The organism is Roseateles sp. P5_E8, assembly GCF_054177665.1.
In genome coordinates this window covers 1-57,671 of sequence record NZ_JBGCUM010000020.1, presented here as the reverse complement: position 1 = coordinate 57,671, position 57,671 = coordinate 1, and the positions used below count along the sequence as shown (strand labels likewise).

The window sequence follows — 57,671 nt, the reverse complement described above, 5'->3', positions numbered from 1 at the left end:
TCCGGGCTGAAGGGCAGCCAGCCCTCGGCCTTCAGCGCCTTGAAGAAATAGAGCAACAGGCTGACGACGTAGTAGGTGATGGCAGCGAGCGACAGCCCCTCGACGGTGGCCTGCATGCGCAGTTGAGTGCGCTGGCCGTCGCCGAGTTGGGCCAGCAGCTGCTGGTTCTGCGCCTCGGTGGCGATGTCCACGCGCGTGCGCAGCAGGGCGCTGGCGCGTGAGATGCGCTGCGACAGGCCGGCCAGGCGCTGCGCCGTGGCGCTCACCGTCGCGATGGCCGGCGACAGGCGCCGCTGCATGAACTCGCCAAGCGTCTGCGCGCCGGCGACCTTGCCCTCGTGCAGCTCGCCCAGCCGCGTCTCGACGATGGCGTGATAGGCCTGCGTCGCGCCGAAGCGGTACTGGTGCTCGGCCGTCGCATGTTCGATGCGGGCGGCCGTCGAGATCAGGTCGTCCAGCAGATCGGCCTCGGAGGCGCCGCGCAGCTCCAGCCGCGCGGTGATGGCGGCCAGCGTCGCCTCCACCTCTGTCAAGATCGAGCCCAGTGCCTTGGCGGCGGGCAGGCCGCGCAGCGCCATCAGGCGGTAGGTTTCCAGCTCCAGCAGGCGCTGGCAGATGCGGCCGGCGCGGGTCTCGGGCGTGCCGGGCTCGGCCAGCACGACGATGTGCTCGAAGCCGCTGGCGCGCAGGCAGAAGTCGGTCACCACCAGCGAATGCCCGCCCATGGTCGATGCGACCACGGCATGGGCGCCGAACCAGGCCTGTGCCTCGGCCAGCGCACTGGGCGCGAAGGTCAGCGGGCGCTCGATCATGACCAGCTTGATGGCTGCGAAGGTGCGCCCCGGGATGCGGCTCAGCCAGTCGCCCGGCACGCGCAGCGCCAGCGCATCCAGCGTCTGCGCGCTGGGCTCGGCGTCGGCAGGCAGCGGCTGCACGACCGAGTAGCGCGTGAACTCGGCATGGCGCTCCCACTTCATCGAGAACTCGCCGCAGCGCAGGCGCAGGAAGTTGGCGTGAAGCGCGTCCTCGGCCAGGTCGTGCTGGCCGGGCAGGCGCCGCAGGTGGGCGTGCTCGTCGGCGCGGCTGACGCCGTCGTTCAGCATGGCGATGTGGACGATGACGGCCGGCAGGCGGATGCGCGCCGGCGGGCGGGCATGCACCTCGTTGTGCAGCGTCAGGCGCAGGGCGTCGTCGGGAGGTAGCAGGCTGTCTTCGTTCATGGCCCCAGGCTAGTGCGTAGTGAAGTCATCCGGCCGGGTCGATAAGATTTCAGGCTTCGTACTTCAGCAGGCGGCGGCTTCCGTCATCCATATGCAAGCTTCATTCCCGCCCGTCGTCATCAGCGGCACCGGCCTGTATCGCCCGCCCCATGTCATCACCAACGCTGAGCTTGTCGAGGCCTTCAACGCCTATGCCGACCTGCAGAACGCCGAGCACGCCGAGGCGATAGCCGCTGGCGAGCGTGTCGCTTTGACGCACTCCAGCGTCGAGTTCATCGAAAAAGCCTCGGGCATCAAGCAGCGCTATGTCGTCGAGAAGGCCGGCGTGCTGGATCCGACCCGCATGTACCCGCGCTTCACGCCGCGTGGCGACAACGAGATCTCGCTGATGGCCGAGATCGCTGCCGACGCAGCGCGCCAGGCCTTGCAGCAGGCCGGCAAGACCGGCGCGGACATCGACGCCGTGCTCTGCTCCAGCGCCAACATGCAGCGTGCCTATCCGGCCATGGCGGTCGAGATCCAGCAGGCGCTGGGCGCCGGTGGCTACGGCTTCGACATGAACGTGGCCTGCTCGTCGGCCACCTTCGCACTGGAGCAGGCCTTCAATGCGGTGCGCTCGGGTGCGTCCAAATGCGTGCTGGTCGTGAATCCGGAGATCACGTCCGCCCATCTGGAATGGCGCGACCGCGACTGCCACTTCATCTTCGGCGACGTCTGCACGGCGGTCATCGTCGAGCGCGCTGAAACGGCGACCGGCGCCGACCAGTGGGAAATCCTCGGCACCCAGCTCGCCACGCAGTTCAGCAGCAACATTCGCAACAACTTCGGCTTCATGAACCGCGCCGAGGACCGCGACCCGAACGCGCGTGACTTGACCTTCTACCAGGAGGGCCGCAAGGTCTTCAAGGAGGTGGTGCCCATGGCCGCCGCCCATATCGAGACCCACCTCGGAAAGCTGGGACTGGAACCGACGCAAGTGCGCCGCTACTGGCTGCATCAGGCCAACCAGGGCATGAACCAGTTGGTCATCAAGAAGCTCGTGGGCGCCGACGCGGGCAGCGCGATCGCGCCGCTGATCCTGGACGAGTACGCCAATACCGCGTCGGCGGGGTCCATCATTGCCTTCCATCACCATCGCGGCGATTTGCAGGCCGGTGACACCGGTGTGATCTGCTCCTTCGGCGCGGGTTATTCCATCGGCAGCGTCGTCGTCAGGAAGCGCTAACGAGGAAGCCTGAACTGCGCCACCAGGTCGGACAGCCGCGCCGCCTGGTTCTTCAGGCTCTCGGCCGCCGCCGCGCTTTCTTCCACCAGTGCGGCGTTCTGCTGTGTCATGTGGTCCAGGATGGTGACCGCCGAGCCCACCTGGCCTATGCCCTGGCTCTGCTCGCTGCTGGCCGTGCTGATCTCGGCGATCAGGTCGCTGACCTTGCCAACCTCGACGACGATGCTGCGCACCGTCTCGCCGGCGCGGCCCACCTGCGCCGAGCCTGCCTCGACACGCTCCACACTGCTGCCGATCAGGCTCTTGATCTCCTTGGCCGCGTCGGCCGAGCGGCCGGCCAGCGAGCGCACCTCCGACGCGACGACGGCGAAGCCGCGCCCTTGCTCGCCCGCGCGCGCCGCCTCGACGGCAGCGTTCAGGGCCAGGATGTTGGTCTGGAAGGCAATGCCGTCAATGACGCCAATGATGTCGGCGATGCGTTTGGAGCTGGCCGAGATGTCGCCCATGGTGTGGATGACCTCGTCCACCGCCGCGCCACCGCGCTCGGCCACCACCGCCGCAGAGCGTGCCAGTTCGGTGGCGCGCTGGGCCGTGGCGGCGTTGTTCTTCACCGTCGCCGTCAGCTCTTCCATCGCCGAGGCCGTCTCTTCCAGGCTGCTGGCCTGCTCCTCGGTGCGCTGGCTGAGGTTGGCGCTGCCGGTGGCGATCTCGGCCGAGCCGGTGGCGATGGAGTCCGCGCTGGACCGCACCTGGCCGACGATGTGCGCGAGGTTGGTGCCCATCTGCTGCAAGGCCAGCAGCAGGTGGCCGGTCTCGTCGCGCGTGTGGCCCTCGATGTGATGGCTGAGGTCACCACCGGCCACCGTCTGCGTGTGGCTGACGGCGCGCTCCAGCGGCTGCGTGATGCTGCGTGCCGCCACGAGGTTGAAGCCCAACAGCAGCGCCGCGCCGACGACGGCCGCCGCGATCAGCAACAGCTTCGCTCGCGCCGCCGAAGCCGCGCCGGTGGCGTCGGTCTCCTTGGCGAAGGCCTGGATCAGGTCGCTCAAGCGCTCCATGTCCGTCTCCAGCGCCTTGAAGGCCTCGCCAAAGGCGGGCAGCCGCGCCTCGGCGGCGGGCAGGTCGCTGCCGGCGAGCTTGACCACCTCGTTGGCGCTGGTGATGTAGGCGTTGAGCCGCGTCTGCGTCTTGGCGATGGTGTCGGAGATGGCCGGGCTGAGGGACAGGGAGTTCAACTCCTCCATGTGCCCGCGGAAGTCCTTGGTGTGCTCGGCGATGTCCTTCTGCACGTCGGTCAGCTCCGACGCTTGGCCCTTGAGCCCGCCCAGCACCGCACGCAACACGTCGCCGCGCAGGGCGTCATGCATCATGTCCGCCTCCAGCTGCGAGCGCAGCGCCGCGTTGGTGCGTGCCACCGCCTCCGCCGTGCTCGACAGCGTGCCCAGCGCCAGGTAGCCCACCAGGCCAACCAGCAGCACGAAGGACAGGCCCATCAGGCTGAGCGCCATCAGGCGTTGGCGGATGTTGAGATTCATCGTCGCTCCTCTTCAGAAGCGGGCCGACAGGCCCACCGTCAAGCCCAGGTCGGGCGCGTTCTTGTTGATGCCGCGAGACACCGCCACGTCCACCTGCAGGTTGCGGTCCAGCAGGTAGGCCAGCCCCGCGTCCAGCGTGACGACGCTGCCGCCGTGGCGCCGCGATGCCAGCTGCTGGCCCGACAGCTCGACGAAGCCGCGCAGTTGTTCAGTCAGCGACTTGCCGACGACGCCGGCCAGGATGGCGCCGACGAAATGCCGGCCGTCCTCGTCACGGTCGCGGTAGATGCCCGGCATTACGCCGGCCGACCAGCCACCGGCGAACTCCCACTCCGCCACGAAGCGCAGCGAGGGCCGCAGCCCCTGGCCGCGAAACGCACCCGAGCCGCTGTCCATGTCGACGTGCAGCAGCCAGCCCATCCCCGGCGTGCCGGCCTCCTCGTCGCCATCGCGCTGGTGCCACTTGACGCCCACCGACAAGTCAGACCAGCCGCGCTCGCGCGCCGTGACGCCGGCCTCCTCGGAGCGCAGCCGCAGCCGGCCGTCGGTCTCGAAGCGCAGTTCCCAGGTTTCGCCAAGGCCGACGCGCAACAGCGTGGGTGTGCTGGCCAGCCGCGTCTTCACGCTGCCCACCCGGTCGCGTTCCCAGGCCAGGCTGGTCTCGATCTGCCATCGGCCCTTGCCGACCACGTCGCTGGACTCGACGAAGTCCGGGCGGTCGGTGGCGATGGGCTCGTCCTCGGCCCAGGCGGGGGCGGTGAGGGCGAGGGCCAACAATCCTTGCAGCAGCGCGGCATGGGTCTTCAAGGCGGACTCCCTCGTTGGCATCGGCTAGCGGCCCACTCTAGCGGAGCCTCCTCCGCTTGGCGACAGGCTTGCGCTATCGTGCCGGCCGTTCACCAGATCAAGCGCAGGGAGTGTGTCCATGTCATTTCATCTTGGCCGAGTGATGGCAGCCTGCCTGCTGGCGGCGTGCGTTCAAGTCGCTGCCGCTGCGGACCTGCCGCGCAAGCAGTTCGAGCTCCGAGTCGAGGAGACGGGTACCCGCTTCGGTCGCGCGGCGATGACGAGCCAGGGCTTGCCGCTCAACCGGCGCTACGCCGAGCTGGACGCGAAAGAAAAGGCCCTCGTGCGCGCGAACTACGAGGGCATGCCCGAGGCCGACGAGCCGCCGTTCCCGGCGGACGGCCTGCTGCCCGTCATGACGACGCTGCACATCGGCGCGGAGCGGGGCTTCCCCTTGGGCAAGCTCGCGGTCGTGGTTGATGTGGACAGCAGCGGCAAGGTGCAGCACGCCCAGACCTTCGGCAAGGTGGACGCCGACTTCGCCCGCTTCGCCGCCAGCGTGCTGGCACGCACGCCGTTCAAGCCCGCCGTCTGCGCTGGCAATCCCTGCGCCATGCAGTACGTGTTTCGCATCGAGTTCGGCGGCGTCTGAGGCCTGCGGGGCATCGGCTATCGTGGCGGCATGAGCGACCTGACCTTCTTCTGGCACGACTACGAGACCTTCGGCCGCGTGCCGCGCCGGGACCGGCCGGCCCAGTTTGCCGGCCTGCGCACCGACGCCGAACTCAACGAGATCGGCGAGCCGCTGATGCTGTATTGCCAGCCCGCGCCCGACTACCTGCCCGACCCCGAGTCCTGCCTGCTGACGGGCATCCTGCCCCAGCACTGCTTGCAGCGCGGCGTGCCCGAGCACGAGTTTGCCGCCAGCATCGAGACCGTGCTGGCGCTGCCCGGCACGGTGGGCGTGGGCTACAACAGCATCCGCTTCGATGATGAAGTCACGCGCCACCTGTTCTGGCGCAATCTCATCGACCCCTATGCCCGCGAGTGGCAGAACGGCTGTGGCCGTTGGGACCTGCTGGACGTCGTGCGCTGCGCCTATGCGCTGCGCCCCGACGGCTTCGAGTGGCCCAAACACGAGGATGGCCGCCCCAGCTTCAAGCTCGAACACCTGACCATCGCCAACGGCGTGGCCCACGAGGCGGCGCACGATGCGCTGTCCGACGTGCGCGCGACCGTCGCGTTGGCCCGCAAGCTGCGCCAGGCCCAACCCAAGCTGTGGGACTTCTGCGTCAAGCTGCGCAGCAAGCAGGCCGTGTGGGACGAAATCGGCATCGGCAAACCCTTTCTGCATATCTCCGGCATGTACGGCCCCGAGCGCGGCTGCATCGCGGTGGTGTGGCCGCTGGCGCCGCACCCGACGAACAAGAACGAGCTCATCGTCTGGGACTGCTCGGTGTCGCCCGAAGAGCTGCTGACGCTGAACGCCGAAGCCATCCGCGCGCGCATGTTCACCAAGCAGGACGCGCTGCCCGAAGGTGTCACGCGCCTGCCCATCAAGACCCTGCACGTCAACAAGAGCCCCATCGTCATCGGCAACCTGAAGACGCTCAGCCCGGCCATGGCCGAGCGCTGGGGGCACGACACCGAAGCCCAGCTCGCCAACGCAAGGCTGCTGGCCGAGAAGGGCCGGCTGCTGGACGGCCTGTGGGGTGATGTCTTCCAGCGCGAACCCTTCGAGGCGGCTGACGTGGACGAAGACCTTTACGGCGGCTTCATCGGCAACGAGGACCGCCGCGCGCTGAACCGCGTGCGCGCGACGACGCCCGTGCAACTGGCCGAGCGCGCGGCGCAGGGCAAGCTGGCGTTTCAGGATGGGCGGCTGGAGGAGCTGGTGTTCCGCTGGCGTGCGCGCAACTTCCCGGCGACTCTGTCGACGGAAGAGGCGGAGCGCTGGCAGGGTCATCTGGCGGCGCGGCTGCATGAAGGCGAGGGTGGGGCGCAGACGCTGGCGGCGTTCATGGAGCGCATTGACGTGCTCGGCGAGAACGCCGACGAGCGCGGCGAGGGCATCCTGTCGGCGCTGTACGACTACGCCGAGCAGATCGCGCCTTAGCGCTTCAGATATTTGTCCCGCAGCGCCGTCTGCCGATCGCTCAGCTCCACCTCACGCCCCTGCATGAACACCCGCTCGACGCGCGTGCTCGACTCCAACGGGTCGCCGTCCGCCACGAACAGGTTGGCCAGCTTGCCCACCTCCAGCGAGCCCAGCTTGTCGGCCACGCCGAGGATCTGCGCCGGGTAGAGCGTCACGGCCTTCAGTGCGTCGTCGTCGCTCAAACCGAAGGCGCGCGCATGCGCGGCCTCGAAGGGCAGGTTGCGCGCATTCGTCGAGTCGCGGCCGCCGTCGGTGATGCAGAAGCGCACGCCGGCCGCAGCCAGCTTGGCGGGCAGCGTGAAGAGGGCGTCCGGCGGGTCGTCGCGGCGCAGCGGCAGGCGCAGCAGGCCGCCGATGACGACGGGCACGTCGCGCTCGCGCAGCGTGTCGGCCACGCGCCAGGCGTCCGCCCCGCCGACGAGGATGAGCTTCAACCCATGCCGGGCCGCGAAGTCCAGCGCGAAGCGGATCTGCGCCAGGTCGTCGGCATGCATGAACACCGGCCGCGCCGGTGCCGCGCCGGGTGTGGCGGGCAGCACGGCGCGCATGGCCTCCCAGCGCGTGTCTATGGCCGTGCCTGGATCGGCGGCGCGGGCCAGCGCGTAGGCGCGGGCGTTGTCGAAGGCGTCGTCCAGCATCTTGAGCCTGGCCTCCGTGGAGCGCCGGATCTCGGCCAGCCGCGCCTCGGGCTGGCTCGGGAAGAGGGCGCCGTTCAAGCGCAGACGCGGCACGACGACATGCAGGCCCACCTCGGGCACCAGGGCCATGTCCTGCCAGTTCCAACCCTCCAGTTGCAGCAGGGCCGAGGTGCCGGCGATCAGCCCGGTGCGGCCGGCCTCGGGCACGCTCAAGGCGGCCAGCACGCCGCCGCCGCGGGTGACGGGCAGCAGCTCGCTGTCGGCGTTGAAGGCGACCAGCGCGCGGGCGTTGGGGTTGACGGCGCCGGTCTCGCTGGTGTCATAGGTCGCGCTGACCGAGCGGATCTCGGCCAGGCCCAGGCTGGTGTCGGCCGCCACCATGCCGGGGTAGACGTGGCGCCCGCCCAGGTCCACGGTCCTGGCGCCAGCCGGTGCGGCCAGCTTGGCGCCGCCGATCGCGCGGATCCTGCCGGCTTCGATCAGCAGGCTGCCGTTGGCGATGACGGGGCCGCTGACCGGATGCAGCGTGGCGTTGCGCAGCAGCAGGGGTTCACGTTGCGGCGGGGGTGGCGTGTTGGGCGATGCGAGAGCGGTGGTAGCGGCGGCCAGCAGGGCGGTGAAGAGGGTGCGCTTCATGTCAGAACCCCTCCGTCGTGCATTCATGCCATGCGTCGCCGTTGAAATAGCTGTGACGATCTCGGTTCATCTCGTGCAGCCAGCGTTGCAGCTGCAGCTGGTCCAGCGCGGCGGCAAGCGGGGTGGCCGGTCGCCCCTCGGGTGGCGCCGTGGCCTTGGTGCGTTCGGGCAAGGCCAGCGCCACCAGGCGGGCACGCTCGGCGTTGTCGCGCACGCGCAGTTGCGCATCCTCGCCACGGTCGAAGTAGCGGCTGCCGTTTATCCAGGTCTGCTCGGCCTTGGCGGCGCTGGACAGCGGATGCCCGCTCCAGACCACGAAGTCGGCATCCTTGCCTACCTCCAGCGAACCCACGCGGCCGGCGATGCCCAGTTGCCTGGCCGGGTTGATGGTGACGAACTTCAGCGCCTCGGCTTCGGTCATGCCCCAGGCCTTGCCGCCATAACGCAGCGCCTTGGCGGCCTCGGTGTTCAGGTGGCGGGCCAGCTCGTCACTGTCGGAGTTGAAGCTGGTCAGCACCCCGGCCCTGTGCGTCATCGCGCCGTTGTAGGGAATGGCGTCCTGCGCCTCCAGCTTGTAGCCCCACCAGTCGGCGAAGCCCGACGCACCCGCGCCCAGGGCCGCGATCTCCGGCGCGACCTTGTAGGCCTCCAGCACATGCTGGAAGGTCGCCACCTCCAGGCCGAACTCCCTGGCCAGCGCGATGAACATCAGGATCTCGTCGGCGCGGTAGCTGTGGATGTGGATGACGCGCTTCTTCTCCAGCAGCTCGACCAGGGTCTCCAGTTGCAGGTCGCGGCGCGTGCCCGGGTCGGCCTTGCGCTGCTCGCGGTAGGCCCGGGCGGCCAGCAAGGCGTCGCGCATGACCTGCTCGACGCCCATGCGGGTGGCCGGGTAGCGCGGGTCGTTGTCACTGGCGGGGAAGTTGGCGCGCTTGGCGTTCTCGCCCAGCGCGAACTTGATGCCCGGCCTGGCGCCTGCGAACTTCAGCGCCTCGGCGTCCTGCCCCCAGCGCAGCTTGATGACCTGGTTCTGCCCGCCGATGGCATTGGCCGAGCCGTGCAGCAGGTTGGCACTGGTCACGCCGCCGGCGAGCTGTCGGTAGAGGCTGATGTCGGTCGGGTCGAGCACATCGGCCACGCGCACTTCCGCCGTGACCGAGTGGGCCCGCTCGTTGATGCCGCGCTGAATGGCGGTGTGCGAATGGGCGTCGATGAGGCCGGGCGTCAGGTGCTTGCCAGTCGCATCGATGACGACGGCGCCGGCAGGTGCGGCCAGCCCCTTGCCGATGGCGGCGATGCGGCCGTCGCGCACCAGCAGGTCGCTGGCTTCCAGCGTGCCGGCGGCGGCGCTGGTCCAGACCGTCGCATTGCGCACCAGCACTGCGGCCGGCCGCTCGGGTGGCGCCACGCGGCCAAACACGCCGGCAGGGAAGGTGGCAGGCGAGGGCGCCCAAGCCATCGGCGGCCTGGCCGCGGGCGGCTCGAAGGCGGCGGCGCGCGTCGCCGTCCATGGCTGGGTGCGGCCATCGCCCAGCGTCAGCGCGCCGGCCAGCGTCTCGTCGTGCCCCTCCAGCCGCAGGCTGGTGCCGCCCTCGCAGGGCCAGCGCAACAGCAGCTCGCGGCCGCGCTGTTGCATATCGCAGCTGCGGCCATCCACCAGCAGCGTGGGCCTGGCGCGCGTCCCGGCGATCTGCCAGGTCTGCTCGGCGCCGCCGGCCGGCTTCACGGTCCAGCGGCCGCGTGCATCGAAGCGCTCCCAGGCCTCGGTCGTCAGCGGCTGACCGTCGACAAAGGCAATCTCGACCTCGGCCTGATCGTTGGTGAAGAGGTCGCCGCTCGCCACCACCACATGGGCCAGTTGCCCCGGTGCGGGCTGGCCCAGGCGGCCCTGGCCGAGCAGCCTGGCCGGCGTCGTCGTCAGCGCGGCCAGCGCGGCCTCGGGCTTGAGCCCGCGCTGCACAGCCTGGCGCAGCCGCGGCCAGAAGTCCTTGCGCAAGTCCTTCAGCCCCTGCGTCGAGATCGCGAACTCGACGCCCGCCGCCTGCAGCGCCGCCGCATTGGCCGGCGCTGCGGCCCAGTGCTGCAGCACGTCCAGCGGTACGTCGAGCGCGCTCTCGGGCTGCTCGACCTCCGGCGCGGCCGGGTAGGCCAGCGGCAGGATGACGGGCAGGCCCAGCGCCTTCAACTGCGCTACCCGGCGGTATTCGTGGCCCGTGCCCTGCGCGATCACCTGCAAGCCGAACTCGTCGCGCAGCCTGGCGATGCGGGCCAGGTCTTGCTCGTCCAGCGCCTCGTGCACGACGGGTTGCTTGCCGCCTGCGGCCGGCGCCAGCGCGACCAGCCCCGCGTTGAACTCGCGCCGCTCGCCCGACGGCTGCGGGCCGGCGGCCCAGCGCACGTTCAGCCAGGTCTGGCGCATCAGCGCGACGCTGCCCATCAGCGAGGTCGGGTAGCTGACGACGCCGACGCGGCCGCCACTCTCGAAGTCGACCGCCAGGTATTCGTGCGCCACATGCTGGGCCACGTCGGCCGCCAGCACCAGGCTGCGCGCGTCGCCGCCCTCGCGCAGGCTGATCAGCGCGCTCTGGCCGCGGAACACGGCACCCGTCGGCGGCAGCGACAGCGCCGCGGTGAAGCCCTGATCGCGCTCGGCGCGCAGATCGTCGGGCTTGATGTCCAGCGCCGTGGCTTGGTGGAAGTCGGCGCGCACCCAGCGCTGACCGGGCGTCAGCCCCTTGGCCTTTGAGACGTCGATGCGCCCCTGGCCCAGGCTGCTGGCCGCGTCGATGAAGCCAGCGTAGACCGTGCGCCCCGGCAGATGCCAGACCCGCGCGCCCGCCGGTGGCTTCACTTGGCCACCAGCGGCGACGATGACGCCATCCTTCATGACCAGCGTGCCGTTCTCGACCGCCTGGCCCGGTGCGAGCACCAGGCGGACGCCGGTGAGCGCATGCCAGCGCGGCGTGGTCTCGCGCAAGCCCTGAGGGATTTCACCGAGCTGCTGAGCCTGTGCGAGGCCGGCGAGCAGGGCAAGCAGGGAGACCGTGAGCAAGCGCATCGCACGGACTCTAACGGCGTGATCTGCCTCATGGCTGAAAGCCGGCAGTCCTGCGATAGTCGGGCCTAGAAGACCGATCCGGAGACTCCCATGAGCAGCGCCGCACCCGCCCCGACCGACGATCCCACCACCGCCCGATTGCGAGCCTTGCTGGTGAAGGCACCCACCGCCGTCGCCTTTGTCGCCGGCCAGCGCTTCGAGGTCGTCAGCGACGAGTTCAACCACCTGTTTGGTTTCGGCGACGACAGCGACCTGGCCGGCCAGGGCACGCGCTCCGTCCACACCACCGACCTCGCCCACACCGCCCTGCACGAGCGTGCCACCGCCGCCTTTGCCGCCGGTCGGCCGCTGGACGAGGAGATTGAATACGTGAAGCGCGACGGCCACCGCTTCTGGGGCCGCCTGCAAGCCACGCCGCTGCAATGGGACGCGCCGGCCGGCGAGGCGCTCTGGATCCTTGAAGACGTGACGACCGCCCGCGCCCAGCGCCTGCAGCCCACCTGGACGGCCAAGCACGACGCCGTCACCGAGCTGGCCAACCGCCGCGAGTTCGAACGCCGCCTGGGCGAGCACGTCGGCAGCCGCCGCAACGAACCGGTGTCGGTGCTGTGGCTGGACGTGGACCGTTTCGGCGAGGTCATCAAGGGCATGGGCCCCGAGGTGGGCGACCATTTCCTCTACGGCCTGGGCCAGATGCTGATCGGCAAGGTGCGGGCCTCCGACCTGGTGGCACGGCTGGAGGAAGACCATTTCGCCATCCTGCTGCCCGACTGCGACCACCACTACGCCCAGATCATTGCCGAGAAGATCCGCTCCGCCGTGGCCGCCTACCGGCTGCGCTGGGGCATGCATCGCACCCGCGTGAAGGCGTCGCTCGGGGTCGTGCAGATCCACGCGACGCTGGCGACGGTGGACGCCGTGCTCGGCGCTGGCGCCTTGGCCTGCACCGAGGCCAAGGCGGCGGGTGGCGACAGCGTGCGTGTCTTCGTCTCCGCCGGCGGCTACGAGGAACTCGCGGGCTGAATCAGCCCACCCCCTACCGGCTGCGCCGGCCCCCTCAAGGGGGCACTGCCAGTGGCCCGGCAAAGCCGGTTCCACGGCAGTCACGCGGTAATGCGTGCCGTACTGCGCGGCTGCGTGTCCTCTGATCCCCGGAAATGCGGGGTTTTTCGCCGATTGTTCTAAAGTTCGCTTCAGCCCGGCCGATGTAGCGGTCATGCGCCTGAGAACTGAATCCCGATGAACGTCGCCCTCTCCACCGCCCTGTCTGGCATCTCGTCCGCGAACGAGCGCCTGCGCGCGTCGGCGTCCAACATCGCCAACCTCGCAGCCAGCAACCAGTCCCGCCCCAGCGTCGAGCCGACGAATGTCGACAAGGCGCCCGAGCGCGAGATCAATCCGGCCAACGAGATCGTCGAGCAGCAGTCCGCCGCCTACGCCTTCGTCGCCAACATGAAGGTGCTGCAGACGCAGCTCAACACCACCGGCGCCCTGCTGGACATCAAGGCCTGAACCTCTCCCCGTCGAGACTGGGCGCTGCCGATGCAGCGCCCTTTTTGCGCCCGGCATGCGCGCATTCTTGTGGGTGAAAGTCCCGCCGTAAGCACGGCTTGTCGAGGTTCTTTACACCTTCTTGACCGGTGCTTCGCGGCTCCCAGCCGGGCCTCCTATGAAATGAGTCGAATGGCACAGATCGTGCTCGGCTCGGCGCACCATTGGATTGGAGGTGAGTGATGAACATGCTGAGTTTTGTTCGTACCCGTCTGTTGGCCACGGCACTGCTGCTGGTAGCGTCCGTCGCGCAGGCCGCTCCGGTCTATCTGGAAACGTTTCTGTCGTTGCAGCAGACGGCAGGGCCGACCGTTGTTGCGTCGCCCAACGCGGGCTTCAATCTGTGGTCGACGACGTTCCAGCTCACCAACATGACCGGCACGGCGTTGAACGACGTCAAGCTTTGGTACACCGGCCCGCGCCTCAATGGCATCGATGCCGTGTGGGACGACACTACCTCCGTGTTCAAGACGGCGGATGCCACGCTGTCCGGCTACAACAACGACACCGCCTTGCTATATGGGCTGTCGGATCTGCCGGACCTTTTGATCTTTGGCGTCGACGACGCCGATACCTTGCCGGTGTGGAACCTCGGCTCGATGGGCGTCGGGCAAAGCGTCTCGGTGACGCTGGTTCGGGAGCTGACCGCCAACGTTGGCCAACTCAACTCCATCAGCATCCAATTCACGCAGACCGCAGCGACGGTGCCCGAGCCGGGAAGCCTGTTGCTCGTCGGCCTGGCGCTGAGTGTTCTGGCGACGTCCACCGCGCGTCGGCCCCGCAAAGATTGACGCTGGCCGCGACGGCATGAATCGGTGCAGGCAGGCGTTTCGGCGCCTGTTCTGCTTTGTGGCCCACGTGATCAGCACGATGGCCTGATCAGCGCCGCCACTTCCTCGGCCAGTGCCATCGACGCTGTCAGCCCCGGCGACTCGATGCCGAACAGCTGCACGAGGCCCGGCAGGCTGGCGTCGAGGCGGAAGTCCGCTGCGGCCTCGCCCGGGCCACTCAGCTTGGGGCGGATGCCGCTGTAGGCCGGCTGCAGCGCCCCCGCCGGCAGGGCGGGCCAGTAACCGCGCACCTCGGCCTCGAAGGCCGGCGCCAAGGCCGGATCGACGGCGTAGTGCAGTGCGGCCGGATCCGTCTCGGCCAGCCATTGCACGTCCGGCCCGAAGCGCGCCTGGCCACCCAGGTCCAGCGTCAGGTGCACGCCCAGGCCGCCGTCCACCGGTAGCGGGTAGATCAGCCGTGAGAACGGCGCCCGGCCGGCCAGCGAGAAGTAGTGGCCGCGCGCAAAGCGCAGCCTGGGTGCCGGTGTGCCGAGCGACTGCGCCACCTGCGCGGCAAACAGCCCGGCCGCGTTGACGACGCAGTGCGCGCCTATTTCGAAATCGGTGCCGACGCCCAAGCGCCAGCCGTCGCCGTCGCGCTCACCGCCCGTGACCGAGCTGGCCAGTGCCAGCGTCGCGCCGGCCGCTTCGGCGTCACCCAGCAGCGCCGTCATCAGGCCATGGCTGTCGATGATGCCGCTGGAGGGCGACAGCAGCGCACCTGCCGCCTGCAGCGCCGGTTCCAGTGCCAGCGTCTCGGCCCGGCTCAGCAGGCGCAGGTCGTCGACGCCGTTGGCCGCGCCGCTCGCGGCGAGCTGTTCCAGCCGGGCCAGGTCGGCCGGCCGGGTGGCGACGACCAGCTTGCCGCAGCGCTGGTGCGCGATGCCGCGTGCGGCGCAGTAGTCATACAACAGCGCCTTGCCGCGCACGCACAGCCGCGCCTTCAGGCTGCCGGCCGGGTAATAGAGGCCGGCGTGGATGACCTCGCTGTTGCGTGAGGAGATGCCCGTGCCGATGGCGCCGGCGGCTTCGACGATGACGACCTCGCGCCCTCGCTGCGCCAGCGCACGCGCGACTGCGAGGCCGATGACGCCCGCGCCGATGACGACGACTTCGACCTTGTCCATGGGGCGTCAGCCTAGGCGTATCCGGGCAGGCAGGCATGCGACTTCCTGTGTTGTGGCATGGGGTTTACCCGCGCGACATCGGAGTCGCCCCGAGCCGGACAGGGCGCTGCCCCCCAGCTGAGGGGGGCCGCTGTCGCCCCTACCGGTGACGGTAGGGGTGCGTCATTTATCACGACCGGCGGAAGATCTCCCGCTTGGCACCCGCCCGGTTGGAGCGTGGGCGCGCACGCGTGCGCCCCGGCCCGGTGGGTGTCCAACGTCAGTGGAGACGGCACATGGCCAAGCGCAAGAATTTCTGGCAGAAGCTTCAGCACACCCTGCGTCCCGATGCAGACAAGGCCGCCACGTCGCTGCCGCCGGCCAAGCCTGAAACGCCCACGCCGGTGCGTGAGAAGCTGGTCTTCGAGCACCTCGAACCCCGCCTGCTGCTGTCRGACACGCCCATCCCGTTGGCCGCCTTTGCGCCGGCCGGCACGCTGACGATCAACGTCCACTCCGGCGACCTCAAGGTCGAGACCGTCTACAGCGGCGGCGGCCCGCAGATCCGCGTCTGGGACAACACGCTGGGTACCTCGCTTGGCCAGGTGGCGCTGAACCAGAACGTCAAGATCAGCATCAGCGGCCTGCCCGGCATTAGCGACAAGGTGCAGGTCGACCTTGGCTATGACGACGGTGCCGCCGGCACGACGGCGACCTCGCCCTTCGCCGTCATGGTGGAGCTGGACGGCGGCACGGACATCCCGCTGCTCAGCGACGACACGCTGACCTTCCAGAGCAGCGGCCCGGACTTCTACAACCCGACGACGCTGTTCCTGAAGAGCACGGACGACATCGTCTTCGCCAGCAGCTTCACGACGACCGGCAAGCTCAACGTCGATTCGCAAGAAGCCATCACCGCCAACGGCGTGACGCTTCAGGCCAGCGACATGTACCTGGGCGTCACCAAGGCCGTGACCGACGGCGTGACGCTGCTGGACGGCTTCAACCTGCTGGGCAATGCCAGCGGTGCCATCAACCTGATCGGCGCGACGCTGACGTCCAGCGACATCGGCCTCATCGTCAACACCAGCGTCAACGTCAGCACGACGGACTCCAGCTACGCCAGCAACCTGATCAAGGTCGCCTTCGTCCAGACCAGCTCCGACGCGCAGATCACGCTGTCCGGCGCCACCAACCTGAACGCCACCGCCGGCAAGATCACGCTGGCCTCCAACTCCACCGTCACCGCCAAGGCGACGACCCAGCCCGACGCCGGCAGCACGGCGGCCGACAAGGATGCGTCCGTTGCATCGTCCATCGTCAGCAGCGCGGCCGGCGTGACTGTCGGCGGCAGCTCGTCGCTGACGGCCAGCGGCGCGGTGATCCTGACGGCGACCAACACGGTCAGCGTCGACACCATCGCCGACGGCACCGCCGGTGCCAATGCCAACGGCGCCAAGGGCGGCACGGTCGCCGTCACGCAACTGGGCGGCAACACCTCAGTCAACGTCACTGACAACGCTGCCCTGGCCGGCAGCAGCGTCACGGCCGTGTCGACGGCGGCTCGCACCGTGCACACCTCCGCCAAGGCCACGGCCGGTGGCGCGACGCAGCCGGGCGCGGGCACGCCCACGCAAGGCCAGCAGCAGCTCGCCAACAACAACGCTCAGACGGGCGACGGCGCGCTGAACTTCGGCGCCGCCGTGGCGGTGACCCATGTGGGCGGCGACACCACCGCCCGCCTGGCCGGCGGCAATGTGACCAGCGCCAGCGCGGTCACCGTGTCGGCCACGTCGTCGACGGCTACCGTCGCCGGCGCGGCTGCCTCCACCGAGGCCGATGGCAGCGCCGCGACCGGCAGCCCCGGCGTGGGTGTGGCTGCGGCATTGAGCTTCATCGACGGCACCACGCGCGCCTCACTTGGCGATGGCGCCGCCATCACGGCGCCCAGCGCCACGTTCAGCGCCAGCACGACGACGGATGCCAACTTCGGCGCCATCGCCACGTCCGGCGCCGGCAGCACCAGTGGTGTCGCCGTGGCCGGCTCGCTGGCCTTGCACGTCGGCGTGCTGGCGACCGAGGCGGTCCAGGAGGCCGGCAGCACCGCGTCGTCCACTGGCGGCGTCACCTTCAACGCCACCAGCAACACCCACCACCAGGCCCGCGCGCTGCCCAAGGTCAATGGCGCGACGGGCCAGAGCACCGGCATCGGTGCATCCGTCGCCATCAACGTCGTCGACGAGACGACGCGCGCGCAGGCCGATGCGAACGCCAAGTTCACCGGCACCAGCCTGACGCAGAACGCCAACGCCACCGGCGATGTCGACACCGAGGCCAAGGGCGGCGCCAGCGGTGGCACGGCGATTGCGCCGGTCGTGGCCATCACGGTCGTCAACACCGACGCCAAGGTCGGCGCGCTGGGCGGCAGCGACATCACGCTGAGCGGCGGCCTCGCCAGCGACGCCAAGAGCGCGCTGAACGTGCTGGCCAAGGGCCATGGCGACGCGGCCGGCACGAGCAACGCGGCCATCGGCGCCTCGGTCGTCGTCACGCATGTGGCGCCCGTCGTCGAGCTGGCGCTGGACGGCAAGTTGCAGGCGGGTGCGGCCGTGCTGCTGACCGGCCGCAACACCGGCCTGACGCGCAGCGAGGCCAAGGCCGCCGCGCGCGGCGCGACCGACAACGGCAACAACGCCAGCCAGCAGGGCACGGCCGCGCAAGGCGCCGGAAACACGGCGGCCGGCAGCAACGGCGCGCGTGGCGCCTCGGGCACGACGCCCCAGGCCAGCAGCGGTGAAGGCCCGGTCACCGTGGCTGCGGCCATCGCCATCCACCACCTCGGCGGCCAGAGCACGGCCCGCGTCGGTGACAACGCCCAGATCACCACCAGCGGCCTGCTGTCGCTGAAGAACGAGACCGACCTGGACGCCCAGTCCGACGCCAGCGGCGTGGCCAGCAACGGCAGCACCAACGTCGGCGCGGCCGTGGCCATCAACGTGGCCGAGGTCAGCAGCAGCGCCCGCGTGGGCGGCAGTGGCACCGGCAGCGTCAGCAGCCAGGGCCTGGCCCTGGGTGCGACCACCGTGTCCGGCCAGCGTAGCGACGCGACGACGACGGCCACCTCGGGCGCTGCGACCGGCAACACCGGCGTGGCCGGCTCGCTGGCCATCGGCGTGGGCATCAGCAAGTTCGAGGCGACGCTGTCGCCGGCCGCCAAGGTCAACGCCCACAGCGGCGCCGTGACGTTGGACGCCGATTCGACGACCGGCGACACCGTCAAGGCGCTGCCGGACGGCGGCGGTGCGGTGGCCGAGAACACGGGCATCGGTGCGTCCGTCGCCATCAACGTGGCCGACCACCTCAGCCGCGCCGAGATCGAGAACGGCGCCACGCTGACGCCGGCCGGCTCGGTCACGCTGAATGCCAAGACTGACTCGGCCATCGCCACGACGGCCGAGGGCGGCGCCAAGGGCGGCACGGCCGTAGCACCTGTCGTCGCCGTCACGGTGGCCAACCAGGACGCGCTGGCCCGCATCGGCACCGGCACCCTCATCGACGCGAGCGGCGCCATCGGCGTCAACGCGACGCTGGCCAGCACCAACACGACGAAAGCCGAAGGCAAGGCCGAGGGCACGAAAGACGCCGCCGTTGGCGCCGCCGTGGCCATCAATGTCGAGAACGACAAGAGCACCGCCAGCACCGCGCGCAGCCTGAAGAGCACGGGCGCCATAGCCATCTCGGCCACCAGCAGCGCGGCCAGCACGGCGGCAGCCAAGGCCAGCGCCGTCGGTGGCAAGGAGGACGACAGCAACTCCTCCAGCGACGACGCCGCCGTCGACAACCAGAACACCGCCGCCCGCAACAGCGGCAACTCGGCCGCCAACTCGGCCGGCGCGCGCAATTCATCGTCCTCATCGTCGACGCCGTCCGCCCAGGGCACCGGCGGCGGCACGGTCAGCGTGGCGGCAGCGGTCGCGGTCAACGTGGCCTCAGCCACGAGCCGCGCCACGGCCGGCGGCGGCACGCTGACGGCGGGCGGCGCGGTCAGCCTGGACAGCAAGGCCGACACCGACGCCAAGGCCACGGCCGACGGCAGCACGCGTGCCAAGGATGCGGCCAACCCCAACGACACCGGCGTGGGCGTCGGCGTGGCCATCAACGCCGCCACCAACACCAACGAGGCACGCCTGCTCGGTGACGCCGTCGTCGCCAGCCAGGGCGTCAACGTGCGCGCTGGCATGACCAGCAATGGCACGCACACCAACGCCGCCGAAGCCAAGAGCGGCGCGGGCGGCGCCAAGACCGGCATCGCCGGCGCGCTCGCCGTCAACGTGGCCGTGGACCGCACGACGGCCGAGGTCCTCTCGGGCGCCAGCGTCAATGCCGGCGCAGGCGCCAGCACCATCAGCGCGGCCACCAAGCATGCCGACTCGGCCAGCGCCACGCCGACGGACTCCGGCGTGCAGGCCGATGCCAAGAACACCGGCGTCGGTGCGTCGGTCGCCGTCAACGTGCCCGACGTCATCGCGCGTGGCGAGATCGCCAACGGCGCCACCGTCACCAGCAGCGGCGCGCTGACCGTCAGCGGCGCGCTGGAGAACGCCATCACGACGACGGCCGAAGGCGGCGCCAAGGGCGAAACCGCCGTCGCGCCCGTCGTGGCCGTCACCGTGGCCAACCAGGACGCCATCGCCCGCATCGGCACCAGCCCGAGCGCCATCAACGCGACCGGCGCCGTCAACGTCGCCAGCAGCCTCAAGTCCACCAACACGACCAAGGCCGAGGGCAAGGCCGAAGGCAGCAAGGACGCCGCCGTGGGCGCCGCCATCGCCATCAACGTCGAGAACGACGAGAGCCGCGCCAGCGTCAACCGCAACCTGACGGGCACGACCAGCGTCGCCATCACCGCATCGAGCGAGAGCGACGCGACGGCCCAGGCCAGCGCCAGCGCCGTGGGCGGCAAGGAAGACGACAGCAATTCGTCTGGCGACGACGCAGCCGTCAACAACCAGAACGCCGCCGCGCGCGGCCAGGGTGACTCGGCCGCCGCCAGCGGCGGAGCGCGCAATTCCTCCTCCAGCACGTCCACGCCCTCGGCCGAGGGCACGGGTGGCGGCACGGTCAGCGTCGCCGCTGCGGTGGCCGTCAACATCGCCGATGCGACGGCGACGGCAACCGTCTCCGGCGCCAGCATCGCCTCCAGCGGTGCCGTCACCGTGGCCAGCAAGGCCGACAGCGATGCCAAGGCCATCGCCGACGGCAGCACCCGCGCCAAGGACGAGGACAACCCCAACGACACCGGCGTCGGCGTCGCCGTGGCCATCAATGTCGGCCACAGCACGAACGAAGCGCGCGTGCTGGCCGGCAGCAGCATCAACAGCCAGGGCCTGAACATCACGGCCGGCATGGCCGCCGCCAACGGCGACGGCGCGACGCACACGACCAGCGCCGAGGCCAAGAGCGGCGCGGGCGGCGCCAAGACCGGCGTGGCCGGCGCGCTGGCCGTCAACGTGGCGGTGGACCGCACGACCGCCGAACTGGCCGGCAATGCGCAAGCCGGCGCGGGCGCCAGCAGCGTCACGGCCAAGAGCACGCATGCCGACACGGCCAAGGCCACGCCGATGGACTCCGGTGTGCAGGTCGATGCGCAGAACACCGGCGTCGGTGCGTCCGTCGCCGTCAACGTGCCCGACCACATCGTGCGGGCCGAGGTGCTCAACGGCGCGGGCCTGGGCACCGCCGGCGCGCTGACGATCTCGGCCGCGTTGCAGAACACCATCACGACGCAGGCCGAAGGCGGCGCCAAGGGCGGCACGGCGGTCGCGCCGGTCGTCGCCGTCACGGTGGCCAACCAGGACAGCATCGCGCGCCTCGGCACCGGCGGCCTGCTGACGTCCACGGGCGACCTGGCCGTCACGGCCGACCTGCGCTCGACGAACAACACCACGGCCAAGGGCAAGGCCGAGGGCGATGAGGACGCGGCCATCGGCGCGGCAGTCGCCGTCAACGTGGAACTCGACCACTCGACCGCCGAGCTGGCCCGCTCGGTCACCAGCACCGGCGCCGTCAGCGTGGCCGGCACCAGCCAGGTCAGCACCACGGGCAAGGCCGAGGCCAGCGCGGTGGGTGGCGAACAGGACGACAGCAGCAGCAACGCCGACAACGACGGCGTCAACCAGAAGACGGCGGCCGGCCGTGGCCTGGGCAACTCCGCGGCCGGCGACGGCGGTGCGCGCGACTCCAGCAGCAGCGCCGCGACGCCCTCGGCCGGCGTGGCCAGCACCGATTCCACCAGCGGCGACAGCGGCAGCAGCGAGACCGTCAGCGTCGCCGCCGCCGTGGCCGTCAACGTCACCGACGTGACCAGCCGTGCGCGCATCAGCGCCGGCACCATTTCCACGCCGACGAAGAACGTCTCCGTCCAGTCCTCCACCAACACCGACGTGCAGGCGATTGCCGACGGCAGCGCGACGACGGGCGACGGCGGCACCGGCGTCGGCGCCGCGGTCGCGGTGAATTACGCCGCGACGACGAACGAAGCGCTGGTGAACACCGGCGTCGTCATCACCGCCGACGGCTTGCAGCTCGGCGCGACGATGACCAACGTCGGCGGCGACACGACGCACACGACGCTGGCCAGTGCCAAGAGCGGCGCGGGCGGCGGCGACATCGGCGTGGCCGGCTCGGTCGCGATCAACGTCGTCAACGAGGACACGCGCGCCCAGTTCAGCGGCGGCGCGACCTTGGCGGGTGCCGATTCCGGCGGCTCTTTGCAGGCCATCACGCATTCCACCGCCAGCGACACGGCCAAGGCGTTGCCCGAGAACGAAGGCGCACAGGCCGGTGGCAGCGACGTGGGCGTCGGTGCGTCCGTCGCCGTCAACGTCGTCGACCGCAACCTCGATGCGACGCTGGCCGACGGCGCGCAGATCGCCGGCAATGTGTCCGCGATGACAGTCTCGTCGACCGCGCAGGACACCATCACCACCGAAACCGAGAACGGCGCCAAGGGCGACACCGGCGTCGGCGTGGCGGCAGCCGTCACCATCGCCACGAACGACACGAATGCCTACGTGGGCACGGGCGCCGGCACGCTGACCGTTGGCGGCGACATGGCCGTGCGCGCCTTCCGCCTCGACCAGGTCACCGGCAGCGCCAAGGCCGAAGCGGCCGGCAAGGACACCGCCGTCGGTGTCTCCGTCGTCGTCACCGTCGTCGACGGCGATGTCAGCGCGCGCCTGGCCCGCAACGTGACGGCCGGCGGCGCGGCCGACGTGTCCTCCGGCGCCACGGTGCTGGCCACCGGCACGGCCAAGGCCAGCGCCTCCGGCAACAGCTCCGGCGGCCGCAGCTCCGACAAGGAAGCCGACAACCAGGTCAACAACAACCCCAACAACGGCGGCGACCGCACGCTGCCCAAGAGCAACGACCAGACCAACTCCGCCAACACCCAGACCAGCGGCGAGACCGGCGGGCAGGGGTCCGACGGCACCGGCGTGGCGGCGGCCATCGTCGTGCAGGTGCTCGTCACCGACAACACGGCCAGCGTGGCCGACGGCGTCAAGCTGACGGCCGGTGGCGCGATGACGGTCGACGCGACCGCCGACTACAACGTCATCAATACCGCTCAGGGCGATGCCATCGACCTGAGCAAGGACACCAACGTCGGCGCTGCCGTGGCGCTGGGTGTCACCGACGCCAGCAATGTGGCCCAGGTCGGCGCCAATGCCGACCTGCGCGGCGCCTCGGTGCTGATCCGCGCCGACCGCCCGGGCGACAGCGGCGACCATGAATTCCGCAGCCTGGGCGTTGCCGCTGCCGGCGGCAAGGACACCTCGGTGGCCGGCAGTGCCGCCATCAACATCGTCACGCTGGACACGGCGGCCACCGTCGGCGCCGGTGCGCAGGTGCGCGCCAGCGCCGGCAAGCTCGACGTCGTCGCCGACCAGAGCACCGCCATCCAGGCGATCGCCGGCGCGGCCGCGCTGAGCACGGGCGGCACGGGCGTCGGTGCGTCCGTCGGTCTGAACATCGTTGTCGAACGTACCAACGCGACCGTGGGCGCCGGCGCCCAGCTCGCTGCGCGCGACGCGACCACCATCACCGCCAACGGCCAGGTCGTGCCGGCGACGCTGGACCTGCCCGACCCGCTGGGCGGCCTGACGGTCAGCAACCTCGCCATCTCCGGCGGCATCTCCACCGACGGTGCTGCTGGCGCCGGCTCGGCGGCGGTCAATATCTACACGCTGGACACCATCGCGCGTCTGGACAACGGCGTGACGGTCAACGACGCCGCTTTGGGCGTGACCGCCGGTGCGGCCCAGGACGTCACGGTCGGCGCCAAGAGCAAGACCAACATCGAGGGCGGCGCGGGCGCCGGTGGCATCTCCATCGGCAATGCCGGCGTCGGCATCGGCCTGGACGTGACCGTCCTCATCGAGAACACCAAGGCGACGCTGGGCACGGGCGTGGCGCTGAAGGCCGGGCGCGACATCACCGTGCGCGCCAACAGCGACCAGGACATCACCAGCGTCGCTGCGACCGCGGGGGTGGCGACCGACGGCACCGGCGTGGGTGGCAGCGTGTCCGTCTACATCGTCACCAACACGACCGAGGCGACGACCGCCGGTGGCGCCGGCTCGGCGCTGCAGGCCGGCGGCGCGCTGGCCGTGGTGGCCGATGCGCCGTTCGACATGACGCAGATCGCCGGTGCGCTGGCCTACGGCAACTCGGCCGGCGTCGGCCTGTCCAGCACGGTGCTGGTCCACAACGACACCGTGCAGGCCCTGGTCGGCCCGAGCACGGCCATCACCGCCGGCACGACCGGTGGCGTGGACGTGGCCGCCACATCGCACGAGAACCTCGTCACCATCGCCGTGGGCGGCGGTGCGTCCAGCAGCGCAGCGGTGGCCGGCTCGGTCGTCGTCAACGTGCTGAACGAGACGACCAAGGCGCGCATCGACGACAGCGCCACCTTCACCGTCGGCACCGCCTCGGGCGCCACGCAGGCCGACATGAAGGTGCGCGCCAGCGACGAGACCGACATCGTCTCGGTGGCCGGCTCCATTGCCGCGTCCAGCAGCGTCGGCGTCGGCCTGGGCGTCGTCGTCAACACGCTCAACAAGACCACCGAGGCCCGGCTGGGTTCCGGCGCCACCGGCACCGTCGATGGCGACCTGCTGGTCACGTCGCATTCCGACGAGGACATCTCCACCGTCGCCGCCGGCGTGGCCGCCAGCTCCAGCGTCGGCGTCGCCGCCGACGCGAACGTGCAGGTCCTCAACATCACGACGCGTGCCATCCTCGGCGACGACCCGACCGACGCCAAGGCCAGCACCGGCGCGGGCGACGTGCATGCCCAGGGCAGCATCGTCGTCGCGGCGGGCGAGAACTCCGAGATCGACCTCATCACCGGCTCGGTCGGCGCCTCCGGCTCGGCCGGCGTCGGCGCGGCCGTCGGTGTCGTCACGGCGAACAAGAACACCGTCGCCCTGGTGGGCGAGGGCGCCAAGATTACGGCCGATGGCCTGCGCGCCGGCCTGACGGTCCAGGACGGCGGCATCGGCGTCGGCTATGGCGCCTCCACGCCGCAGAGCACCAGCGGCCTGCCCAATGCAGCCGCCGGCCAGAAGGGCAGCGCGGCGGCCTTTGAAGTCGGCACGCCGACCTTCAATGCGGCGAGCGGCAGTGGCCAGTCCAGCGACGACCAGAGCTTCACGAAGAACCGCGTCGCCACGCCCAACACGCGCAGCGGCTTTACCGGTGTGGCCGTCACCGCCACCAACCGCGACGACATCGAGACCTTCGCCGTGGCGCTGGGCGCCGGCACGGCCGGCATCGGCGTCGGCTCGGCCACCAATGTCGTCAACACGACGACGACGGCCACCGTCGGCGCCAGCGCCAACGTCAACGCGGACATCAGCACGGCCAGCGCGGGCCAGAGCGTCCTCGTCGGCGCGGGTGACGACTTCTCGCATGTGGCGCTGGCCGGCGCCCTCGGCTTCGGCACCGTGGGCGTGGCCCCGGGCGTGGATGTGACCGTGCTGACGCACGACACAACCGCCAGCATCAACGGCAATGCCAGCGTCAAGGCGAAGGACGACGTCGTCGTCCAGGCGCGCAACGAGGACCACCTGCTGCTGATCTCTGCCGGCATCGCGGCCGGCACCGTGGGCGTGGGCGGCGCGGTCAACGTGCTGGTGCTGAACAACCACACGGCGGCCTCCATCGGCGCCGCGTCTGCGGTGCAGGCGGGCGGCGATGTCGGCGTGCTGGCCAGCGACAAGACCGATGTGACGCTGATCGCCGGCGCCCTCGGTGCGGGCACCGTGGGCGTCGGTGCGTCCGTCGGTGTCATGAGCATCACCAAGCACACCGATGCCGGCGTGCTGACCGGCGCCAGCGTCGACGCCAAGGGCGCGGGCACGGGCCTGCTCGGCATGCTGGACGGCAGCGTCGGTGCCGGCGGCCTCGGCGAGGCCGAGYGCCATGGCGTCATCGTGCAGGCCGAGAGCAGCGAAGACTTCTTCCACCTCGACGTCGCTGCGGGCGTCGGCTATGTCGGCGTGGGCGGTGGCGTGGGCGTGTCGCTGCTGGACTCCGACACGACGGCCATCATTGGCGCCAACACCAAGATCAACCGCAACAACGGCAACGCCGGCGCGGACTCGGATCAGGGCGTCTACGTGACTGCGGCCAACAGCGCCAGCGGCACGGCCTTCACGGGCGCCATCGCAGGCGGCTTCGTCGGCGTGGGCGGCGCGGTGCAGGTGGGCAGCCTGCGCAACGACACGGCGGCGCGCATCCTTGGCAATGCCGACGTGGCAGCCGCGGGCGACGTGGCCATCAATGGCCTGTCGCGCATAGACCTCGACTCGCTGACTATCTCCGGCGCCGGCGGCTTCGTCGGCGCGGCGGCTGCGGTGACGGTGTGGTCCGTCGGCACGCCGCTGGAGCGCAGCTACCAGAACAGCGACGGCGCGACGGCCGATGGCATGACCAAGACCCAGGGCGACGGCAGCTCCGGCTCGGGCGACAGCGACGCGGCCAAGCAGGCCACACTCGCCAAGGGCCAGGTCGGCAGCGTGCTGGGCGGCTTCAGCGGCGGCTCGGCCGGTAGCGGCCAGCAGCGCGTGCATGACCGCGCCGGCGCGGCCGGCGGCTTCGTCAACGGCTCAGGCCCCAGCCAGGCCGAATGGCTGGCCGCGATCAACGCGACCAACCCGGCCCAGGGCACCGAGGCCACCGTGGCCGGCGGCACCAGCATCACGGCCGGCAACGCCATCACCGTCAACGCCCGCCAGTGGGCGGATGTGGACTTCCTCGTCGGCGCCATCGGCGCGGGCGCGGGCGGCATCGGCGCCGGCATCGGCGTGTTCTCGACCGCCTTCAACACCAATGCCAACGCCGGCGGCAGCTACACGGCCGGCGGCCAGTTCAAGGTCAGCTCGCGGCTGGACAGCACGGTCGAGGCCATCGCCTTCGCCGGCGGCGCCGGCTTCGTGGGCCTGGGCGCGGCCGTGTCCGTGCTCAGCGACAGCAGCTATGTGCAGAGCGCGCTGGCCGACGGTGCCCGCGTGCGCGCCGCGTCCAGCGTCGACGTGACGGCCATCTCCAACCGCATCATCCATCTCAACACCGACCAGGGCGCCGCCGGCGCGATTGCGGCCGGTGCGTCCTTCACGCGTCTGGACAGCGACGGCCAGGTCAGCGCCGACGTCGGCGCCGGTGCCCGCATCGGCCAGGATGCCGGCCTCAACGTCGGTGCGCTGCATGTCAGCGCGACCGCCGACTTCGACACCTATGCGCACACGCTGGCCTTCTCGGTCGGCGCGGTCGCCATCAGCGCCAACTTCGCCATCGTCGACGTGGCGCCGCTGGTGCGCGCCTCGGTGGGCGATGCCTCCCTCATCAAGACGACTGGCGAGGCTACGGTCGACGCCGTCACCACCGGCCGGGCCGACGCCGATGTGCTGACCGTCACCGCCGGCGCCGGCGCGACCGGCGTCAGCCTGTCCTCCGCCACCTTCTCGCCCGTCGTGCAGGCGCTGTTCGGCGCCACCTCGGTGCTGAACGCCGGCGGCCTCATCCGCGTGCAGGGCCGCAACAACCACAACGGCACCAGCGCTCTGGCCAACAAGGGCGCCTGGGCCCAGTCCACGGCCCCGGGCTTCGGCGGCTTCACCGGCAACGGCGCCGTGCCCACGGCCGAGGCCAACGGCAGCGTCAAAGCCAGCGTCGGATCGGGCTCGCTCATCAGCGCGGGCAGCCGCGTCGACGTACTGGCCTACAACAACAACGAGGCCCAGGCCGAAGCCCTGGCGCTGTCCATTGGCGGCGGCACCGTCGGCGTCAGCGTCGGCAATGCCCGCGCCAACGGCGGCACGACGGCCGAGCTGCTGGGCGGCGTCGGTTCGTCCACCGACCTGACCGTGCGCGCCCAGGCGCGCAACCTCGCCAACTCCGATTCCGACGCCTCCGGCGGCGGCATCGTCGGCACCAACGGCGCCAGCAGCACCGCGCGCGCCAACGGCAATGTGCAGACGACGGTCGGCGTCGCGGCGCAGGACGCCACGATCAACGCCAGCGGCGCCATCGTCATCGAGGCGCGCTCCAGCAACGACGCCACGGCCAACACCTACGGCCTATCGCTGGGCGTGGCCGGCGCGGTGGGCATCATGGCCGCCAGCGCCGAGGCCTCGCCCGACGTGCGCTCCACCGTCACCGGCAACACCGGCCTGGTGTCGGGCACCGGCGTGCGCGTCGGCGCCTATCACAACCAGGGCGGCGAAGACGTGCGCGCCACGGCCGACGCGGCCGGCGGCAGCCTCGGTCTGGCGGCATCCGGCGCCATCGTCAACGCCAAGAGCCTGGCCGGCGCCCAGGCGCTGGTGGGCAACAGCACGTCCATCGCCGGCGGCAGCGGTGCGGTCATCGTCGAAGGCCTGTCGGACAACGTCGCCATCGCCACCGGCGACGCGCTGTCGGTTGCCGCGGGCATCGGCGCCGGCGCGGTCGTGGCCAACGCCAGCACCGGCGGCACGACGGGCGCCGTCAGCGGCGCCGACGTGACGGGCGCGAGCTATTCCGTGCTGGCCCATGCCGACCAGAACGCCGACGGCACGGCCAAGGCCGCCGCCGGCGGCGTGCTCGCGGGCGCCTCCGGCGCCGGTGGCACCAGCAGCGTCACGCCCACCATCAACGCCGGCATCGGTGACGGTGCGCAGGTCAGCGTCGGCGGCGCCATCTCCGTCGTCGCCGAAACGAACGCGGACTCCGACGGCATCGCCAGCGGCGTCGCCTTGTCCGGCGGCGTGTCCATGGGTCTCTCCATCGCCGACGCGACGCTGAACCCGACGATGACCAACCGCATCGGCACGGGCGCCAGCCTGAGCGCCAACGGCGTGGGCTCGGACCTGACGATTGCCACGCGCGTCAACAACGGCAGCAGCGGCGCCGGCGGCGCCACGGCCACCGCCACGGCGCCGTCCGGCGGCCTGGCGGCCGGGCTCAGCGGCACCGGCGCCTCGGCGCAGACGAGCTACAACATCCTGCAAAGCTCCGGCACCGGCGTCACGCTGAACGCCGGCCGCGACCTGAACGTGGAGCTGAAGGTCGGCAACCACGTCGAGTCCACCGCCAACAGCGACACCTTCGGCCTGGTCGCAGCCATCGGCGGCGCCATCTCCAGCGCCACCGTCGCCGGCAGCGCGCAGAGCAACTTCACCAGCGCCAGCGGCACGGTCGGGCGCAACCTGAACGCGCTGGGCGTGTCCAGCCAGCCCGTCACCAGCACCGCGCGCGCCTCGGGTGGCGGCCTGGTCAGCGGCCAGATCAACAGCGCCACGGCCAGCTTCACGCCGACGATAGGCATCAACCTCGGCAGCGGCACCACCAACGTCGTCGGCAGCGCGACGGTGCAGATGCTCTCCAGCACCGACACGACGGCCAACGCCGTCGGCAAGGCGCTCAGCATCGCGGCCAGCATCGGTTCGTCCAGCGCCACGGCGACGATGAGCCCGACGATCTTTGCGCGCACCGGCAACCAGCAGCTGACGGCCGGCGGCGCCATCCTCGTCGAGGCCCGACACAACCATGACGGCACGGCCGCCACCGGCCTGAACACGGTCGCCACGGCGCTGGCCTCGGCCGGCAGTGCGCTGGTCAGCGGCACGGGTGCGTCCGCCGATGCCACGGCATCGGCCAATGTCGACGCCACCGTCGGCGCGGGCAGCAAGCTCACGTCGAGCAGCACCGTCAAGGTGCTGGCCGACGCGGCCAACCTGGCCAGCGGCGACACGTCCGGCCTCGGCGCCGGCGGGCTGATCGGCTTCGGCAAGTCGACAAGCTCGGCCGTCGTTGGCGGCGGCACGACGGCCGACCTGCGCGGCGGCGTCGGCGGATCGACTTCCGTCAACGTCATCGCCCAGGGCAAGAACACCGCCGTGGCCGGTACCTCGGCGTCCGGCGCGGCGGGCCTGGGCGGCATCAGCGGCGGCAGCGCGACGGCGCGCTCCAACAGCGGTGTCTCCGCCGGCATGGGCGACACCAGCGTCGCCAGCAACACCTTGAGCAGCGGCGCCGTGCTCGTCGACGCGACCTCCAGCGCCGACGCCGACGCCAAGGGCAAGGCCTTCTCCTTCGGCTTTGGCGCCGCCCTCGGCTTCATGAGCGCCACCAGCCAGGTCAGCCCTGCCGTGACGGCCGAAGTGCGCGGCACGACGGGCGTGAGCGGCAACGGCATCACCGTGCGCGCCCGCCACAACCAGGCTGGCGAGGACAGCACGGCCGTCGCCGATGCGGCTGGCGTCAGTGGCCTCGTGTCCGTCGGTGGCGCCGCTGCCGATGCAACCGCAGCGGCCGACACCAAGGCGCTGACCGGCAATGCCACCAGCTTCAGCGCCGGCGGCAACAGCGTCGTCGTGCAGGCCCAGGCCAACAACATCGTCACCGGCACGGGCCTGTCCGCGGCCGGCAGCCTCGGCGTGTCGGGTGGTGCCGTGACGGCCACGGCCCGCTCCGGCGGCATCACGGAGGCGACCAGCGGCGCCGATGTGCAGTCGGCCAGCGCGCTGACCGTGCAGTCGACCGCCACGCAGACGGCCGGCACGACCGCCGAGGGCATGGCCCTGGGCCTGCTCGCCGCCGGCACCGGCGCGGGCGTGACCACCACCGTCAACCCCGACGTGCGCGCGGGCCTGGGCGACGGCGCCGTCATCGACGTGGCCGGTGGCATCAACGTCAGCGGTACGGCCACCACCGATGCCGACGGCACCGCTACCGGCGTGGCCGTGTCCTTCGGCCCGTCGCTGGGCCTGTCCAAGTCCGACGTGACGCTGGCGCCGACGATGACGCTGCGGGTCGGCACGGGCGTCAACGCGACAACGCATTCCGCCAATACCGGCGACATCAATTTCTCGCTCAGCCACAACGGCGGTAGCAACGAGACCGGCGGCGCCACGTCCACGGCCTTCGCGGCCGGCGGCGGCATCGCGGCCGGTGGTGGTGCCGATGCGTCGGCGGCCGTCAACTACAACATCAACGCGACCACCGGCAGCGGCGTGACGCTGACCGCGGCGCGCGGCGTGTCCTTCTCGACGCAGACCGGCGCCCATGTGGACGCCAACGGCGACGCGCGCGGCATCGGCCTCGTCGGCGGCCTGGGCGGCGCGGTGTCCAACGCGACCGTCACCGGCACGGTGAGCCAGGCGCTCGGCGCCGTCAGCGGCGAGCAGGGCATCGACTTCAAGGTCGAGACCTACGCCAACCACCTCGTCAACGCCATCTCGCAGGCTTCCAGCCTCGGCCTGCTGGCCGCCGGCCAGATCAACTCGGCCACGGCCAATTTCAGCCCCACCATCACGGCCAACCTCGGCGGCGGCGGCAGCATCAACGTCGGCCGTGACCTCATCGTCACCGCGCTGTCCTCGGCCGACACGACGGCCACGGCCCAGGGCCGGGCGGTCAGCGGCGGCATCGGCTTCGGCAGCTCGCTCGCGTCCGCGACGATGAGCCCCAACATCAACGCGCTGACCGGCAACGAGACGGCCAACGTGGCCCGCAATATCAGCATCCGCGCCAGCCACAACCATGACGGCGCGGGCAGCAACGGGCAAGACACCGTGGCGCTGGCGCGCAGTTCCTCCGGCTCGCTGCTGGCCAGCGGCGCCGGTGCGTCCGCCACCGCCAATGCCAATGCCGCAACGACCGCGCGCAGCGGCGCCGGCAGCGTGCTGACGGCCGGCGGCTCGGTCAGCATCCATGCCGACGCGGCCAATGTCGGCCACACGGAAAGTTCCGGAGCCTCCTTCGGCCTGCTGGTCGCGCTCGGCCGCTCGGTTGCCGTTTCCAACGCCAATGGCGCAACGACGGCCGAGATCGGCGGCGGCTCCGGCGGCAGCACCGGCGTCGACGTGCGCGCGCTTGGGCATAACTACGCGGACGCGCAGGCCAATGCCTCGGGCGGCGGCCTGGGCGTGGGTGTCAACAGCGGCGATGCGACGGCCAAGGCCAACGGCGCCGTCACGGCCGGCGCGGGCAATGCCAGCTCGGCCAGCACCGTGACGAGTGCCGGCCTCATCAACATCCTGGCGCTGTCCGAGATGGACGCCAACGCCCAGGCGCGCGGCCTGTCGTTCAACCTGATCGGGGCGGTCGGCGTCATGTCGGCCACGGCCGAGGTCACGCCCACGGTCAGCAACCTCGTGCAGGGCACGACGACGTTGAGCGGGCAGGGCGTCAATGTGCTGGCCCAGCACAACCAGAACGGCCAGAACGCCCGCGCCAAGGCCGACGCGGCGGGCGTGAGCACCTTTGTCACCGTGGCGGGTTCGAACGCGACGGCCAAGTCCGGCGCCAACACCAGCGCGACGACCCAGGTGGCCGCCACGCTGAACGGCAACGGCGGCGTTGCCACCGTGCAGGCGCTGGCAAACAACCTCGTCACGGCCGACGGCACCGCCTTTGGCGCGGGTGGCGCGGCGCGCGGCGCGATGACGGCCACGGCCACCTCCACCGGCACGACGGCCGCCACCAGCGCGCCCAAGGTCAACGGCGGCGGCCTCGTCATCGACGCGACCGCCAACCAGACCTCCACCGCCAACAGCTCCGCCGCAACCGGYGGCCTGGTCGCGGCCAGTTCGGGCGCCAAGGCCACCAGCGCCGTGACGCCCACCGTCACGGCCGGCATCGGAGCCGGCGCGGTCATCGACGTGAACGGTGCCGTGAACGTCGGCGCCAACGCATCGACCCAGGCCACCGGCATTGCCGATGGCGTGCAGTTCGCCGGTGGCGTCGGCGCGGGCGGCTCGGTCGCCGACGTCGACATCAACCCGACGATGACGGCCAACATCGGCAACAACGCCAAGGTCACCACGCACGGCAGCAAGGGCGACGTGCAGATGGCCGTGCGCCTGAACAACGGCGACGCGGCCGCCGGCAAGGCGACCGCGCGTTCCAGCGCCAGCGCGGGCTCGTCGATCTCGGTCTCGGGCAGCAACTCGACCGCCTCGACGGTCGCCAACCTGACCAACAACACCGGGTCGGGCGTCGTCTTCAACACCTCGGGCAATGTCCGCTTCGACACGCTGTCCGGGCTGACGGCCGATGCCGTGGGCGACAGCCTCAACCTGGGCCTCATCGGCGCCGGCGGCGTGGCCAAGTCCAGCGCGACGATGGGCGGCACGACCAATGCCGTGACCGGCGCCATCTCCGGCACCGTCGGCGGCGACCTGGTCATCAACACGGCCAGCAACTACCGCGCGACCTCTGACAGCGACGCTGCCGCCGGCGGCCTGCTTGGCTCGGGCGGCAGCAACACCTCGAATGCCGTCATCACGCCGACCATCAATGTCGGCATCGGCGCCGGCGGCAGCATTGCCGCGGGCCGCGACGTCATCATCAACAACATCTCCACCGGCGACGCCGACGCGCGCGCCGATGGCATCAGCATCGGCGGCCTGGGCTCGTTCAGCGGCTCCGACGCGACAGCGCGTGTGCGCCCCGACATGGACACGACGGTCGGCAATGCCGACGTCAGCGCGGGCCGCAACTTCAGCCTGCTGGCCAGCCACAACCACAACGGCAACGGCGCCAACGGACTGGATGCGCACGCCTACGCGAATGCCTCCGGCGGCTCATTCGGCTTCAGCGGCGTGGGCGCCAACAGCCTGGCGCAGTCCTCGGCCGAGATGACCACGTCGCTAGGCGGCGCGAGCAGCGACCTGTCCGCCGGCACCGGTGACTTCAGCGTCATCACCCGATCCGGCAACGTCKCCAGCGCCGAGGGCTATGGCCTGTCCATCGGCGGCCTGCTGGGCAAGGGCAATGCCCGCGCCGACAGCATCGCCGGTGGCTCGATCACCAACGCCCAGAACAACACCTACGGCAACGACAACCAGGCCACCACCATCGTGGCCGGCACCGGCATCGCGGCCGGCGGCAATGTCGCCATCGACAACATCAGCGACCAGAGCGCGGCGACCGACACGACGGCACCGGCCGGCGGCCTGATCGGCGCGGCGTCCAACGACTCCAACGCCGTCGTCGCACGCAACCTGAGCACCTCCATGCTCGGCAGCGGCATCACGGCCGGCGGCAACATCCTGCTCGGCGGCGCCACCAGCGGCGGCGCGCGCGCCACGTCGGATGCAACGTCCTTCGGCCTGGTCTCGCTGGGCAAGGCCGTCGCCAACGCGCAGGTCACGCCGACGGTCGCGACGACCGTGGGCGGCGTGCTCGACGCCGGTGGCCGCATCACCATCCGAGCCTCGCACGACGGCTCCGAAGGCGCCGTGGCCAAGGGCGAGGCGGGTGGCGGCAGCGGCTTTGCCAGCATCAACGGCGCCGACACGCGCGCCTCCACGGCAGCGACCGTCAGCGCCGAGATCCGTAACGGCGCCTCGGTGAACGCCGACGGCGGCGCCGAGGTGCTGTCTGCCGTGTCCGACAAGGCCAGCTCGCGCGCCGACGGCGAGGCTTATTCCTTCGGTGTCGCCATCGGCACCACCGATGCCCGCGCCGATGCCAACTCCAGCAGCCGCGCGACGGTCGGCAATGCGCAGATCACCGGCGCCAGCCTGACTGTCGACGCTTCCGGTGGCGGACGCGGCGCGGCCACGGCCGTGGCGACGACGGGCGGCCTGCTCGTCTCCGGCAACGGCGCAGCACCGGTCGTCAACGTCAACCCGACCATCACGGCCGAGCTTTACGGCGGCGCCAATGTCGACGTGGGCGGCAATGTGGCCATCCGCGCGCATGGCAATGCCGAGGGTGACGGCGTCGCCGACGGCAGCTCCTTTGCCGGCCTGGGCACGGCCAGCATCTCCAAGGCCGACATCAACATCAACCCCAGCGTGCACGCCGACATCCTGGCCGGTGCGCGCGTCAAGGCGGGCGGCAGCGTCGAGCTCAAGGCCGACCAGGGCCAGACCGTCAGCACCGCCGACACCAGCTTCGGTGCCGGCGGCGTCAATACCGGCGCCAACATCATCACGCTCAACGGCGACCATGGCCTGGCCACCGGCGACACGGTCACCTACAGCATCGGCCTGGACGGCAACGGCGCCGTCGGCGGTCTTGGCGACGGGCGCAACTACCAGGTCATCGTGCAGTCGGCCACTGCCGTCAAGCTGGGCTCGGTGTTCAAGTCGACCACCGTCGATGCGGCCAAGGACGAGATCAAGTTCGACGTCGAGCATGGCTTCGTCGACGGCCAGCGCGTCATCTACCGTGCGGCCGGCAACCCGGCCATCAGCGGCCTGAACGACGGGCAGGCCTACTTCGTGCGCGTCATCGATGCGCAGACCATCAAGCTCGCGACCAGCGCGGCCGCAGCCACGGTGGCGCCCAAGGTGTTCCTCAGCAGCGCCGTCAATGCGACGACCGAACAGATCACGGTCAACGGCCACGGCTTTGCCGAAGGCCAGGCGGTCACCTACCGCACGGCGGGCGCCGAGCAGTTCGAGGGCTCGGCCGTCGAGTCGGCCGGCGCCGACCAGATCACGATCAGCAGCCACGGCTTCAACACCGGCGACCAGGTCAAGTACAGCCTGCGCGACATCGTCATCGAGAACCCCAACAAGCCGGCGGCCGCCATCACCAATCTGGCGGGCGACGGGACCTACTACGTCATCCGCATCGACGCCGACCACATCAAGCTGGCCACCAATGGCACCAACGCCAGCAATGGCACGGCCATCGACATCGCCAACACGGCCGAGTCCGCCGCCAGCGGCCATGTGCTGACGCGCGTCGGCGCGGCGCCTCTGTCGGGCCTCACCACCGGCAACACCTACTACGTCAAGTTCATCGACGCCAACACCTTCCAGCTCGCCGCGACGGCGGGCGGGGCGGCGATCAACCTCGGCGCGGGCGGCGGCAAGCACACCATAGGCGTCGAGGGCATCGAGCTGTCGGGCGCCAGCACCACCGGCATGCATCAGCTGGAGGTCGACATCACCAGCACCGGCAGCGGCAACGGCCACCAGCTGCTGGGCGCCGGCGGCGCGTTGCAGCTGGTCAACAGCGTCGTCGACAACGGCGTGTCCAGTGGCAAGACCTCGGGCGCGGCGGGCGCGCTGATCTTTGGCGAGAAGGGCTCGGAATCGCGCGTCGACGTGGTCACCAACGTGCGAGCCACGGTGGGCGACAACGCGGTCGTGCAGGCCGGCGGCGACATCCTGCTCGACGCCTTCTCGGCCGCCAACGGCGCCGGCACGGCGGGCTCCAGCGGTGGCGCCTTCATCGCGGTCGGCTACTCCGAGGCCTACGTCAACGCGACGCAGACGGTGCAGGCCACGGCCGGCAGCGGCGCGCAGCTGACGTCCGGCGGCTCGGTCAGCCTGCTGTCCAAGAGCACGCAGAACGGCACCATCGACGCCAACTCCAAGGGCGGCGGCTTCATCAACTCGTCCGACGTGACGGGCGGCGTACAGCTCAACCACGACACCCAGTCCGGCATCGGCAACAACGGCAGCATCACGGCCGCGCACAACGTCAACATCAAGGCCGAGTCGCAGTTCGACGGCGACGTCAATGGCCGGGCCTCCAGCGGCGGCTTCGGCGCCGGCTCCGACGCGGACATGTACTGGCGCGTGGGCGGCAGCGGCAACCAGCAGCAGACGACGGTCAACGTTGGCACCAGCGCGGTCGTCAAGGCCGGCGACGACATCACGCTCGACGCCGCCATGTCGCACGCCAAGAGCCGTGTCGCCGCGAACGCCTACTCGGCGGCGGCGGGTGCCAATCCGGACTCGCATGCCTACCTGCGCATGTTCTCGGACGCGGCCGTCAACGTGCGCACCGGTGCGCTCGTCAGCTCGCTGGAGAACATCAATGTGCTGGCCTCGCATGGCGGCCTGAACGCCTATGCCAACTCCAAGGGCGAGGCCGATGCGGCCGGTGGCGACACCGACGTCGACCTGATCATCGAGCAGCGGCTCAACACGCTGGTCAACGCCGAGGCGGGGGCCACCTTCGAGACCCATGCCCTGGACGTGCGCTCCGAATTGAAGGGCTACTCCATCGGCTACCGCCTGGTGCAGGACCCCGCCTGGGCGGACATCGGCAGTGTGACCCTGGACACGCCGCACACCTACAACCAGCACATCGACTTCAACGCCGACGCGCGCCTGTCGTCCGGCCCGAATCCGGTGCTGCTGGTCGACGCGGCCGGCAATGTTGTCACCGCACAGAACGTGTCGGTCAACAACACGGCCACCACCGTCATCGTCAACGACATCACCAACGACGACATCGGCACGGCCAACTTCCGCGCCAACGGCGTCTACAACACCGACCCGGATCACTACGACATCCAGGCCGGCACCATCGCCGGCACGCAGTCGACCTTCACCTTCGTCCACACCTACAACCGCATCACGCTGACCAACCAGTCGACGAAGGACCTGCGCATCAACAACATCGCGCCGGTCAACACGACGGCGGTGCCCAAGGTGCACATCGACGTCGACAACGTGACCGGCCCGGCCGGCGACACGACGCCGTTCGAGTTCAACATCCGCCACAGCTACGGCGCGACGGAGCTGCTGATCCGCAACACCAGCACCAACAGCGGTGCCGACATCCAGCTCAACGGCGTCATCGACAACCCGCTGGGCTCGACGCTGATCGCCGCCGTCGGCGGCAGCATCGTGCCGTTCAGCGCGGGCGCCCTGGTGCGCACCAACACCGCCAACCTCAGTGCCGGCGGCACCATCGGCCTGTCCAACCAGCGCCTGGAGCTGGAGCTGGTGCAGAGCGAAGGCCGCCTGGCCACGCTGGCCAGCGCCTCCGGTGGCAGCACCTTCCTGGGCATCCGCGGCCTGCAGCGTGACCCGAACGCCGGCAGCTTCACGCTCAGCCTGGGCAACCTCAGCGCAGGTGGCGAACTCAACCTGCTGCTGCGCGAAGCCAAGCGCCAGGTCACCGTCGTCGGTACGCCGCCGACCTACCAGGTCGAAGTCAACATCGACTACGCCAGCCGCAACATCGACCTCGGCACGACGAACTGGATCCGCCACTTCCGCCCCGACCAGGCGGGCAATGCCATCGTCGACTTCCCCGTCGGCTTCTTCGGCACCGGCAACGAGCTCATCGCGTCGACAACCACCATCGGCACGCTCAGCGCCGGCACCGACCTGAGCGTCATCGCCCAGACGCCGGCCCAGCGCATGGACCTGTTCCAGCGCAACACCTGGACGGCCGGCAGCAACGCCACCATTCGCACCAACGGCGACATCACGCTGCCCAGCACCGTGCAGGCCGGCACCGGCAACCTGACGGTACAGAGCCTGAACAACTCCGTCTATGCCGACCACCTGATCGCCGGCGGCAACGCCACGGTCACGGCCGCGCTGGACATCTCGAACGTGCTGGCCAGCTACGCCCACACCTGGCTGGCGCTGTACACCAACAACCTGCTGACGGCCGGTGGCAACGCCCAGCTGACGGCCGGCCGTGACATCACGCTGCCGCGCATCGTCCAGTCCGGCGGCAACCTCGGTATCCAGGCCGGCCAGCAGGTGCTGGCACCGGCATCGCTGTGGTCGCAGAACGCCGACGTGACCATCGTCAGCACCAGCGGCTCGGTGCAGGTCGACCATGTCGTCGCCGGCAGCGACGTGTCCATCACGGCCACGCAGGGCACCATCTCCAACGTGACCGGTGGCCAGACCGGCAACCGCCTCAACCTCTACCCCAACAACCTCGTCACCGCGGGCGACAGCATCACCATGCTGGCCGGCGGCAACATCACGCTGCCCCGCCTCGTGCTGGCCCAGGCGGGCGCCATCAGCATCACGTCCACCGGCGGCAGCGTGCTGCTGGAGCGCGTCGAGGCCGCCAACAACAACGTCACCATCTCTGCGGCCAACGGCGGCATCCAGGAAATCGGCAGCGACGCGGATGCCGACGTGCTGGGCATCAACCTGCGCCTGACCGCAGGTGGCGCCGGCATCGGCACCAATGCCAACGCGCTGGAGATCGACTCCTCCCGCCCCAGCCACGGCAACGTCTGGGCGCTGGCCAGCGGGGCCGTGTACATGACCGAGGTTGCGGGCGACCTCAACCTCGACCGCGTGCGCTCCAGCAGCGCCGATGTCGAGTTGACCGTGCTGGGCGGCGACCTCGTCGACGACCTGTCCGACCTGCTCGCCGACGTCGAGGGCAACAACCTGACGCTGACGGTCAGCGGCAGCATCGGCAGCTATTACAACGACGTCGAGATCGACAGCCGCTTCAGCGCGGCCGGCGGCTTCGTCAACGCCACCGGCAACACCGGCGTGCAGCTGACCGAAGTCGTGCAGGCGCTCTACGTGGGTGCCATCGTCAGCAGCGCCGGCCACGTTCGGCTCACGTCGCGTGACAGCCAGGCCACGGGCGAGAACATCGTCATCGGCGACGGCCGCAGCGTCAGCGCCGGCCGGAGCGTCACGCTCAGCGCCGGCGATAACCTGGTCATCACCGGCACGGTCTCGGCCGGTGACCGTCTCTTCTTCGGCGTCGACCATCAAAGCGCTGACGCCGAAGGCGGCACGGCCGTCATCGGCGGCAGCGTCACGGGCGACCGCCCCGAGCTTGTGGGCGATGAGCAGGCCGACGTGTTGAACGTGTCTGCCCAGTCGCAAGGCTGGACGATCTACGGCCGCGGCGGCGATGACGCCCTCGTCGGTGGCTCCGGTGCTGACGACCTCTACGGTGGCGACGGCGTCGACACCCTCACCGGCAATGGCGGTGATGACTTGCTCGTGGCCGGCCAGGGTGCTGGCGGCACGCTGAGCGGCGGCGCGGGCGCTGACCGCATCTTCGGCAGCGACGACGGTGGCGATGGCGCTCAGGGCGACACCATCCTCGGTGGCGACGGCAACGACCAGATCTGGGCCCTGGGTGGCTCGGACAACATCGACGCGGGCGCGGGCGACGACTTCGTCGACGGCGGCTCCGGTCATGACGAGATCATTGGCGGCAGCGGCAAGGACACGTTGTATGGCGGCCGCGGCGACGACACCATCTACGGCCACGCGCCGACCGAGCAGTCCACCCAGCCGGCCGACGACGACGCCACCGACCGCATCTTTGGCGAGCAGGGCGACGACCAGCTCTACGGCAATGGCGGCGACGACTTCATCGACGGCGGCTTCGGCGCCGACAACATCCAGGGCAACGACGGCAACGACGAGCTGAACCAGGGCTATGGCCAGGGCGGCACGATCGAAGGCGGCGACGGCGACGATGTGCTGATCGGCTCCGCCGACGGCAGCGACAACCTCTTCGGCGGCGCCGGCGAGGACCGCCTGCAAGGCCTGGCCGGCAACGACAGCCTGGACGGCGGCACGGGCGCCGACACGCTGGAAGGCGGCGAGGGCGATGACGTGCTCGAAGGCGGCGCGGGCGTCGACCTGATGGTCGGCGGTGCCGGCAACGACACGCTGTACGGCCACTCGGTCACCGGCGCAGGCGACGACAAGGCCGCTGACTACCTCTACGGCGACTTCGGCAGCAACGGCAACGAGGCCGGCTCGGGCGCGGACAAGCTCTATGGCCAGGGCGGCAACGACCTGCTCTACGGCGAGGGCGGTGACGACCTCATCCAGGGCGTGGGCGGCATGGCCGTGGCCGAGGCCGGTGGCGGCACGACCAACCTCATCGACTTCGGTGGTGCTGGCGACGACGCCGGCTTCTTCAGCGCCTTCCCCGCCACGCCGGCACCGGCCGTCGTGCCGGTGGACGACACCAGCCCGCGCGCCGCCGGCACGCTGCCGGACGGCGTCGTTGGCAGCGGCCGCTGGGCCGACCTGAACGGCAGCTCGGCGGATTCCGCTGCGTTGCGCGGTCTGGCTGGCGACCTCGGCCTGTCGCAGGAGCCGGCCGTCGCGACCGGCCCGGCTGGCGAGCGCTACGTCGCCTGGAGCGACAGCCGCAACGGCAACCTCGAGATCTACGTTGCCAAGCACGACGGCACGCAGTGGGTCGCGCTGGGCATCAGCGCCGCTCAGGGCGGCGTGTCCGCCAGCAGCGCGGCGGCCTCTGCCAGGCCGACCTTGACCGTCGATGGCACAGGTGCGCCTGTCGTGGCCTGGACGGAGACGCTGGCCGACGGCAGCCGCGACATCGTCGTCAAGCGCTGGAATGGGAGTGCCTGGGTCAGCCTGGGCAATGCGACCAACAACGGCACCGCGGTGCAGGCCAAGCTGGTCAACACCACCAACGGCCCGGTCGTCGTCTACACGGACGACTCCGCAGGCAATCTGCGTGTCTACGCCAAGATCTACACCGGCGGCAGCTGGGTCGCCCTGGGCGCGCAAGCCGCCTCCACCGGCACCGGTCTCGCCATCGGCACCGAGCTGCGCGACTTCAGCGTCGCGGCCAGCGGCAACCAGGTGGCCATTGGCTACTCGGCCGTGCAGCCGGGCAGCTCGCTGCGCCAGGTCTACGTCACCGAGTTCACGCCGGGCGGCACGCCCAGCACGGGCACCTGGGCCGGCCTCGCGGGCTCCAACGCCACCACCGGCGTCAGCGGCGGCGCGGCGGTCAAGACGGCCCTGGGCCTCGATTCGACCTGGCATGCGCAGCCGAGCGTCGCCTACTTTGGCGGCAGCCTCTTCGTCGCCTGGCAGGCCTGGGCCGACCAGGGCGCCACCGTCGTCACCGCGCAGTTGAGCGCGGGCGGCGTCACCGTGCGTGACGTCATCAAGGACCAGAGCCGCCCGGGCCTGCCGCAATTGGCAGCGGGTGGCAGCTCGCTGCGCCTGGTGTGGGTCAACACGCCGCTGCTCGACGCGGTCAGCAGCCTCTACGAGCGCCAGTGGAACGCCACGACGCAGCACTTTGAGGAAGTGCTGCCCGGCCAGGCCAGTGGCATAGGCGCCGGCGCCGGCATCAGCCAGACCGGCGGCGAACCGCAGCAACTCGCGCTTGCGGTGGATTCGACCGGCAAGGCCGTGCTGGCCTGGCAGGACGCAAATATCGGCGGATCTTCGGGTTCGCCCGAAATCCTCGTCCGCGCCGACGCAGCGCCGGTGAGCCGCGTGTTCAACACCAGCGCCGGCAACTCGGTGCAGGACATCCTCGACAGCCAGGCCCTGGGCGCGGGCGACGTCATCGTCGTCAACGGCAGCCAGGGCGGCTTCACGGTCTCGGCCGGCGATGCTGGCGTGACGATCTGGGGCGCAGCAGGCAGCAGCATCACCGGTGCGGTGACGGTCAACGGCGCCAACGTGACGCTGCAGAACCTGAAGCTGCAATCCACGCTGACCATCTCCGGCAACGGCGTGGGGGTCAGCGACTCCAGCGCGACCGGCGCGGTCAGCCTCACCGTGGGGCAGGGCGCCAAGCTCTTCGGCAACACCTTCACCGGCGGCGTCAGCATTGCCGCCGGCGTGCAGAACGCCAGCCTGCGCTTCAACACCATGTCGGGCGTCATCGGCCTGCTGCTGGACAGCGCCACCGGCGTGCAGATCCGCGACAACACCATCACCGGCTTCCCCGCCGCGATGCAGATCGTCGGCGGCTCCAATGCCAGCGGCCGCATCGCCGGCAACACCTTGATCGCCACCGGCAACGGCACGGGTCTGGACCTGCAAGCCACGTTCAACGGCCTTATCGAGAACAACCGCATCCAGGGCGGCGCGCTGGGCATCAACTATGTGGCGGCCAACCAGCTCGCTGGCAACACCGTCGGCGGCGCGACCCTTGGCCTGCAAAGCAACGTCGTCGGTGCTGGTGCGATCGGCTGGGTGGGTGCGTCGGTCGACCGCCCGAACACCTTCGAGGGCAACGCCACCGGCGTGCAGCTGCTGGGCGGCGCGCAGATGCAGGGCCAGGTCGTGCGCGGCAACACCGTCGGCGTCAAGGGCACCGGTCAGATCGGCGGCGAGACGCTGGTCCACGCCAACCTCATCGAGGCCAACGTCACCGGCGTCAATGCCTTCACCGGCACCGTCCAGTTCAACCGCTTTTCTGCCAACCAGACGGCGATCAACGCGAGCAGCGAGCAGCGCATCCTGCACAACCTGTTCTATCGCAACACGCTGGTCGGCATAGAGATCAACGGCAAGACCGACGTGCGGGTGTTCAACAACACCTTCTACGCCATCACCGGCGACAACCTGCGCTCCGAGGGCGGCAGCACCGAAGTCGAGGTGCAGAACAACCTGATGTGGGCGATGACTGGCTACGACCTGTACGTGGCCAACGACAGCCGCTACGGCTTCTACTCCGACTACAACAACCTGTTCACGTCGGGCACCGGCAAGGTCGGCTTCTGGACCAAGGACTTCACCGACATCCTCGACTGGCAAGCCGACATCGCGAAGTTCGACCTGCACTCCATCGGCGCCACGGTCGTCAACCCGACCTGGGCCGAGCCCGAGTTCGTCAGCCTCCTCGGCGACGACTTCCGCCTGCGTGACCCGGTGGCGGGCCAGCGCTTCAGCTCGCCCGGCATCGACATGGGCACCGTGCTGATGGACAACGGCCGCAACCCGGCCGACCAGAACCTCATCGCCAACGCCAGCTTCGAAGGCTCGCTGGCGGGCTGGGAAACCAATGCCGGTTCCTCCTCCTACACGCCCACCGGCTCGGCGCCCAAGGCCTACGAGGGCAACAACTTCTTCTTCGCCGGTGGCGTGGCCGGCGGCTTCGCGCGCCAGACCTTCACGCTGGCCCAGCTCGGCCTGACCGCCGCCCAGGCCGATGGCCAGGACTTCGAGCTGCTGTTCGGCGGCCGCATCCGCATGGGCGTGGAAAGCCCCGTGGACAGCGGCGAAGTGCAGCTGATCTTCCGCAACGCCGGTGGCGACGTGCTCGCCACCGCTGTGGCCAAGGCCAGCGGCACGACCAACCGCTGGGAACTTGTTGGCCAGCGCGCCGACGTGCCCTTCGGCACGCGCTCGGTGGAATACGTCTTCAAGACCAACCGCCTCACCGGTGGCAACGCCGACGGCTATTTCGACCAGGCCTTCCTCTACAAGGTCAGCGAGAACCAGGCCAGCGACATCGGCGCGTATGGCCACGCGGCGACGGACCTGGCCATCCCTGCCGCCGGCGCGCCCCGCATCAACCTGCGCGGCCCCGACCTCTACCTCGACTGGGAAAAGTTCAAGCCGCTCAACATCACCTGGGAGACCTTCGGCAACGCCGACGACTCCCCGGTGCGAATCGACGTCTACCAGGACACGGCGGACGGCCCGAAGTGGGTCGCCAACGTCGTCAGCGCCACGCCGGACTCGGGCCAGTTCACCTGGATTCCGGGCAACAGCGGCATCGACTACAACACCCACGGCCTGCGCATCCAGGTCAGCCTGGTGACCAACCCGGCCGTGCTGGACCGCAGCCAGGAACCCTTCACGGTGCCCGAGGACGGCCTGACCTATTGGGTCAACGACGGCTCCACCACCGGCGACGAGTACGCCACGGCCACGGGCGACAACCGCAACACCGGCAAGTCGGCCGGCGCGCCCAAGCCCAACGTCACCAACCTGTTCCGCGCCTACGACCTGCAGGCCGGCGCCACCCTCTACGTCGACACCGGCAACTACGCCTTGCTGGAGTCGCTGACGCTGTCCGGCACGGCCACGCGCGGTTTCGGCATCGACGAGGGCTTCACCATGACCGGCCCGACACAGGCCGGCCATCTCGCTTCCATCTTCCCCATCGTGCCCAACGAGCGCACCTGGGCGCTGCTGGACCTGTCCGACACCGACTTCGTCACCATCAGCAACCTGCAGCTGCGCGACGCCAACCGCGGCGTGCTGATCACCGGCGGCGCCGATGCCATCGACCTCGACAACATCGAGGCCTACGGCCATCTCAACGAAGGCATCTACGCGTCGCAGGTCAATGCGCCGCTGGCCACCTGGACCGGCCTGAATGTCCATGACAACACGCAGACCGGCCTGTATCTGTCCGGCACGCTGGGCGGCCTCGACCAACTCGTCAGCACGCGCAACCGCGGCAACGGCGGCCTGTACGCCGAAGGCAACCTGGGCTTCCTGACCAACTCGCAGCTGACCAACAACACCGGCTTCGGTGCCTACCTGTACTACCCCGGCGCAGTCCGCGTGCAGGGCAATCTGTTCCAGGGCAACAGCAACACCGGCCTGAACTACACCGTCGGCGGCAGCAGCCAGTCCCTGGTGGGTGGTGCGCTGGGCTCGGGCCTGGGCAACCGCTTCCTGAACAACGGCAACGGTGGCGCCATCTTCAGCGGCAATGCGCTGGTGTGGGGCAATGTGGCCAGCGGCAACGCCGGCAATGGCAACTACGGCATCGGCATGAGTGGCGGCGAGGCCCGCCAGAACGTTGTTTACGGCAATTCCAACGGCCTGTACATGTACAGCGGCCTGGTGGCCGACAACCGCATCTACAACAACGACCCGGGCACGGCCGGCAGCTACGGCGTCGGCCTGTGGCTCAGCACCGCCACGGCCACCGGCAACACGGTCTACAGCAACCGCGTCGGTGTCTACAGCCAGGGCAACAGCGTGCTGCGCAGCAACCTCGTCTATGCCAACACGGCGACGGGCGTGCAGCTGCAGGGCAGCGCGCCGCAATTCATCGGCAACACGGTCTACCAGACCACCGGGGACGCCATCCAGCTGTACGGCTCGGCCAGCAATGCGCAGTTCATCGACAACATCCTGTGGGCCGGCACCGGCGGCGTGGCGCTGAACATCGACGCCAATTCGCAGAACGGCTTCACGTCCAACTTCAACATCTTCCAGGGCGCCGTCGGCATCTGGCAGGGCACGCAGCGCGCGTCGCTGACCGCCTGGCGCCAAGCCAACTTCCAGGACCTGGACGGCCAGGCCACCGACCCGCTGTTCGTCGACATCGACGGCGCGGACGGCAACCTCGGCTACGTCAGCGTGGCCAGCGATGGGCGCGACGACGACTTCCACCTGCGCAGCACGCAGGGCAGCTTCCACGGCGCCTCGCTGGCGCCCGTCGTTGGCGCTGGCGGCCTGCCCATGCTGCTGACCGGCACGTTGACCAACGACGCCCAGGACAGCCCAGGCATCGACCGCGGCGCGCTCAACCAGCCCTTCGACCAGGAACCCGCACCGCGCGGCGGCTACGTCAACATCGGCTCGGACGGCAACACCAAGTACGCCTCGCTGAGCCCGGCCGTCTACGTCCGCGTGATGACGCCCAACGGCGGCGAGACCGTGGCCGAAGGCGAGAACTTCACCGTGCGCTGGCGCTCCGACGGTTTCAGCGGCAACGTCAACCTCGACCTCAGCCTGGACGGCAACACCTGGGTGTCGCTCGCGGCCAACGAGGCCAACGACGGCGTCTACGACTGGACGCCGAGCGCCGGCCAGTTCCCGGGTGGCGACTACCTGCTGCGTGTCAGCTCGGCCAGCCAGCCGGCCGTCAAGGACACGTCCGACGCGACCTTCAACCTGGCCTCCACCGTCAGCGTCTTCTATGTCAACGACGGCACCACCACGGGCGACGAGTACGCCACGGCAATAGGCAACGATGCCAACGACGGCCGCAGTGCGTCCAAGCCCAAGGCCTCGCTGCAGGCGCTGCTGAACGCCTATGACTTCAAGCCGGGTGACCTGATCCTCATCGACACCGGCGTCTACAACCTCTCCACCAACCTGCTCGTCGACGCGCAGGACAGTGGCGTCGTCATCCGCGGCGCGGTCGGCCACGCGAGCGTCCTGAACCGCGGCAACACCAACAGCGGCCAGTACGCCTTCCTGCTGGGCACCGGCGCCACCGACGTGACGCTGGACCGCGTCACGCTGACCGGCGGCCAGTGGGGCTTTGTCGCCAATGACAACACCAACGCCCACCGCTTCACGCTCAGCAACAGCGACATCAGCGGCAACAGCTCGGGCGGCGTCTACGTTGGCCAGAACATCGACGACGGCAAGGTCATCAACAACGTCGTCCACGACAACGGCAACACCACCGGCATCCAGGGCCAGTATTCGACCCGCCTGCTCATCAGCGGCAACGAGATCTACAACCAGTACTACGGCGTCTACACCTACTCGGCGGGCGACGAGGCCAACGACGGCCCGAACGTCGTCAACAACCAGATCCACGACATCACCGTCGGCATCTCGCAGTCCTATGAGGGCTGGGTGCGCAACAACACCGTGTGGGCGGCCAGCAGCAGTGGCATCAGCACGAACAGCAACTACGACGTCAGCGGCAATACCGTCTGGGGCAGCACCACCGGCATCGACGCCAGCAGCGTCTCCGTCACCAACAACACGCTGTACGCCAACACCACCGGCCTCAGCGTCAACAGCCTGACCGCCAGCGGCAACCGCATCTACGACAACACGCTGGGCGTCAACGTCAGCAGCAACATGCTGCTGACCAACAACCTGATCTGGGACAACACGACCGGCGTGCGCGTCAGCAGCAGCCACAGCGGCAACGAGCTCAACGGCGTCGTCAACAACACGATCGTGCAGACCGGCGGCACGGCCGTGCTGCTCGAGAGCGCGACCAACGCCCGCATTGTCAACAACATCATCGACCTGCGCAGCGGTGCCACCGGCATCTCGGTCAGCCCGAACAGCGAGAACGGCTTCCAGAGCGACTACAACCTGTTCAGCCAGCAGGCCGGCACGGTGCTGACCCGCTGGGAAGGCCGCGACTTCGCCAGCCGACCCGACTGGGTCTACGAGACCGGCTACGACGTCCACAGCCGCATCGCCACGCCCAGCTATGTCGATGCCAACGGCGCCGACAACTTCTTCGGCTGGGATGACTCGCCCCTCGGCAGCGCCGTCATCCTGGATGATGGCGACGCCAACGTCACGTTCACCGGCAGCTGGACGACCGTCACGACCAGCACCCCTGGCTACGGCGGCGACCGCCGCGAAGCCAACGGCAACCAGTACGGCACCGGCAGCAACTACGCCACCTACACCTTCACCGGCCTGCAGGCGGGCACCTACGTCATCGCCTCGACCTGGAGCAGCACGTCGGGCAACACCAGCAACCAGCCCTACTACTTCTACGACGGGGCGCCGACGGCGGCCAACCTCGTGCGCAATATGCGCACCAACCTGCAGGGCCTGCCTGCCGACTACACGGCCGATGGCGCCAAGTGGCGCGACCTCAGCACCGTCGTCATCACCGGCGACACGCTGACCGTGCGCATCAGCGACGCGGCCTCCTACGGCAAGATCGTCGCCGACGCGATCCGCGTGCAGCGCATCGGCGGTGACCACGGTGCCGACGACAACTTCCACCTCGTTGCCGGCTCCGCCGGTGTCGACGGCGGCGACCCGACATCGCCCTACAGCGTCGAGCCGCTGAACAACGGCGCCCGCATCGACCAGGGCGCCTACGGCAACACGCTGGGCGCCACGCAGAGCCCGGCGCCGATGATCCAGGTCACCGGCCCCACCGGCTATGCCAAGCTGACTGTCGGCACACCCGTCACCATCGACTGGCATACCGCCGGCCTGCTGCCGACCGAACCCGTGCTGGCCATCAACGCCGGCAACGGCGGGCCGGTGGCCGGTGGCGAACTCGGCAACTGGCAGCGCAACGCCTACCAGACGCAGGGCTACAGCTACACCAGCTTCACCGACGCGGTGGACCTCAGTGGCGCCACCAACCCCGCGCCCGCCAGCGTCTACCAGACCGCGATGTACGCCAACGGTACCGTCGGCCAGGGCCTGAGCTACGAACTGCCGGTCGACGACGGGCAGTACATCGTGCGCCTGCACTTCGCGGAAACCTACCTCTACGCCCAGCCCGGAACGCGCGTGTTCGACATCAAGCTCAACGGCAACACCGTGCAGAGCAACTTCGACATCCGCGCCACGGCGGGTGCGAACTTCAAGGCCGTGGTGCGCGAGTTCACCGTCACCGCCAGCGGCGGCAACGGCATCGACCTCGACCTCATCACCAAGGCCAGCGGCGCGCTGATCAACGGCATCGAGGTCCAGCGTGTCGTGCCCGCCGGCGATGCCGCAGCCAAGGTCAACCTCCAGGTCAGCCTGGACAACGGCCTGTCGTGGGCGACCATCGCCAGCGGGCTGCCCATGGACCGCTTCGGCAACGGCCGCACGACCTGGACGCCCGACTTCGCCACCGCCGGCAACACGGCCCTCATCCGCGCCATCGCCGTGCACGGCGACGGCAGCACTGCCGCGACCGACACCTCCGACGAGCCCTTCCTGATTGCCAACGGCGGCAAGGTCTTCTACGTCAACGACGGCACCACCGCCGCCGACGAGTACACGACCGCCGTCGGCGACAACGCCAACAGCGGCAAGGACGCGGCCCACCCGATGGCCAGCCTGTCGGCGCTGCTGCGCGCCTACGACGTCGGCCCCGGCGACACTGTCTTCGTCGACAGCGGTCGCTACGACCTCATCACCAACTTCACGCTGGCGGCCAAGGACTCCGGCGTGCGTATCGTCGGCGCGCTGCACGCCGTGACCGAACTGAACCGCGGCAACACCAACAGCAACCAGTACCCGATCAACATCGCCGGCGCCACCGACGTGACGATCGAGAACCTCAAGCTCAGCGGCGGCCAGTGGGGCGTCGTGCTGGGCGACAACAGTGGCTCGCACCGCGTGACGCTGAAGAACCTTGAAGTGACCGGCAACACCAGCGGCGGCATTTACGTCGGCAGCAACGTCGACGACGCCCTGGTCACCGGCAACACCGTCCACGACAGCGGCAGCACCGGCATCCAGGCGCAGTACGCGACGCGCGCGGTCATCACCGGCAACGAGGTCTACAACCAGTCCACCGGCATCTACAACTACTCGGCCGGCGACGAGGCCAACGACGCGCCGTTGATCAGCAACAACCGTGTGCACGACGTCAGCACCGGCATCGCGGTGGCCTACGAAGGCCTGGTGCGTGGCAACGAGGTCTGGGGCTCCAGCACCGGCCTGTCCCTGACCAGCGTGCGCGCGGAGAACAACGTGGTGCGCCAGAACGGCACCGGCATCTCCGGCAGCAGCGCCGAGATCGTCGGCAACCATGTCTATGCCAACACCATGGGCATAGAGATGTCCAGCAGCACGATCTGGGACAACCGCATCTACAACAACACCACGGGCCTGCGCGACACCGGCTCCGACCTGATCCGCAACAACGTCTTCTGGGCCAACGGCACGGCCGCGCGCATCTCCGGTGGCCGCAGCGGCAACGACCAGAACGGCTTCTACAACAACACCATCCGCCAGAACGGTGGCCGCGCCATCGACGTGGAGGCCAACGCMACCAACGTCACGCTGCGCAACAACGTCTTCGACCTGGCCGACGCGACGGCCATCTTCGTGCCGGCCAGCGCCGAGCGCGGCTTCGACAGCGACTACAACCTCTTCGGCGGCACCGACCCGACGGCCTTCGTCGGCATGAACTGGGAGGGCGTGGACTTCGGCAACCTGCTGACCTGGCGCTTCGAGACTGGCAATGACACCCACAGCCAGGTCGCACCCGTGCAGTTCCGCGACGTCGACGGCGCGGACAACGACTACGGCTGGTCCAAGTCCACCATCGGCAGCGCCGTCATCCTGGACGACGGCGACATCGGCGTCAGCTTCAGCGGCGCGTTCACCACCGTCACCGGCAGCGGCAACGGCTATGGCAACGACCGCCGCGAGGCTGGCGGCAACTTCTACGGCACCGGTAGCAACTACGCCACCTACACCTTCACCGATCTCACCCCCGGCACCTACCAGATCGCGGCGACCTGGACCACTGCCAGCGGCTACTCGGGCAACACGCCCTACGAGATCTACGACGGCCTGGTCGACCCTGACACGCAGATCAGCTTCCAGCGCACCGCGCAGAACACCTTGCCCAACGACTTCACGGCCGACGGCGCCAAGTGGCGCGAGATCTCGACCGTCGTCATCACCGGCAACACGTTGACGGTGCGCGTCCACGACGCCGCCGCCTACGGCAAGTTCACGGCCGACGCCATCCGCCTGCAGCATGTCCAGGGCGACGCCGGTCGCGACGACGACTTCCGCCTCGCCACGGGCTCGGCCGGCATCGACGCCGGCGACCCGAGCTTCGCCTACGTGAACGAGCCTGTGGACAACGGCGCCCGCATCGACATGGGCGCCTACGGCAACACGGTCAACGCCACGCAAAGCCCTGTGCCGCTGATCCAGGTCACCGGCCCGGGCGGCTACGCCAAGCTCGAAGTCGGCACGGCCGTCGACGTCAGCTGGCACAGCGCCGGCATCAACCGCACCGAGCCGGCCCTCCTCATCAACGCCGGCAACGCCGGCCCCGTGGGCGACGGCACGCTCGGCTACTGGCTGCGCAACAGCTACCAGACCCAGGGCTACAGCTACACCAGCTTCACCGAGGCCGTGGACCTCAGCGGCGCCACCAACCCCGCGCCCGCCAGCGTCTACCAGACCGCGATGTACGCCAACGGCACCGTCGGCCAGGGCCTGAGCTACGAACTGCCGGTCGATGACGGGCAGTACATCGTGCGCCTGCACTTCGCCGAGACCTACTTCTACGCCCAGCCCGGCACGCGCGTGTTCGACATCAAGCTCAACGGCAACACCGTGCAGAGCAACTTCGACATCCGCGCCACGGCGGGTGCGAACTTCAAGGCCGTGGTGCGCGAGTTCAACGTCGTGGCCAGCGGTGGCAATGGCATCGACCTCGACCTGATCACCAAGGCCAGCGGCGCCCTGATCAACGGCATCGAGATCCTGCGCGTCGTGCCGGCGGCCGACCTGGAAGCCACGGTCGACTTGCAGACCAGCCTGGACAGCGGCAACAGCTGGCAGACCCTGGCCACGGGCCTGTCCATGGACCGTTTCGGCAACGGCCACTACGCCTGGACACCCGACCAGACGACCGACGGCAACACCGCCCTCATCCGCGCCGTGCTGCGCCACGGCGACGGCAGCGTTGCCGCGCAGGACCTGTCCGACGAGCCCTTCCTGATCGCCAACGGCGGCACCGAGTTCTTCATCAACGACGGCAGCCTCGCCAGCGACGAGAGCAGCACGGCCATCGGCAACAACCTCAACAGCGGCAAGGACGCGGCCCACCCGATGGCCAGCCTGACGGCGCTGCTGCGGGCCTACGACCTCAACCCGGGCGACGTCGTCCACGTCGACAGCGGCGTCTACCGCGTCTACACCAACGTGCCGTTCGAGGTCGGCGACTCCGGTGTGCAGATCAGCGGCCCGACAGGCGTTGGCCACACGGCCACCATCAACCGTGGCAACACCAACACCGGCACCTACACGCTGGAGTTCTCCGGCGCCGACAACGTCACCGTCGACCACCTGAACATCACGGGTGGCGCCTACGGTGTCGTGTTCAACACCAACACCGACAGCGACAACAACACGCTGCGCGCCAATGACATCAACAGCGCCACCACGGGCGGCGTCTGGTTGAGCACAAGCAACGACAACAACCTCTTCACCGACAACGTCGTCCGCAACAACGCCGGCAACGGCATCTACTTCGAGAACGCGACGGGCAACCGCGTCGAGAACAACGACATCCGCAACAACGCCAACGGCCTGTATTTCTACGGCGGCACCGGCAACATCGCCGAGGGCAACCGGGTCCACGACAACAGCGGCTACGGCCTCTACAACTACAGCGGCACGAACAACGTCTTCCGCGGCAACGAGGTCTACAACCAGGCCAACTACGGCATCCAGTTCTACTACGGCTCGGGCTTGCTGGTCGATGGCAACCTGGTGCACCACAACGGCATCGGCATCGATGGCAGCCAGTCCAACGTCAATGTGCGTGGCAATTCCATCTACGCCAACACCACCGGCATCCAGATCTACGACGGCCTGGTGGAAGGCAACCGCATCTACAGCAACTCGGTCGGCATCATCGACACGGGCTACAGCCGCATCGTCAACAACGTCATCTACGCCAACACCAACCAGGGCGTGCGCGTGCAGGGCGGCCACACCATCACATCTGGTGATGGCCTCTTCAACAACACCATCCTGCAAACGGTGGGCGAGGGCATCCGCCTGACGGGCAGCGCCGTCGACGTGGTGCTGGCCAACAACATCCTGCGCGTGGACGCCGGCTACGGCATCGCCGTGGACAACACCAGCCAGGGCGGCTTCCAGAGCAACTACAACCTGCTCTACCGCGGCCCCGCCGCCAACGCCTACGTCGGCCTCTGGAACGGCGCCACGCAAGCCACGCTAGCCGCCTGGCAGACCGCGTCGGGCAAGGACGCCAACTCCCAGACCGGCAACCCGCTGTTCCTCGACATCGACGGCGCCGACAACATCCTCGGCGAGCAGGGCGTCTCCACCGGCAACGGCTTCGACGACAACTTCGAGCTCGACGCCTTCTCGGCCGCCATCGATGCCGGCAACGCCTTCCTGGCACCACCCAAGGACATCGAAGGCCGCGACCGCCGCAACGACCCCGACGTGAGCAACAAGGGCACGGGCTGGGATCTCTTCGTGCCAACCAACGCTGGCGCGTTGTTCACGGCCACCGGCACGGCCAAGCCCTTCAAGACCAGCGACGGCTCCTTCGAGCAGGCCCTGGGCTTCAACTTCAACTTCTACGGCAAGACCTACACCAAGATGTGGGTCAACGCGAACGGCTATGTCTCGTTCGACACCGGCAGCGACTCGACCTACTACTACGGCAACGCCAATTCCACCGACGCGCTGCTGCGCAATGTCCGCATCGCGGCGCTGTGGGACGACCTCGACACCGGCCCCGCCGGCAAGGACATCTTCGTCAGCCAGACGGCCACCAGCATCACCGTGCGCTGGGCCGCCAAGCTGCAGGGCACCAGCACCGACGTCAATGTCGCGATGACGCTGTTTGCCGACGGCAAGGTGCGCTTCGACTACGGCGCCGGCAACACCGGCCTCACGCCCACCATCGGCCTGTCGGCCGGCAATGGCACCACCTATGTGCTGGCCAGCTACGACGGCCAGGCCAACCTCGCCAGCGCCAGCTCGCTGCTGTGGACACCCACGCCCGGCCTCGTCTACTACGACATCGGCGCCTACGAGTTCCAGGGTTCGTCCGGCGACACCACCGGCCCGCAGGTCGCCAGCATCTCGCAACTGCCCGCCAACGGCGGCACGACGGCGCTGGCCTTCTCGGCCGTGCAGATCGACTTCAACGAGGCCCTCAACGGCGTCTCCGCGCGCAGCCCGGCCAACTACGAGCTGCGCCGCGCCGGCGCCGATGGCCAGTTCGACACCGGCGACGACGTCATCGTCAAGCTGACGCCGTTCTACTCCTTCCCCGAGACCAGCCTGACGCTGAACTTCGGCGGCGTGCTGGCCGAGGGCAAGTACCGCCTGATGCTCTCCGGCACCAAGGCCATCTTCGACACCGCCGGCAACCCGCTGGACGGCGACGCCAATGGCACGCCGGGCGGCGACTACGTCCGCACCTTCACCATCGACCGCAGCACCAACCACGCCCCGGTCGCCGCAGCCGCCAGCATCGGCGTGGCCGAGAACGGCAGCATCGAGATCACGCTGGCCGCGACCGATGCCGATGGCGACGCGCTGACCTACGCCATCCCCACCGACGTGCAGCACGGCACGCTGTCGGCCATCGACCCGCTTACCCACAAGCTGACCTACACGCCTGACGCCAACTACAACGGCCCGGACAGCTTCGTCTTCAAGGTCGACGACGGCAAGACCGGCGTGTCCTCCGCGACCATCACGCTCAACGTCACGCCCACCAACACCGCTCCGGTGGTGCAGGACCAATCCGGTGCCGTCAACGAAAACGGCAGCCTCAACCTGCTGCTCGCCGCGACGGACAACGAGACCGCGCGTGCCAACCTCAACTTCGAGCTCGTCACCGCGCCAACCCACGGCACGCTGACGCAGGGTGCGGGCGGCGCCTGGGTCTACACGCCCACCGCCGGCTACATCGGTGCCGACAGCTTCACCTGGCGCGCCAAGGACCGCGGCGATCCGGACGGCACGCTCGGCAACGCCGCCACCTCGGCCAACGCCACCTTCACGCTCAACGTCGTCAACGTCAACGACGCGCCGGTCATCGCCCCCGTAGCCGACCAGCAAGTGAACGAAGGCAGCCAGATCCAGGTCCAGCTCACCGCCACCGACCCCGATGGCCCGGGCAAGACCTGGACGCTGCTCAGCGCCCCTGCCGGCGCCACGCTGAACGCCACCACTGGCCTGTTCAGCTGGACGCCGACCGACGGCCCCGGCAATGTCGACATCCTCGTGCGCGTCAGCGACGGCGGCACGCCCAACCGCAGCGCCGACCTGACCTTCAAGATCCTCGTCAAGGACGTCGACCCGACGCTCAACTTCACGGCCCCGAACGGCGGCAACGGTGTCGCCGGCCAGGCCTATACCTTCACCTACACGGTCACCGACCCGGGCACCGACACCATCACGTCGCTGTTCGTCGACTGGGGTGACGGCAACACTCAGACCATCGCCGGCAACCCCGGCAGCCTCAGCCACACCTTCGCCAACGTTGACGGCAACTACACCGTCAAGGTCACTCCGACCGACGAGGACGGCGCCCACACGCCGCGCACGCTGGCGCTGCATATGGAGTTCAACGACCCGCCGGTCGCCACCGGCCAGACCGTGCAGGTCGATGAGGACGTGGCCAAGGCCATCACGCTGGCCGGCACCGACCCCGAAGGCAGCGCGCTGACCTACAGCCTCGTCAGCGGCCCGGCCCACGGCACGCTGGGCAGCATCAACGCCAGCACCGGCGCCGTCACGTTCACGCCGGCCGCCGACTACAGCGGCATCGACAGCTTCGTCTTCCGCGTCACCGACGCGGGCGGCAAGACCGGCACGGCGACGATCAACCTCGTCGTCAACCCCGTCAACGACAAGCCCGTCGTCGCGACGATTGCGAAGCAGACCCTCAACGAAGGTCAGGCCCTGAGCGTCACCGCCACGGCCAGCGACGTCGACGGCCCGGGCCCCTTCACCTGGTCGCTCACCAGCGCCCCGGCCGGCGCCACGATCAACGCCACGTCCGGCCTCATCAGCTGGACGGCGACCGATGGCAACGCGACCTACAACTTCATCGTCCAGGCCAACGACGGCGCGGGCGGCCTGGCCACGACCAGCTTCGCGGTCGATGTCGTCAACGTCGCCCCCACGCTGATCGTCACCGGCCCGGCCACCATCGGCACCGGCCAGACTTACACGCTGAACTTCTCGGCCACCGACCCCGGTGCCGACACGCGCAGCCAATGGGTCATCAACTGGGGTGACGGCACGGCCAACACGACCGTGGCCGGCACCGCGACCAGCGCGACCCACGTCTTCGCGGCGGCAGGCAGCGCGCAGATCACCGCCACCGCCACCGACGAGGACGGCAGCTACGCGGCCGCGCCGGTCGCCGTCAGCATCACCACGTCCAACCACGCGCCCACGGCCACCGACGACGCCTACAGCGTCCACGCCGGCCAGGTGCTCACCCTCAACGCCCCGGGCGTGCTGGCCAACGACAGCGACAGCGACGGCGATGCACTCAGCGTCTCCGCCATCAACACGACCGGCCTGCAAGGCACGGCCACGGTGGACGCCAACGGCAGGCTGGTCTTCACGCCCAATGCGGGCTTCGTCGGCAACACGCAGTTCGGCTACACGCTGAGCGACGGCAAGGGCGGCACGGCCACCGGCGTCGTGCGCATCGCTGTCACCAACACGGCCCCGGCTGCGGCGGACGACAGCTACAGCGTCCACGCCGGCCAGGTGCTGACGATCAACGCCCCGGGCGTGCTGGCCAACGACAGCGACGCCGACAGCGACGCGCTCACTGTCAGCGCCATCAACACGACCGGCCTGCAAGGCACGGCCACCATAGCCGCCAACGGCCAGTTGGTCTTCACGCCCACGGCCGGCTTCGTCGGCAACACGCAGTTCGGCTACACGCTGCGCGACAGCAACGGCGGCACGTCCACCGGTGTCATTCGCATCGCGGTCACCAACGCGGCCCCCGTGGCCGTTGACGACAGCTACAGCGTGCACGCCGGCCAGGTGCTGAACATCCCGGCGCCGGGTCTGCTGGCCAACGACAGCGACACCGAAGGCGACGCGCTGAGCGTCGGCGCCGTCAACACCACCGGCACGCAAGGCACGGTGCAGGTCTTCGCCGACGGCCGCATGCAGTTCACCCCCACGGCGGGCTTCAGCGGCAACACGCAATTCAGCTACACGCTGGTCGACAGCCTGGGTGCCACGTCCATCGGCATCGTCCGCATCGCGGTCGGCAATGCCGCCCCCGTGGCCGTGGACGACAGCTACACGATGCATGCCGGCCAGGTGCTCAACATCCCGGCACCGGGCCTGCTGGCCAACGACAGCGACTCCGACGGTGACGCGCTGAGCATCCAGTCCATCAACACCACCGGCACGCAAGGCACGGTGCAGGTCTTTGCCGACGGCCGCATGCAGTTCACCCCGACGGCTGGCTTCACGGGCAGCACGCAGTTCAGCTACCTGCTCGGCGACGGCCTGGGTGGCACGGCCACCGGCATCGTGCGCATCGCGGTCGGCAATGCCGCACCGGTGGCCGCAGACGACAGTTACACGCTGCGCCCCGGCCAGGCGCTCAACATCCCCGCACCGGGCCTGTTAGCCAACGACAGCGATTCTGACGGCGATGCGCTGGCCATCCAGTCCATCAACACCACCGGCACGCAAGGCACGGTGCAGGTCTTTGCCGATGGCCGCATGAACTTCACGCCGACGGCCGGCTTCACCGGCGACACGCAGTTCAGCTACCAGCTCAGTGACGGCGTCGGCGGCACGGCCACGGGCATCGTCCGCATTGCCGTCACCAACGCGGCGCCGGTCGCTGCCGAAGACAGCTACAGCGTGCACGCCGGTCAGGTGCTCAACATCCCGGCACCGGGCCTGCTGGGCAATGACAGCGACGCCGACGGCGACGCGCTGACCGTGCAGTCCATCAACACCACCGGCCTCAATGGCACGGTGCAGGTCTTCGCCGATGGCCGCATGCAGTTCACGCCGACGGCGGGCTTCGCCGGCAACACGCAGTTCAGCTACCTCGTCAGCGACGGCTTCGGCGGCACGACGACGGCCCTCGTCAAGATCGCCGTCACCAATGCCGCACCGGTCGCGCAGGACGACACCTTCACGACCCGTGCCGGCCAGGCGCTGGACATCCCCGCACCGGGCCTGCTGGCCAACGACAGCGACGCCGACGGCGATGCGCTGGCCATCCAGTCCATCAACACCACCGGCACGCAGGGCACGGTGCAGGTCTTTGCCGACGGCCGCATGAGCTTCACGCCAGCGGCGGGCTTCACCGGCAACACCCAGTTCAGCTACCAGCTGGGCGACGGCGTCGGGGGATCGACCACGGCCATCGTCCGCATCGCCGTCGTCAACGCAGCCCCCGTGGCGGCCGAAGACAGCTACAGCGTGCACGCCGGTCAGGTGCTCAACATCGCAGGCAG

Annotated in this window: 13 protein-coding genes (1 of these 13 running past the window's edge); 7 read left to right on the top strand and 6 right to left on the bottom strand. The window is 69.7% G+C overall.

Going from position 1 to position 57,671, the window contains the following annotated elements; all coding sequences use genetic code 11:
• Nucleotides 1-1,220, bottom strand: partial view of a DUF3422 family protein gene (locus tag ACXRVZ_RS13875; RefSeq protein WP_457426753.1) — the 5' portion only. The gene continues 91 nt to the left of window position 1, outside the view; 1,220 of the gene's 1,311 nt are visible here — the first part of the coding sequence; the start codon lies at nucleotides 1,218-1,220; the stop codon falls past the left edge of the window.
• Between the two features lie 91 nt (nucleotides 1,221-1,311).
• On the opposite strand from ACXRVZ_RS13875, the gene ACXRVZ_RS13870 reads away from it, so the two are divergent.
• Nucleotides 1,312-2,445, top strand: a complete 1,134-nt coding sequence (locus ACXRVZ_RS13870; protein WP_457426751.1) for a beta-ketoacyl-ACP synthase III — start codon at nucleotides 1,312-1,314, stop codon at nucleotides 2,443-2,445.
• On the opposite strand, the gene ACXRVZ_RS13865 is transcribed toward ACXRVZ_RS13870, so the two are convergent.
• Nucleotides 2,442-3,980: a methyl-accepting chemotaxis protein gene (locus ACXRVZ_RS13865; RefSeq protein ID WP_457426749.1), complete on the bottom strand. Its 1,539-nt coding sequence runs from the start codon at nucleotides 3,978-3,980 to the stop codon at nucleotides 2,442-2,444. The genes ACXRVZ_RS13870 and ACXRVZ_RS13865 overlap by 4 nt on opposite strands.
• 12 nt (nucleotides 3,981-3,992) lie before the next feature.
• Nucleotides 3,993-4,787, bottom strand: a complete 795-nt coding sequence (locus ACXRVZ_RS13860; RefSeq protein WP_458232481.1) for a transporter — start codon at nucleotides 4,785-4,787, stop codon at nucleotides 3,993-3,995.
• Nucleotides 4,788-4,905: 118 nt separating this feature from the next.
• Here ACXRVZ_RS13860 and ACXRVZ_RS13855 point away from each other — a divergent pair, with 118 nt between their 5' ends.
• Together ACXRVZ_RS13855 and sbcB are read left to right on the top strand one after the other, a co-directional pair.
• Nucleotides 4,906-5,418, top strand: a complete 513-nt coding sequence (locus tag ACXRVZ_RS13855) for a hypothetical protein (protein ID WP_457426745.1) — start codon at nucleotides 4,906-4,908, stop codon at nucleotides 5,416-5,418.
• A 30-nt stretch (nucleotides 5,419-5,448) separates the two neighbouring features.
• A complete protein-coding gene (gene sbcB, locus ACXRVZ_RS13850) occupies nucleotides 5,449-6,882 on the top strand; it encodes an exodeoxyribonuclease I (protein WP_457426743.1) in 1,434 nt (477 codons plus the stop codon).
• Here sbcB and ACXRVZ_RS13845 read toward each other — a convergent pair.
• Both ACXRVZ_RS13845 and ACXRVZ_RS13840 read right to left on the bottom strand, forming a co-directional pair.
• Nucleotides 6,879-8,198 carry an amidohydrolase family protein gene (locus tag ACXRVZ_RS13845; RefSeq protein WP_457426741.1) on the bottom strand — a complete coding sequence of 440 codons (1,320 nt, stop codon included), beginning with the start codon at nucleotides 8,196-8,198 and terminating at the stop codon, nucleotides 6,879-6,881. The genes sbcB and ACXRVZ_RS13845 overlap by 4 nt on opposite strands.
• Before the next feature lies 1 nt (nucleotide 8,199).
• A complete protein-coding gene (locus ACXRVZ_RS13840; RefSeq protein ID WP_457426739.1) occupies nucleotides 8,200-11,256 on the bottom strand; it encodes an amidohydrolase family protein in 3,057 nt (1,018 codons plus the stop codon).
• Nucleotides 11,257-11,346: 90 nt separating this feature from the next.
• Here ACXRVZ_RS13840 and ACXRVZ_RS13835 point away from each other — a divergent pair, with 90 nt between their 5' ends.
• From ACXRVZ_RS13835 to ACXRVZ_RS13825, 3 genes are all read left to right on the top strand, one after another.
• Nucleotides 11,347-12,279 carry a GGDEF domain-containing protein gene (locus ACXRVZ_RS13835; RefSeq protein ID WP_457426736.1) on the top strand — a complete coding sequence of 311 codons (933 nt, stop codon included), beginning with the start codon at nucleotides 11,347-11,349 and terminating at the stop codon, nucleotides 12,277-12,279.
• 216 nt (nucleotides 12,280-12,495) lie between these two features.
• Nucleotides 12,496-12,768 (top strand): hypothetical protein, encoded by a 273-nt coding sequence (locus tag ACXRVZ_RS13830; protein WP_457426734.1) that lies wholly within the window; start codon nucleotides 12,496-12,498, stop codon nucleotides 12,766-12,768.
• A gap of 221 nt (nucleotides 12,769-12,989) precedes the next feature.
• A complete protein-coding gene (locus tag ACXRVZ_RS13825) occupies nucleotides 12,990-13,598 on the top strand; it encodes a PEP-CTERM sorting domain-containing protein (RefSeq protein WP_457426732.1) in 609 nt (202 codons plus the stop codon).
• Between the two features lie 71 nt (nucleotides 13,599-13,669).
• Here ACXRVZ_RS13825 and ACXRVZ_RS13820 read toward each other — a convergent pair whose 3' ends face one another.
• The gene (locus ACXRVZ_RS13820) at nucleotides 13,670-14,764 is read right to left on the bottom strand and encodes an NAD(P)/FAD-dependent oxidoreductase (RefSeq protein WP_457426730.1); all 1,095 of its coding nucleotides are present in this window, start codon (nucleotides 14,762-14,764) and stop codon (nucleotides 13,670-13,672) included.
• Nucleotides 14,765-15,039: 275 nt separating this feature from the next.
• Here ACXRVZ_RS13820 and ACXRVZ_RS13815 point away from each other — a divergent pair.
• On the top strand, nucleotides 15,040-57,671 hold a 42,632-nt coding region (locus tag ACXRVZ_RS13815; RefSeq protein ID WP_458232480.1), incomplete at its 3' end, for an Ig-like domain-containing protein.

What these genes read in the sequence shown, in the direction of transcription:
- ACXRVZ_RS13870 (WP_457426751.1), top strand. Translation starts at nt 1,312, where the DNA reads ATGCAAGCTTCATTCCCGCCCGTCGTCATCAGCGGCACCGGCCTGTAT.
- ACXRVZ_RS13865 (WP_457426749.1), bottom strand. Translation starts at nt 3,980, where the DNA reads ATGAATCTCAACATCCGCCAACGCCTGATGGCGCTCAGCCTGATGGGC.
- ACXRVZ_RS13840 (WP_457426739.1), bottom strand. Translation starts at nt 11,256, where the DNA reads ATGCGCTTGCTCACGGTCTCCCTGCTTGCCCTGCTCGCCGGCCTCGCA.
- sbcB (WP_457426743.1), top strand. Translation starts at nt 5,449, where the DNA reads ATGAGCGACCTGACCTTCTTCTGGCACGACTACGAGACCTTCGGCCGC.
- ACXRVZ_RS13835 (WP_457426736.1), top strand. Translation starts at nt 11,347, where the DNA reads ATGAGCAGCGCCGCACCCGCCCCGACCGACGATCCCACCACCGCCCGA.
- ACXRVZ_RS13825 (WP_457426732.1), top strand. Translation starts at nt 12,990, where the DNA reads ATGAACATGCTGAGTTTTGTTCGTACCCGTCTGTTGGCCACGGCACTG.
- ACXRVZ_RS13855 (WP_457426745.1), top strand. Translation starts at nt 4,906, where the DNA reads ATGTCATTTCATCTTGGCCGAGTGATGGCAGCCTGCCTGCTGGCGGCG.
- ACXRVZ_RS13830 (WP_457426734.1), top strand. Translation starts at nt 12,496, where the DNA reads ATGAACGTCGCCCTCTCCACCGCCCTGTCTGGCATCTCGTCCGCGAAC.
- ACXRVZ_RS13820 (WP_457426730.1), bottom strand. Translation starts at nt 14,764, where the DNA reads ATGGACAAGGTCGAAGTCGTCGTCATCGGCGCGGGCGTCATCGGCCTC.
- ACXRVZ_RS13845 (WP_457426741.1), bottom strand. Translation starts at nt 8,198, where the DNA reads ATGAAGCGCACCCTCTTCACCGCCCTGCTGGCCGCCGCTACCACCGCT.